This window comes from uncultured Pseudoflavonifractor sp. (genome assembly GCF_944387275.1).
Taxonomy (GTDB): Bacteria; Bacillota; Clostridia; order Oscillospirales; family Oscillospiraceae; genus Pseudoflavonifractor; species Pseudoflavonifractor intestinihominis.
The window spans coordinates 55,790-108,084 of record NZ_CALXEG010000004.1 but is presented as its reverse complement, the minus strand read 5'-3'; the positions used below and the strand labels follow the sequence as shown (position 1 = coordinate 108,084).

Annotated in this window: 55 protein-coding genes and 5 tRNA genes (1 of these 60 cut by a window edge); 30 read left to right on the top strand and 30 right to left on the bottom strand. The window is 64.3% G+C overall.

The features are described from left to right. The coding region (locus Q0K23_RS02330) for a recombinase zinc beta ribbon domain-containing protein (protein WP_294517391.1) at nt 1–909 on the top strand (909 nt) is incomplete at its 5' end. A 179-nt stretch (nt 910–1,088) separates the two neighbouring features. On the opposite strand, the gene Q0K23_RS02325 is transcribed toward Q0K23_RS02330, so the two are convergent. From Q0K23_RS02325 to acpP, 12 genes are all read right to left on the bottom strand, one after another. Further along, the gene (locus tag Q0K23_RS02325) at nt 1,089–1,553 is read right to left on the bottom strand and encodes a MarR family winged helix-turn-helix transcriptional regulator (RefSeq protein WP_040647801.1); all 465 of its coding nucleotides are present in this window, start codon (nt 1,551–1,553) and stop codon (nt 1,089–1,091) included. A 126-nt stretch (nt 1,554–1,679) separates the two neighbouring features. Next, the gene (fabZ, locus tag Q0K23_RS02320) at nt 1,680–2,117 is read right to left on the bottom strand and encodes a 3-hydroxyacyl-ACP dehydratase FabZ (protein ID WP_294517389.1); all 438 of its coding nucleotides are present in this window, start codon (nt 2,115–2,117) and stop codon (nt 1,680–1,682) included. Further along, nucleotides 2,117–3,361, bottom strand: coding sequence for a beta-ketoacyl-ACP synthase II (gene fabF, locus Q0K23_RS02315; protein ID WP_294517385.1), 1,245 nt, complete (start codon nt 3,359–3,361; stop codon nt 2,117–2,119). Before fabF ends, fabZ begins: the two co-directional genes overlap by 1 nt. Nucleotides 3,362–3,398: 37 nt before the next feature. Beyond that, complete coding sequence (gene fabG / locus Q0K23_RS02310) at nt 3,399–4,142, bottom strand: 3-oxoacyl-[acyl-carrier-protein] reductase (protein WP_294517383.1); 744 nt, start codon at nt 4,140–4,142, stop codon at nt 3,399–3,401. Next, nucleotides 4,142–5,080, bottom strand: coding sequence for an ACP S-malonyltransferase (gene fabD / locus Q0K23_RS02305; protein ID WP_294517382.1), 939 nt, complete (start codon nt 5,078–5,080; stop codon nt 4,142–4,144). Before fabD ends, fabG begins: the two co-directional genes overlap by 1 nt. After that, the gene (locus tag Q0K23_RS02300) at nt 5,077–6,009 is read right to left on the bottom strand and encodes a nitronate monooxygenase (RefSeq protein ID WP_294517379.1); all 933 of its coding nucleotides are present in this window, start codon (nt 6,007–6,009) and stop codon (nt 5,077–5,079) included. Before Q0K23_RS02300 ends, fabD begins: the two co-directional genes overlap by 4 nt. Before the next feature lie 62 nt (nt 6,010–6,071). After that, a complete protein-coding gene (locus Q0K23_RS02295; RefSeq protein WP_294517377.1) occupies nt 6,072–7,028 on the bottom strand; it encodes a beta-ketoacyl-ACP synthase III in 957 nt (318 codons plus the stop codon). Further along, nucleotides 7,025–7,846 carry an acetyl-CoA carboxylase carboxyltransferase subunit alpha gene (locus tag Q0K23_RS02290; RefSeq protein WP_294517375.1) on the bottom strand — a complete coding sequence of 274 codons (822 nt, stop codon included), beginning with the start codon at nt 7,844–7,846 and terminating at the stop codon, nt 7,025–7,027. Before Q0K23_RS02290 ends, Q0K23_RS02295 begins: the two co-directional genes overlap by 4 nt. Continuing rightward, nucleotides 7,843–8,703: an acetyl-CoA carboxylase, carboxyltransferase subunit beta gene (accD, locus tag Q0K23_RS02285; protein ID WP_294517373.1), complete on the bottom strand. Its 861-nt coding sequence runs from the start codon at nt 8,701–8,703 to the stop codon at nt 7,843–7,845. The genes Q0K23_RS02290 and accD overlap by 4 nt, the downstream gene beginning before the upstream one ends. Further along, on the bottom strand, nt 8,700–10,082 hold the full coding sequence (gene accC, locus Q0K23_RS02280) for an acetyl-CoA carboxylase biotin carboxylase subunit (RefSeq protein WP_294517370.1): 1,383 nt from the start codon (nt 10,080–10,082) through the stop codon (nt 8,700–8,702). Before accC ends, accD begins: the two co-directional genes overlap by 4 nt. Before the next feature lie 3 nt (nt 10,083–10,085). Further along, on the bottom strand, nt 10,086–10,511 hold the full coding sequence (accB, locus tag Q0K23_RS02275; RefSeq protein ID WP_294517367.1) for an acetyl-CoA carboxylase biotin carboxyl carrier protein: 426 nt from the start codon (nt 10,509–10,511) through the stop codon (nt 10,086–10,088). Between the two features lie 10 nt (nt 10,512–10,521). Then, nucleotides 10,522–10,752, bottom strand: a complete 231-nt coding sequence (acpP, locus tag Q0K23_RS02270) for an acyl carrier protein (RefSeq protein ID WP_294517364.1) — start codon at nt 10,750–10,752, stop codon at nt 10,522–10,524. Nucleotides 10,753–10,981: 229 nt separating this feature from the next. Between acpP and Q0K23_RS02265 the strand changes: the two genes are divergently transcribed. The 4 genes from Q0K23_RS02265 (at nt 10,982) to Q0K23_RS02250 (ending at nt 13,970) form a co-directional block, all read left to right on the top strand. Further along, nucleotides 10,982–11,599, top strand: a complete 618-nt coding sequence (locus Q0K23_RS02265) for a thiamine diphosphokinase (RefSeq protein WP_294517362.1) — start codon at nt 10,982–10,984, stop codon at nt 11,597–11,599. An 81-nt stretch (nt 11,600–11,680) separates the two neighbouring features. After that, nucleotides 11,681–12,043 (top strand): DUF134 domain-containing protein, encoded by a 363-nt coding sequence (locus tag Q0K23_RS02260; RefSeq protein WP_294517360.1) that lies wholly within the window; start codon nt 11,681–11,683, stop codon nt 12,041–12,043. Further along, on the top strand, nt 12,040–12,435 hold the full coding sequence (locus Q0K23_RS02255; protein WP_294517358.1) for a NifB/NifX family molybdenum-iron cluster-binding protein: 396 nt from the start codon (nt 12,040–12,042) through the stop codon (nt 12,433–12,435). The genes Q0K23_RS02260 and Q0K23_RS02255 overlap by 4 nt, the downstream gene beginning before the upstream one ends. A 194-nt stretch (nt 12,436–12,629) precedes the next feature. After that, nucleotides 12,630–13,970 carry an MATE family efflux transporter gene (locus Q0K23_RS02250; protein WP_367179029.1) on the top strand — a complete coding sequence of 447 codons (1,341 nt, stop codon included), beginning with the start codon at nt 12,630–12,632 and terminating at the stop codon, nt 13,968–13,970. 62 nt (nt 13,971–14,032) lie between these two features. Here Q0K23_RS02250 and Q0K23_RS02245 read toward each other — a convergent pair whose 3' ends face one another. Beyond that, nucleotides 14,033–14,302 carry a hypothetical protein gene (locus tag Q0K23_RS02245; protein ID WP_294517356.1) on the bottom strand — a complete coding sequence of 90 codons (270 nt, stop codon included), beginning with the start codon at nt 14,300–14,302 and terminating at the stop codon, nt 14,033–14,035. A gap of 240 nt (nt 14,303–14,542) precedes the next feature. On the opposite strand from Q0K23_RS02245, the gene Q0K23_RS02240 reads away from it, so the two are divergent. Together Q0K23_RS02240 and Q0K23_RS02235 are read left to right on the top strand one after the other, a co-directional pair. Further along, entirely contained in the window at nt 14,543–15,127 is a 585-nt protein-coding gene (locus Q0K23_RS02240; RefSeq protein ID WP_294517354.1) for an RNA polymerase sigma factor, read from the top strand. After that, nucleotides 15,124–16,650, top strand: coding sequence for a PepSY domain-containing protein (locus Q0K23_RS02235; RefSeq protein WP_294517352.1), 1,527 nt, complete (start codon nt 15,124–15,126; stop codon nt 16,648–16,650). Before Q0K23_RS02240 ends, Q0K23_RS02235 begins: the two co-directional genes overlap by 4 nt. 68 nt (nt 16,651–16,718) lie before the next feature. On the opposite strand, the gene Q0K23_RS02230 is transcribed toward Q0K23_RS02235, so the two are convergent. From Q0K23_RS02230 to Q0K23_RS02215, 4 genes are all read right to left on the bottom strand, one after another. Further along, on the bottom strand, nt 16,719–16,883 hold the full coding sequence (locus tag Q0K23_RS02230; RefSeq protein WP_294517350.1) for a hypothetical protein: 165 nt from the start codon (nt 16,881–16,883) through the stop codon (nt 16,719–16,721). Nucleotides 16,884–16,999: 116 nt separating this feature from the next. Further along, nucleotides 17,000–18,922, bottom strand: coding sequence for an FAD-dependent oxidoreductase (locus Q0K23_RS02225; protein ID WP_294517347.1), 1,923 nt, complete (start codon nt 18,920–18,922; stop codon nt 17,000–17,002). A 118-nt stretch (nt 18,923–19,040) separates the two neighbouring features. Next, nucleotides 19,041–19,850 (bottom strand): MerR family transcriptional regulator, encoded by an 810-nt coding sequence (locus Q0K23_RS02220; RefSeq protein ID WP_294517346.1) that lies wholly within the window; start codon nt 19,848–19,850, stop codon nt 19,041–19,043. 199 nt (nt 19,851–20,049) lie between these two features. Then, a complete protein-coding gene (locus Q0K23_RS02215) occupies nt 20,050–21,063 on the bottom strand; it encodes an inorganic phosphate transporter (RefSeq protein ID WP_294517344.1) in 1,014 nt (337 codons plus the stop codon). A 294-nt stretch (nt 21,064–21,357) separates the two neighbouring features. On the opposite strand from Q0K23_RS02215, the gene Q0K23_RS02210 reads away from it, so the two are divergent. Further along, nucleotides 21,358–21,822: a DUF2798 domain-containing protein gene (locus Q0K23_RS02210; protein ID WP_294517342.1), complete on the top strand. Its 465-nt coding sequence runs from the start codon at nt 21,358–21,360 to the stop codon at nt 21,820–21,822. A 124-nt stretch (nt 21,823–21,946) separates the two neighbouring features. On the opposite strand, the gene Q0K23_RS02205 is transcribed toward Q0K23_RS02210, so the two are convergent. The 3 genes from Q0K23_RS02205 to Q0K23_RS02195 all read right to left on the bottom strand — a co-directional run bounded on the left by Q0K23_RS02205 (nt 21,947) and on the right by Q0K23_RS02195 (nt 24,513). Further along, complete coding sequence (locus Q0K23_RS02205) at nt 21,947–22,237, bottom strand: hypothetical protein (protein WP_294517340.1); 291 nt, start codon at nt 22,235–22,237, stop codon at nt 21,947–21,949. Between the two features lie 45 nt (nt 22,238–22,282). Further along, the gene (locus Q0K23_RS02200) at nt 22,283–23,641 is read right to left on the bottom strand and encodes an 8-oxoguanine deaminase (protein WP_294517338.1); all 1,359 of its coding nucleotides are present in this window, start codon (nt 23,639–23,641) and stop codon (nt 22,283–22,285) included. A gap of 95 nt (nt 23,642–23,736) precedes the next feature. Continuing rightward, a complete protein-coding gene (locus Q0K23_RS02195) occupies nt 23,737–24,513 on the bottom strand; it encodes a hypothetical protein (RefSeq protein WP_294517336.1) in 777 nt (258 codons plus the stop codon). A gap of 90 nt (nt 24,514–24,603) precedes the next feature. On the opposite strand from Q0K23_RS02195, the gene Q0K23_RS02190 reads away from it, so the two are divergent. The 5 genes from Q0K23_RS02190 (at nt 24,604) to Q0K23_RS02170 (ending at nt 28,558) form a co-directional block, all read left to right on the top strand. Next, a complete protein-coding gene (locus Q0K23_RS02190; protein ID WP_294517334.1) occupies nt 24,604–25,125 on the top strand; it encodes a YqeG family HAD IIIA-type phosphatase in 522 nt (173 codons plus the stop codon). Then, nucleotides 25,122–25,967: a TIM barrel protein gene (locus tag Q0K23_RS02185; protein WP_294517332.1), complete on the top strand. Its 846-nt coding sequence runs from the start codon at nt 25,122–25,124 to the stop codon at nt 25,965–25,967. The genes Q0K23_RS02190 and Q0K23_RS02185 overlap by 4 nt, the downstream gene beginning before the upstream one ends. A 68-nt stretch (nt 25,968–26,035) precedes the next feature. Next, nucleotides 26,036–27,100 (top strand): Xaa-Pro peptidase family protein, encoded by a 1,065-nt coding sequence (locus tag Q0K23_RS02180; protein WP_294517329.1) that lies wholly within the window; start codon nt 26,036–26,038, stop codon nt 27,098–27,100. 123 nt (nt 27,101–27,223) lie between these two features. After that, nucleotides 27,224–27,787, top strand: a complete 564-nt coding sequence (gene efp / locus Q0K23_RS02175; RefSeq protein WP_294517327.1) for an elongation factor P — start codon at nt 27,224–27,226, stop codon at nt 27,785–27,787. A gap of 315 nt (nt 27,788–28,102) precedes the next feature. Beyond that, a complete protein-coding gene (locus tag Q0K23_RS02170) occupies nt 28,103–28,558 on the top strand; it encodes a CD1247 N-terminal domain-containing protein (protein WP_294517325.1) in 456 nt (151 codons plus the stop codon). Between the two features lie 98 nt (nt 28,559–28,656). Here the strand turns inward: Q0K23_RS02170 and Q0K23_RS02165 are convergent, their stop codons facing one another. After that, nucleotides 28,657–29,949, bottom strand: a complete 1,293-nt coding sequence (locus tag Q0K23_RS02165; protein ID WP_294517323.1) for a hydrolase — start codon at nt 29,947–29,949, stop codon at nt 28,657–28,659. A gap of 329 nt (nt 29,950–30,278) precedes the next feature. Between Q0K23_RS02165 and Q0K23_RS02160 the strand changes: the two genes are divergently transcribed. Next, on the top strand, nt 30,279–31,082 hold the full coding sequence (locus Q0K23_RS02160) for a hypothetical protein (RefSeq protein ID WP_294517321.1): 804 nt from the start codon (nt 30,279–30,281) through the stop codon (nt 31,080–31,082). Nucleotides 31,083–31,154: 72 nt separating this feature from the next. Here Q0K23_RS02160 and Q0K23_RS02155 read toward each other — a convergent pair whose 3' ends face one another. Beyond that, nucleotides 31,155–32,939: a Na/Pi cotransporter family protein gene (locus tag Q0K23_RS02155; RefSeq protein ID WP_294517319.1), complete on the bottom strand. Its 1,785-nt coding sequence runs from the start codon at nt 32,937–32,939 to the stop codon at nt 31,155–31,157. A 420-nt stretch (nt 32,940–33,359) separates the two neighbouring features. Here Q0K23_RS02155 and Q0K23_RS02150 point away from each other — a divergent pair. From Q0K23_RS02150 to Q0K23_RS02125, 6 genes are all read left to right on the top strand, one after another. After that, nucleotides 33,360–33,435, top strand: a tRNA-Val gene (locus Q0K23_RS02150). Nucleotides 33,436–33,446: 11 nt separating this feature from the next. After that, a tRNA-Asp gene (locus tag Q0K23_RS02145) sits at nt 33,447–33,523 on the top strand. Between the two features lie 3 nt (nt 33,524–33,526). Then, nucleotides 33,527–33,602: transfer RNA gene (locus Q0K23_RS02140), tRNA-Phe, on the top strand. A 42-nt stretch (nt 33,603–33,644) separates the two neighbouring features. After that, nucleotides 33,645–33,720: transfer RNA gene (locus tag Q0K23_RS02135), tRNA-Gly, on the top strand. A gap of 49 nt (nt 33,721–33,769) precedes the next feature. After that, nucleotides 33,770–33,843 (top strand) — tRNA-Cys (locus tag Q0K23_RS02130). A 100-nt stretch (nt 33,844–33,943) separates the two neighbouring features. After that, nucleotides 33,944–34,774, top strand: a complete 831-nt coding sequence (locus Q0K23_RS02125; protein ID WP_294517317.1) for an RNA methyltransferase — start codon at nt 33,944–33,946, stop codon at nt 34,772–34,774. A 70-nt stretch (nt 34,775–34,844) separates the two neighbouring features. On the opposite strand, the gene Q0K23_RS02120 is transcribed toward Q0K23_RS02125, so the two are convergent. Beyond that, complete coding sequence (locus Q0K23_RS02120; RefSeq protein WP_294517315.1) at nt 34,845–36,200, bottom strand: uracil-xanthine permease family protein; 1,356 nt, start codon at nt 36,198–36,200, stop codon at nt 34,845–34,847. 384 nt (nt 36,201–36,584) lie between these two features. On the opposite strand from Q0K23_RS02120, the gene Q0K23_RS02115 reads away from it, so the two are divergent. Continuing rightward, nucleotides 36,585–37,841 (top strand): diaminopimelate decarboxylase, encoded by a 1,257-nt coding sequence (locus tag Q0K23_RS02115; protein WP_294517312.1) that lies wholly within the window; start codon nt 36,585–36,587, stop codon nt 37,839–37,841. A gap of 62 nt (nt 37,842–37,903) precedes the next feature. Here the strand turns inward: Q0K23_RS02115 and Q0K23_RS02110 are convergent, their stop codons facing one another. Beyond that, nucleotides 37,904–38,407, bottom strand: coding sequence for a hypothetical protein (locus Q0K23_RS02110; RefSeq protein WP_294517308.1), 504 nt, complete (start codon nt 38,405–38,407; stop codon nt 37,904–37,906). Nucleotides 38,408–38,562: 155 nt separating this feature from the next. Here Q0K23_RS02110 and thyA point away from each other — a divergent pair, with 155 nt between their 5' ends. Genes thyA through Q0K23_RS02090 form a run of 4 tightly spaced genes read left to right on the top strand, consistent with a single transcriptional unit; the run spans nt 38,563 to nt 40,915 of the window. Further along, complete coding sequence (gene thyA, locus Q0K23_RS02105; RefSeq protein ID WP_294517306.1) at nt 38,563–39,393, top strand: thymidylate synthase; 831 nt, start codon at nt 38,563–38,565, stop codon at nt 39,391–39,393. Between the two features lie 12 nt (nt 39,394–39,405). Beyond that, on the top strand, nt 39,406–39,861 hold the full coding sequence (locus Q0K23_RS02100; protein ID WP_294517304.1) for a DUF523 domain-containing protein: 456 nt from the start codon (nt 39,406–39,408) through the stop codon (nt 39,859–39,861). Next, nucleotides 39,862–40,341: a dihydrofolate reductase gene (locus tag Q0K23_RS02095; RefSeq protein ID WP_294517303.1), complete on the top strand. Its 480-nt coding sequence runs from the start codon at nt 39,862–39,864 to the stop codon at nt 40,339–40,341. A 4-nt stretch (nt 40,342–40,345) separates the two neighbouring features. Next, entirely contained in the window at nt 40,346–40,915 is a 570-nt protein-coding gene (locus Q0K23_RS02090) for an NUDIX hydrolase (protein ID WP_294517302.1), read from the top strand. Nucleotides 40,916–40,961: 46 nt separating this feature from the next. On the opposite strand, the gene Q0K23_RS02085 is transcribed toward Q0K23_RS02090, so the two are convergent. From Q0K23_RS02085 to Q0K23_RS02060, 6 genes are all read right to left on the bottom strand, one after another. After that, nucleotides 40,962–41,585, bottom strand: a complete 624-nt coding sequence (locus Q0K23_RS02085) for an aromatic acid exporter family protein (protein WP_294517300.1) — start codon at nt 41,583–41,585, stop codon at nt 40,962–40,964. 152 nt (nt 41,586–41,737) lie between these two features. Then, on the bottom strand, nt 41,738–42,973 hold the full coding sequence (locus Q0K23_RS02080; RefSeq protein WP_294517296.1) for an MFS transporter: 1,236 nt from the start codon (nt 42,971–42,973) through the stop codon (nt 41,738–41,740). A gap of 4 nt (nt 42,974–42,977) precedes the next feature. After that, complete coding sequence (locus tag Q0K23_RS02075; protein WP_294517293.1) at nt 42,978–44,213, bottom strand: DHHW family protein; 1,236 nt, start codon at nt 44,211–44,213, stop codon at nt 42,978–42,980. A gap of 12 nt (nt 44,214–44,225) precedes the next feature. Continuing rightward, on the bottom strand, nt 44,226–45,644 hold the full coding sequence (locus tag Q0K23_RS02070; RefSeq protein WP_294517290.1) for an MBOAT family protein: 1,419 nt from the start codon (nt 45,642–45,644) through the stop codon (nt 44,226–44,228). A 31-nt stretch (nt 45,645–45,675) separates the two neighbouring features. Then, entirely contained in the window at nt 45,676–46,740 is a 1,065-nt protein-coding gene (locus Q0K23_RS02065; protein WP_294517288.1) for an acyltransferase, read from the bottom strand. Between the two features lie 3 nt (nt 46,741–46,743). Then, nucleotides 46,744–47,112 carry a VOC family protein gene (locus Q0K23_RS02060; protein WP_294517286.1) on the bottom strand — a complete coding sequence of 123 codons (369 nt, stop codon included), beginning with the start codon at nt 47,110–47,112 and terminating at the stop codon, nt 46,744–46,746. Nucleotides 47,113–47,565: 453 nt separating this feature from the next. Here Q0K23_RS02060 and mraZ point away from each other — a divergent pair, with 453 nt between their 5' ends. The 5 genes from mraZ to Q0K23_RS02035 all read left to right on the top strand — a co-directional run. Further along, on the top strand, nt 47,566–47,988 hold the full coding sequence (gene mraZ, locus Q0K23_RS02055; RefSeq protein ID WP_006574889.1) for a division/cell wall cluster transcriptional repressor MraZ: 423 nt from the start codon (nt 47,566–47,568) through the stop codon (nt 47,986–47,988). Between the two features lies 1 nt (nt 47,989). Then, nucleotides 47,990–48,931: a 16S rRNA (cytosine(1402)-N(4))-methyltransferase RsmH gene (rsmH, locus tag Q0K23_RS02050; RefSeq protein ID WP_294517280.1), complete on the top strand. Its 942-nt coding sequence runs from the start codon at nt 47,990–47,992 to the stop codon at nt 48,929–48,931. A gap of 59 nt (nt 48,932–48,990) precedes the next feature. Further along, nucleotides 48,991–49,563 carry a hypothetical protein gene (locus Q0K23_RS02045; protein ID WP_294517278.1) on the top strand — a complete coding sequence of 191 codons (573 nt, stop codon included), beginning with the start codon at nt 48,991–48,993 and terminating at the stop codon, nt 49,561–49,563. A 240-nt stretch (nt 49,564–49,803) separates the two neighbouring features. Beyond that, on the top strand, nt 49,804–52,185 hold the full coding sequence (locus Q0K23_RS02040; RefSeq protein WP_294517276.1) for a penicillin-binding transpeptidase domain-containing protein: 2,382 nt from the start codon (nt 49,804–49,806) through the stop codon (nt 52,183–52,185). 102 nt (nt 52,186–52,287) lie between these two features. Further along, nucleotides 52,288–52,295, top strand: partial view of a UDP-N-acetylmuramoyl-L-alanyl-D-glutamate--2,6-diaminopimelate ligase gene (locus tag Q0K23_RS02035; RefSeq protein ID WP_294517274.1) — the start only. Its footprint extends 1,453 nt past the window's final position; only the first 8 of its 1,461 coding nucleotides appear in the window; the start codon lies at nt 52,288–52,290; its stop codon lies off the right edge, out of view.

Genomic DNA, 52,295 nt, shown 5'->3' with positions numbered 1-52,295 from the left:
ATGCTGCAGAACGAGACCTACATCGGCAACATGGTGCAGGGGCGCAGCGTGAAGATCAGCTACAAGTCCAAGAAGTGCCTGAAGCAGGACCCAGCCAACTGGGTGGTGGTGGAGGGCACCCATGAGCCCCTGGTGGATGCGGAGTCCTTTCACAGAGTGCGGATGCTGCTCAACAGCCGCAAGCACACCCGAAGCCGGACCTACGACTTCCTCCTCAAGGGCCTGATCTTCTGCCATGAGTGCGGCTATCCGCTGGCGGTCATCAACCGGAAGAACACCAGGGGAGAGGACGTGCTCTACTTCGTCTGCCGCACCTACCAGAGGTTCACCAAGGCGGGGGTGTGTACCTGCCACTCCATCAAGGAGAAGACGGTGACCGACGCGGTAATCGCCAGAGTGCAGGAGGTGTGCCGGGGCTTTCTGAACCCGGAGGAGCTGCTGCCCATGGCGCGGGAGGCGGTAGAGGAGGCCAGGAAGCAGAGCAGCCTGGAGGCGGAGCTCCAGGCCCTTCAGTCCAGAATCGACGGCCTCACCGCCAGCATGGACCGGGTGTACGCCGACCGGCTCAGCGGCCTGCTGCCTGAGGAGGACTTTCAACGACTCTTCAACCGGTTGAAGCTGGACCGCAAGCTGCTGGAGGAGCGGCGGCAGGAGATGGAACTGCAGAAAAAGAGCCCGGTCACTGTGGATGACCGGGCGAGAGAACTGGTGGAGCGATTTATCCAGACCGCGGGGGAGAGCCGGGAACTGCTGGTGAGCCTCATCGAGCGGGTGGAGCTCACCGAGGACAAGGAAATCATCATCAAGTTCCGCTTCGCCCAGCTGGACGAAGTGGCCCAAAGCCAGCAGCCGCAAGGGTTTGCGCCGTCTGAAGCGGCGCCGTTTTTCACCGGCGAATGCTTGCATTAGTTCAGGCGGAATGTATCCCGCATTGAGAAAAAGGCGCTCCAGAAGCTGGAACAGGCCATGGAGGAGCCGACGGGAAAGGGGAAAAAGAAGGACTGAGACAGCAAAAGCACCGTGCACCTCCGCACATACGGCGGAGAGCACGGTGCTTCCTGCGTTTTCTGTTTTGAACGCGCTGTCCATCAGGCACCCTGCTGGGCCTCATGGGCGGGCAGGGGGATCTCCGGCATCAGCTCGTCGCTGACAATGGCCAGCATCTCCTCCAGCTTGGCGCAGTCGGCGGGGGAGAACCGCTCCGCGATGCGGCCCATCACCTTGCGCACGTAGTCGTTGCTGATATTGTAGTAGTCAATATACTTCTGGGTGGGGCGCAGGTGATACTCCCGCTTGTCGTGCTCGGACTGGATCTTCTCCACATAGCCCTTTTTGATCAGGCTGTTGACCTTGTAGGCGGCGTTTGGGGGGGAGATCTTCATGAACGAGGCAAATTCATTGATGGTGGGCAGGCGCAGGGCCTGGATGGCCTCCATACAGAAGGTCTCCACCGTGGTGAGACTGGCCTCCCGGCTCTGAAAGCGCTCAAAGATTTCGCGATAAAAATGCAGCTTGAATTTTGTATACACGTCCTGAAACCGCTGTTCCAGCATCATTTCCGCCTCCATCAGACAGAGCCCGGCCGCAGCCGGACAAAAATTCGCTTCTGTGCCTGGGAAAAGACGCGCCGGGGGTGTATCCAGACACTATTGTATCAAAACGGGGCGGAAAGAGCAACCTTACTTCCCGGCGTCGGCTATGGCAAAGACCAGCTCCGCCGTGGCGGCGGTCTCGCCGCCCACAGTGGCCACGGCCTCGCCGATGCCCACAGGGCCCTTCCGCTTGGTCAGGGTGCACTTGAGCTCCAGCACGTCCCCGGGCACCACCTGGCGCTTGAAGCGGGCGTTCTTGATGCCGCCGAACAGGGCCAGCTTGCCCCGGTTCTCCGGCACGGACAGAAGGGCCACCGCACCCACCTGGGCCAGGGCCTCGATGATGAGCACGCCGGGCATGACGTGCTTCTGGGGGAAATGGCCGCAGAAGAACTGCTCGTTGACGGACACGCACTTGATGCCCTGGGCCCACTGGCCCTCCTCGCCGTCGGTGATGCGGTCCACCAGGGCGAAGGGGTAGCGGTGGGGCAGGATCTCGGCGATCTGATTGGAATTGAGCTGCATTACGCTTCCTCCCATCTCTTCAGCAGAATGCTGGCGTTGTGGCCGCCGAAGCCCAGGGAGTTGGACATGGCGTACCGCAGGTCGGCCTCCCGGCCCTCGTTGGGCACCACGTCCAGGTCGCACTCCGGATCGGGGACCTGGTAGTGGATGGTGGCGGGGGCAAAGCCCTCCTTCAGGGACAGGGCGGTGAAGATGGCCTCCACAGCGCCCGCCGCGCCCAGCATGTGGCCGGTCATGGACTTGGTGGAGCTCATCATCAGCTCCTTGGCGTGGGCGCCGAACACCGTCTTGACGGCGGCGGTCTCGCCGCTGTCGTTCAGGTGGGTGGAGGTGCCGTGGGCGTTGATGTAGTCCACCTCGTCGGGGGACACACCGCCGTCGGCCAGGGCGATGGCCATGGCCCGTGCGCCGCCCTCTCCGCTGGGGGCGGGGGCGGTCATGTGGTAGGCATCGCAGGTGGCGCCGTAGCCCACCAGCTCGGCGTAGATCTTGGCGCCCCGGGCAACGGCGTGGGAGTACTCCTCCAGCACCAGGATGCCCGCGCCCTCGCCCATGACAAAGCCGCTCCGCTCCGCGTCAAAGGGGATGGAGGCCCGGTCCGGGTCGGTGGACGTGCAGAGGGCCTTCATGGAGGTGAAGCCGCCGATGGCCAGGGGGGTGACGGCGGCCTCGGCGCCGCCGCACAGCATCACGTCGGCGTAGCCGTCCCGGATGTAGTGGAAGGCGTCGCCCACGGCGTTGGTGCCGCCGGCGCAGGCGGTGACAGGGCAGGTGCACATGGCCTTGCAGTTGTGGGCGATGGCGATGAGGCCGGCGGCCATGTTGGAGATGGCCATGGGGATGTAGAAGGGGGACACGCGGTCAAAGCCCTTCTCCGTGCCCTTGGCGTGCTCGGCCTCGGTGACGTCCAGGCCGCCGATGCCGCTGGAGACGATCACGCCCCGGCGGCAGGGGTCGTCGGAGGCCAGGTCCAGGCCGCTGTCAGCCACGGCCTCCTTGGCGGCGGCCATGGCCAGCTGGGTGTAGCGGGCCATCCGCTTGGCCTCCTTCTTGTCCAGGACGGACTCGGGGTCCCAGTCCTTGACCTCGGCGGCCAGCTTGACCTTCTGGTTTTCGGTGTTGTAGCGGGTGATAGGGGCCACGCCGCACTTGCCCGCGCGGACGGCAGCCCAGCTCTCGGGCGCGGTGTGCCCGATGGGGGTGACGGCCCCCAGGCCGGTGATGACCACTCGGCGTTTTTCCATAATAACCTCCAATTTCAACACAGCGCTGGGCGGCGGCTCACATGGACATGCCGCCGTCCACTGCCAGCACCTGACCGGTGATGTAGCCGGCCTCGTCCGAGGCCAGGAAGGCCACGGCGTTGGCCACGTCCTCCGCCGCGCCCAGCCGGGCCATGGGGATGGAGGCCAGAATGGCCTCCTTGGCCTTGTCGGGGAGCACGGCGGTCATATCGGTGTCGATAAAGCCGGGGGCCACCGCGTTGACGGTGATGTTCCGCCCGGCCAGCTCCTTGGCCAGGGACTTGGTCATGCCGATGACGCCCGCCTTGCTGGCGGCGTAGTTGACCTGACCGGCATTGCCGCGGAGGCCCACCACGGAGCTCAGGGAGATGATGCGGCCGTGGCGCTGCTTCATCATGGGCCGGACGGCGGCCTTCATGCAGAGGAAGGTGCCCTTCAGGTTGGTGTCCACCACGGCGTCGAAGTCCTCCTCCTTGAGGAGCATGAGCAGGTTGTCCCGGGTGATGCCGGCGTTGTTGACCAGGATGTCGATGGCGCCGAACTGCTTCAGGGCGGCGTCGAACAGGGCCTTGACGGCGTCGGCGTCGGCCACGTTGCCCTGGACGGCCAGGGCCTGGACGCCAAGGGCCTGGCACTCGGCCACGGTCTGGTCGGCGGCGACGGTGTTGCCGGCAAAGGACAGGACGATATTGCAGCCCCGGCGGGCCAGCTCCAGGCACACGGCCTTGCCGATGCCCCGGCTGCCGCCGGTGACGATGGCGGTTTTTCCGGTGAGGCTCATCAGGATTCTCCTTTCAGGGCCGCGGTGAGGGCGTCCAGGTCGGCGCAGGTCTCCACGGCGAAGGTGCGGATGGCGGGGCAGGTCTTGCGGACGAAGCCGGAGAGCACCTTGCCCGGGCCGATCTCCACGATGGTGTCCACCCCAAGGGCCTCCATGCGGCGGATGGTGTCCTCCATGCGGACGGAGGACTGGACCTGCCGCTCCAGCAGGGCGGGGATGGTGTCGCCCTCACCCATCTCATGGCCCAGGCAGTTGAAGAGCACGGGAAAGGCCATGGGGCCGAACTCCACGGAGCGGAACCGCTCCGCCAGGGCGTCCCCGGCGGGCTTGAGGAGGGAGGTGTGGAAGGGGCCGCTGACCTTCAGGGGCAGGGCCCGCTTGGCGCCCAGCTCCTTGGCCAGGGCGGCGGCCTTCTCCACGGCGGCCTTCTCGCCGCCGATGACCAGCTGGCCGGGGCAGTTGTAGTTGGCAATCTCCACCACGCCCAGGCTGGCGGCCTGATCGCAGGCGGACTGGAGGGCGGCCACGTCCAGGCCCAGCACGGCCATCATGGCGCAGTCCATGCCCTGGGCGGCCTGGGTCATCGCCTTGCCCCGGAAGGCCACCAGGGACACCGCCTCAGGGGCGGAGAACACGCCGGCGGCGTGGAGGGCGGAGTACTCGCCCAGGCTGAGCCCGGCGGCATAGTCGGGCCTGATGCCCCGCTCATAGAGCAGGGCGGTGACGCCGGCGGCAAAGGCCACCATGGCGGGCTGGGTGTAGGCGGTCTGGTTGAGGACACCGGCGGCGTCGGTGAAGGAGACCTCCTTCAGGTCAAAGTCCACCTGCTCCGCCGCACTGTCCAGCACGGCGCGGAAGGCGGGGTAAGCTTCGTACAGGTCAGCGCCCATGCCGGGGTGCTGGCTGCCCTGTCCGGCATACAGAAAGGCCAGGCTCACAGGTCGTTCACCAGACCTTTCACGCACTTCTGGTAGTCGGCGTACAGCTCCTCCAGGATGGCCCGCACGGGGCGGATCTCGTGGAGCTGGCCGGCCACCTGGCCCGCCATCAGGCTGCCCATCTCGGTGTCGCCGTCAAAGACGGCCCGGCGCAGGGAGCCCAGGGTCAGCTTCTCGCGCTCGGCCAGGGGGATGTTCTCCTTCTCCATGCGGACATACTCCCGGGCCATCTTGTTCTTGAGCACCCGGACGGGGGCGCCGGTGGTGCGGCCGGTGACGATGGTGTCGGTGTCGGTGGCCTTGAGCAGGGCCTGCTTGTAGTTGGGGTGGATGGGGCACTCCTCGCTGACCAGCAGGCAGGTGCCGATCTGGACGCCGCAGGCGCCCAGGGCATAGGCGGCGGCCAGCTGGCGGCCGCTGGCGATGCCGCCGGCGGCGATGACGGGCACGTCCACCGCGTCCACCACCTGGGGCACCAGGGCCATGGTGGTCATCTCGCCCACGTGGCCGCCGCTCTCGGTGCCCTCGGCGATGACGGCGTCGATGCCGTACCGGGTGAGGCGCTTGGCCAGCACGGCGGCAGCCACCACGGGGATGACGATGATGCCCGCCTCTTTCCAGGCGGGGATGTACTTGCCGGGGTTGCCGGCGCCGGTGGTGACCACCTTCACGCCCTCCTCAATGACCACCTTGGCCATCTCGTCCACGGAGGGGTTCATCAGCATCAGGTTGACGCCGAAGGGCTTGTCGGTGAGGGCCTTGCAGCGGCGGATGTTCTCCCGCAGGCTGTCGGCGTTCATGCCGCCGGAGCCGATGAGGCCCAGGGCGCCGGCGTTGGATACGGCGGCGGCAAACTCGCCGGTGGCGATGTTGGCCATGCCGCCCTGAATAAAGGGAAACTCCGTTCCCAACAGTTCGTTGAGTTTCATAAAAATCCCCATTCCGCCGCGATGCGCGGCACAGATAGATATAAGATGTGTTTCGGCCCGGATCAGCGTGCCCCGTCCAGCTCCAGGATGGCGCCGCCCCAGGTCAGGCCGCCGCCGAATCCGGAGAGCAGAGCCCGCATGCCGGGCCTGAGGGCGCCCGAGGCGCACAGCTCGTGGAGGAGCAGCGGGATGCTGGCGGCGGAGGTGTTGCCGTACTTGGCGATGTTCTTGGGGCACTTCTCCGGGGGGAGGTGCAGGTTCTTCACCACACGGTCGATGATGCGCTCATTGGCCTGGTGGAGGACGAACAGATCGATGTCCTCGGCGGTCATGTGGGCCTGCTCCAGCACCTGGGTGATGCACTTGGGCACGGTCTCCACCGCGAACTTGAACACGGCGGTGCCCTCCATGTGGATGTACTGGGGCGCTCCGGTGCCCGAGCCGGGCACATAGAGGACCTTCTCGTCTCCCCGGGCCCCCACCACGGTGTGAAGCACAGGGCAGTCGGGCCCGGACCGGACCACGGCGGCCCCCGCGCCGTCGCCGAAGAGGATGCAGGTGGTGCGGTCGGTGAAGTCCATCAGGCGGGAAAAGACCTCGCCGCCCACCACCAGGCCGTACTTCCTGGGGCAGGCGTCCAGCAGGCACTGGGCGGTGTGCAGCCCGTAGAGGAAGCCGGAGCAGGCCGCGTTCAGGTCCATGCACAGGCAGTCCTCGGGCAGGCCCAGCTCACGCTGGAGCAGGCAGGAGAGGGCGGGGGTGATGAAGTCGGGGGAGATGGTGGCCACCAGGCACACCCCCAGGTCGGCGGGGGAGATGCCCGCCCGGTCCATGGCCTGGCGGGCGGCGTCGGTGCACAGGGAGAGCAGGGTCTCGTCGGTGCAGTAGCGCCGCTCCTTGATGCCGGTGCGGGTGGAGATCCACTCGTCGCTGGTCTCCACCATGGCGGCCATGTCGTCGTTGGTGACCACCTTGGCCGGCGCGGCGGCTCCGGTGCCGCAGAGTTTGATGCCGTTCATCCCCGATCCCTCCTTATGGCCTGGTTGCCCATGGCACGGAATTTCCTGTAGCGCTGCTTGGCCAGGGCGGAGCCGCTCAGCTTGAGCAGCGGGGCCAGATTCCGGCTGATGGCGGCGTCCACAGCGGTGAACACCGCGTCGGGGTCGGTGTGGGCCCCGCCCTCGGGCTCGTGGATGATCTCGTCGATGACGCCCAGCTCCTTCAGGTCGGCGGCGGTGAGCTTCATCACGTCGCAGGCCTCGCTGCTGCGGGAGGCGTCCTTCCACAGGATGGCGGCAAAGCCCTCGGGGGAGAGGACGGAGTACACCGCGTTCTCCAGCATGAGCACGCTGTTGCCCACGCCCAGAGCCAGGGCACCGCCGCTGCCGCCCTCGCCGGTGACCACCGAGATGACGGGCACCGTCAGGGCGGAGAGGATGGACAGGCACTTGGCGATGGCCTCCCCCTGGCCTCTGGCCTCGGCCTCCAGGCCGGGGTAGGCGCCGGGGGTGTCGATAAAGGTGATGACGGGGCGGCGGAACTTGTCCGCCTGCTCCATCAGCCGCTGGGCCTTCCGGTACCCCTCGGGGCTGGGCATGCCGAAGTTGAACTTCAGGTTCTCCTCCAGGGTGCGGCCCTTCCGGTGGCCGATGACGGTGACGGGCTGGCCGTGGTACAGGGCCACGCCGCCCAGAATGCTGGGGTCCTCGCCGAAGTGGCGGTCGCCCCGCAGCTCAAAGAAGTCGGTGAAAAGGGCGGAGATAAAGTCCGCCGTGCCCGGCCGCTGGGGGTTGCGGGCCAGGGCCACCCGCTGGGCGGGGGTAAGGGTCTGGTTCATCGGTCGCGGCCTCCCTTCGGGTCATGGAGCCGCAGCAGGCGGCTCAGCGTGGCGCGCAGTTCCTTCCGGGGCACCACCGCGTCCAGGAAGCCGTGGCTGAGCTGGTACTCCGCGCTCTGGAAGCCCTCGGGCACCGGCTGGCCGATGGTCTGCTCCACCACACGGGGACCGGCGAAGCCCACCAGGGCCCCGGGCTCGGCCAGCATGTAGTCGCCCAGGCTGGCGAAGCTGGCGGTGACGCCGCCGGTGGTGGGGTGGGTGAGCACGGAGATGTACAGCCCGCCGGCAGCGGAGAAGTGCTCCAGGGCGGCGGCGGTCTTGGCCATCTGCATCAGGGAGAGGATGCCCTCCTGCATCCGGGCCCCGCCGCTGGCGGAGAACAGGATGAGGGGCAGGCGGTTCTTCTCGGCGTACTCCACCAGGCGGGTGACCTTCTCGCCCACGGCGGCGCTCATGCTGCCCATGAAAAAGCGGCTGTCCAGCACGCCGACAGCCGTCCTGCGGCCGTCGATGCGGCCCGTGGCGGTGACCACGGCCTCACTCAGGCCGGTGCGCCGGCTCGCGTCGGCCAGCTTCCCGGCGTAGCCGGGGAAGGCCAGAGGGTCGGCGGAGGCCAGACGCTCATCCAGTTCCCGGAAGGTGCCCGGGTCCAGGATGAGGCTGAGCCGGTAGTAGGCGCTGACGGCGTGGTGATGGCCGCAGCGGGGGCAGACATAGAGGTTCTTGTGCAGCTCGCCCCTGGGCACCTCGGCCCCGCAGGCGGGGCAGGCCGGGGCGGGGGCGGAGCGGGGGCCGCCGCTGCGCAGGCTCTTGAGGGCCAGCAGCTTTTCGCGGCGGCGGGTAAATACGTTGCTCATTGCTTCTCCTCGCTTCCGCAGCGGCTCCAGGACAGGAGCGACTTGAGCTCACGGTCCAGGAAGCCGGTGGTGCAGCTTCCCCGGACAAAGTCCGGGTGGTACAGGATCTGATGGAGCAGCTCGGCGTTGGTGGCGTACCCCTCCACGATCAGCTCCTCCAGGGCCCGGCGCATCCGGCGGATGGCCTCCAGCCGGGTGGGGGCGTGGACGATGATCTTGGCGGCCAGGGAGTCGTAGAAGGGGGAGAGCTCGTAGCCGGTGTACAGGGCGGAGTCCACCCGCACGCCGCAGCCGCCGGGGAGATGGAGAAACTCCGTCTTGCCCGGGCAGGGGCGGAAGCCGTTGGCCGGGTCCTCGGCGTTGATGCGGCACTCGATGGCGTGGCCCTGGAGCTTCACGTCCTCCTGGGTCAGGGACAGGGGCAGGCCCGCGGCGATGCGGATCTGCTCCCGCACCAGGTCGGTGCCGGTGACCATCTCGGTGATGGGGTGCTCCACCTGAATCCGGGTGTTCATCTCAATGAAGTAGAAGTGACCCTCGCTGTCCAGCACGAACTCGATGGTGCCGGCGTTCTCGTAGCCCGCCGCCTTTGCGGCGGCCACGGCGGCGGCGCCCATCTGCTCCCGCAGCTCAGGGGTGAGGGCCTTGGAGGGGGCCTCCTCCAGCATCTTCTGGTTGCGGCGCTGGATGGAGCAGTCCCGGTCCCCCAGGTGGATCACGTTCCCATGGCGGTCGGCCAGGATCTGGAACTCGATGTGCCGGGGGTCCAGGATCAGCTTCTCCAGGTACATCTCGCCGCTGCCGAAGCAGGCCACCGACTCGGCCCGGGCCTCCTCAAAGAGGGAGACAAAACTCTCCGGGTCGTATACCCGGCGCATACCCCGGCCGCCGCCGCCGGCGGAGGCCTTGATGAGCACCGGGTAGCCGATGGAATCGGCCACGGCCTTGGCGGTCTGGGCGTCGGGCACCGGGCCGTCGGACCCGGGCACCACGGGCACCCCCGCCTTCTGCATCAGCGCCCGGGCGGAGGCCTTGTTGCCCATGGCCCGGATCACGTCGCCGGAGGGGCCAATGAAGGCGATGCCCTCTTCCTGGCAGGCGTCGGCAAAGGCGTCGTTTTCAGACAGGAAGCCGTAGCCCGGGTGGATGGCGTCGCAGCCCGCGGCCTTGGCCACGGTGAGGATGGCGTCCATGTTCAGGTAGCTGTCGGCCGCCTTGGCGGGGCCGACGCAGTAGGCGCTGCCGGCAAACTGGACGTGGAGGGCGTCCGCGTCGGCCTGGGAGTAGACCGCCACGGTATCGATGTCCATTTCCCGGCAGGCCCGCAGGACCCGGAGGGCGATCTCCCCCCGGTTGGCAATCAAAACCCGCTTGAACATGGCTCAGACCGCCTTATAGCGCAGCAGAGGGGCACCGAAGGAGACCAGGGCGCCGTCCTCCTGGAGCAGCGCCTCGATGACGCAGTCGCAGGGGGCGGTGACCTCGTTCATCATCTTCATGGCCTCCATCAGGCAGACCGTCTGCCCCTTCTTCACCTGGTCGCCCACGGACACAAAGGGGGCGGCGCCGGGGGAGGGGGAGGCGTAGTAGGTGCCCACCAGGGGGGCGGTGATGACGCTGCCCTCCTCCTCGGCGGGAGCGGCGGGCACGGCGGAGGCCGCGGGAGCCGCCGCCACAGGAGCGGCGGCGGGGGCGGGCCCGGCTGCCTTGCTCAGCTCCAGGGAGAAGTCTTTGCAGGTGAACTTCATGCTGACGGCCGCGCTGCCCTCAAAGCGGGCCATCAGCTCAAACACGTCCTGATTGCTCATGGGCCGTGCCTCAGGCCTTGTGGGACTCGATGTAGGCCATCAGATCGCCCACGGTCTTCATGTTGGGCAGGTCCTCGTCCTCGATGGTCACGCCGGAGGCCTCCTCCAGAGCCATGGACAGCTCCACGGCGGCCAGAGAGTCGGCGCCCAGGTCCTCGGACAGGGAGGCCTCCATGGTCACGTCCTCGGCATCACAGCTCAGGGTCTCCACAATGATATCGCGCATTTCTTCGAAAGTCATGATAACGTACTCCTCATTATTTTATTCAATTATTTTAATTAAAAATTTTTAAGTAAAATAATTTAAGCGTTATTGTAGCGGGGGCAAGGGCATCTGTCAAGTGTTTTTTTACCAAAAAATAGGGCCGCTTGCGCCGGAGGCCGGACTGTGCTAGGATAGAGAGTACAGTCCGGAAGCACAAAAAACGGGATAAAACCCAGATATACCGGCACAAAGTGAGGAAAAAACCATGTGTTGTGGAAATTGCTATATCGTGGGCGCGGGAGAACGGATCGATTTTCTGCCCGCGCCGGAGCAAGGGGATCTGCTCATCGCGGCGGACGGCGGCTACGCCTGGCTGCGGGAGAATGGGCTGGAGCCCGACCTGGTGGTGGGGGACTTTGACTCCATGGACGAGCCCGCCGGCGCGGCCCATCTGGTGCGCCTGCCCAGGGTGAAGGACGACACCGACACCATGGCCGCCGTCCGGCTGGGCCAGGCGCGGGGCTACCGCCGGTTCCACATCTTCGGCGGCACCGGGGGACGATTTGACCACACCCTGGCCAATTTGCAGCTGCTGGCCTGGCTCTCCCGCCGTGGGGAGCAGGGGTGGCTGTACGGGCCCGACTGGACCGCCACGGCCGTCACCGGCGGGGCAGTGGAGTTCGGCCCGGAGCACCGGGGCATGATCTCCGTGTTTGCCCACTCGGACATGGTCCGGGGCGTGACCATCCAGGGGCTGAAGTACACCCTGTCCGGGGCGGAGCTGGACAACGGCTTCTCCCTGGGGGTGAGCAACGAATTTACAGGCGTCCCTTCCCGGGTATCGGCGGAGGAGGGCACCCTGCTGGTGGTGTGGGAGCGCTGAGACCCGCTCCTCTTAAATACTTGACATATGTCAGAAACAGAGTATAATATCTGACATAAGTCAGAAACGGAGGGAGAACAGATGCCCAGACCACAGAAGTGCAGGCGGGTGTGCCAGCTGCCCGGCTGGGCGGGCTTTGCCCCGGTGGGAGAGCAGCCCGGGCCGGAGGAGCCGGTGGTGCTGACAGTGGACGAGTTTGAGGTCATCCGCCTGCTGGACCTGGAGGGCCTGACCCAGGAGGCCTGCGCGGAGCAGATGGAGATCGCCCGCACCACGGTCACCGGCATCTGTGACAGCGCCCGCCGCAAGCTGGCCGACGCTCTGGTCAACGGGAAGCGGCTGGTCATCGCTGGGGGGAATTACCGCCTGTGCGACGGGCCGGGCTGCTGCCACCGCCGGGGCGGCTGCCGGAAAAAACAGTGTTTTGGAGGAGAAAACAGATGAAAATCGCAGTCACTTACGAGAATGGACAGGTTTTTCAGCACTTCGGCCACAGCGAGCAGTTTAAGGTGTACAATGTGGACAACGGCGCGGTGACCTCTTCCGCCGTGGAGCCCACCAACGGCAGCGGCCACGGGGCCCTGGCCGGATTCCTGGTCGGGCTGGGCGTGGACACCCTGATCTGCGGCGGCATCGGCGGCGGCGCCATCGCGGCCCTGGGCGAGGCGGGCATCACCGTCTACGGCGGCGTGTCCGGCGACGCCGACGGGGCGGTGGAGGCCCTGCTGGCGGGCAATCTGGCCCGCAACGCCGAGCCCACCTGCCACCACCACGACCACGGCCACCACGACTGCCACAGCCACGACCACACCTGCGGCGGCCACTGCGGCGGCTGAGCCCATCGGAAAACAGAGACAGCGGACCGTCTTCCGGCGGTCCGCTGTTTTTGTCCCTCCGGCGTTCCGGCGTGGGTTTTGGGCCCGGGACGGCGGAGATTTTTCCCGTGGGAAAAAATTCTAAGTGTACTTGTGTAAAAGACAAAAGAGAGATATAATCTGTTGGTGTCGCTTTTATTGTGAGGAGGGAGCCTGTGGCAAAGACCATGGAGCCAATGACCAGCGGCGCGATCTGGAAGCGGATGATCCTGTTTGCGCTGCCGCTGATGCTGGGAAATCTATTTCAACAGATGTATAATACCGTGGATTCGCTGATCGTGGGCAATTTTGTGGGGAGCAGCGCCCTGGCGGCGGTCAGCTCGTCGGGCAGCCTGATCTCCATGCTCATCGGTCTGCTGAGCGGTATTTCTTCCGGCGCAGGTGTGATCGTGGCCCGGCATTTCGGCGCCGGAGACAAGGAGGGGCTGCACCGTACCGTCCACACCATCGTGGCCTTCGGCCTGGTGGCGGGCGTGGTGATGACCGCCGTGGGCGTACTGCTCTCCTCCCAGATCCTGGTGTGGATGGGCACGCCGGAGAGCGTGATGGTGGAGTCCGTGGCATACCTGCGGATCTACTTCTGCGGTTCGCTGCCCTTTATGATGTACAATGTGTTTGTAGGCATTTTGCAGGCCGTGGGGGACGGACGCCACCCGCTGTACTACCTGATCGCCTCCTCCATCATCAACCTGTGCCTGGACCTGGTGTTCATCGAGGGGTTTAATGCCGGCGTGGGCGGCGCGGCCCTGGCCACGGTGATCTCCCAGGTGGTGAGCGCCCTGCTGTGCCTGATCCAGCTGATGCGCACAAAGGAGAGCTACCGGGTGGAGCTGAAGGCCATCCGGTTCCAGAAGGACATCCTGTGGCAGGTCATCCGGGTGGGCCTGCCCTCCGGCGTGCAGAACTCCATCATCGCCTTTGCCAATGTGATTGTCCAGTCCAACGTCAATGCCTTCGGAGAGATGGCCATGGCCGGCTACGGCGCCTACACCAAGGTGGAGGGCTTCGGCTTCCTGCCCATCAACAGCTTTACCCTGGCGCTGACCACCTTTGTGGGCCAGAACCTGGGCGCCATGGAGTATGAGCGGACGCGGAAGGGCGCCCGGTTCGGCATTCTGATGACCGTCACCCTGGCGGAGGCCATCGGTGTGCTGGTGTTTATCTTTGCCCCCCAGCTCATCGCCCTCTTCGACCCCACGCCGGAGGTGGTGGCATTCGGCATCGGCAAGGCAAGAACTGCCGCGCTGTTCTACTGCCTGCTGGCATTTGCCCACTCGGTGGCCGCCGTGCTGCGGGGCGCGGGACGGGCCGTGATCCCCATGGCCATTATGATCGCCATCTGGTGCGTGGTGCGGGTGACCTTCCTGTCCATCACCATCCCCCTGACCCACAGCATCCAGATGGTCTACTGGGTCTACCCCCTCACCTGGGGCATCAGCTGCATCCTGTTCTTCCTGTACTACAAGAAGGCGGACTGGATGAGTGCGCGGATGTAACCGAAGATAAGAAAAAAGGGCTGGAGCGCACTGCGCTCCAGCCCTTCGCATATTGACGGCGGTCAGTCCCCGTCGGAGCCGGTGAGCTGGTCTCCGCACCAGGGACAGAAGGGGTGGCTGCTCCCGGAGAGAAAGCCCAGAAAATGATGGCAGAAGGGACAGCGCAGCTTGACCAGCCCCAGAATGAAGCTGCCGATGCAGAGAAGCAGCCCCAGCGCGGACAGGGGAGCAAGGGCGCCGTCCTGGTAGGCGGACGCGCCGAAGATGAGGGCCCCGGCCAGAAAGACCCCGCTCACAATCCAGTCCCAATGTCGCAGCTTCAGACGCTTCACGGCAGATGCCTCCCGGTTCCATGAGATATGGATAGTCTAGCAGGAAACGGCAGGGAATGGGGGTAGGGCAGGTAAAAACTGTGTAAAGATCTGGAAAAGCGGGGACGATTGAAGGGGCAGGGAAAAGATGGTATAATAGAGACTGCTGAATTCGGATTCCGCTCCAGACGGGAAAAATTTTTTGTCATGCGCAATAAAAGCCCCGTCTGCTCCGTTATTCCTATGAGAGGGGAAGAAAGTATGCTGCTGTTTGGCCTGTCTGCAATCGAGCAGGAGCTCCGCCCGGCCAGAGCGCCCGCGCTGGAAGACAGCTTAATCGTAAGGATCGCCCGGGGAGAGACGCAGGCCTTCTCCGAGCTGTATCTCCGCGCCCACAAGGCGGTCTACGGCTTCGCGCTGTCCATTGTGAAGAACCAGCACGACGCGGAGGACGTGATGCAGGACACCTTTTTAAAGGTGGACGCCGCCGCCGGGAGCTACCAGCCCAAGGGCAAGCCCATGGCCTGGGTGCTCACCATCGCCCGGAACCTGGCGCTGGAGAAGCTGCGGGAGCGGCGGGACGTGCCCCTGGAGCAGGAGGAGGACTGGCATCTGTGGGCCAGCGTGGACCCCACCCGGGCCCAGGAGGACAAACTGGCCCTGGAGGCGGCCATGAAGTGCCTGGGGAACGAGGAGCGGCAGGTGGTCACCCTTCATGCCCTGAGCGGCCTGAAGCACCGGGAGATCGCGTCCCTGCTGGATATGCCCCTGGCCACGGTGCTCTCCAAGTACCGCAGGGCCCTGATCAAACTGAGAGATTATCTGGAGGAGCGTGAGGCGACATGAAGGAACAGGATGCGGAGGCCCGTCTGGCCCGCGCCATGGAGGATGCAGCCCCCAACCGCCTGGACGAGCTTCTGGAGGTGCGGGAGGAGGCCAGGCGACAGGAGAAGATCGTGGACATCAGCGCTCCGCCCAAGAAAAAGCGGCGGCGGTGGCAGAATTTCGCGGCGGCGGTGGCGGCGGCCCTGGTGCTGGTCATCGGCGGCGGCGGCTTTTTCGGCTGGCGGTACGCCAATGCCCCCGACTCCCTGGTGGGCATCGACGTCAACCCCAGCGTGCAGCTGTCAGTGAGCCGGAACGAGAAGGTGCTCAGCTGCGAGGCCCTGAACGCCGACGGCACGGAGATCATCGGCGACATGGACCTGCGGGGCGCCCAGCTCAACGTGGCGGTGAACGCCCTCATCGGCTCCATGGTGCAGCAGGGCTACATTGACGATCTGAAGAACTCGGTGCTCATCACCGTGGAGAACAGGGACGCGGCCAAGGCCCAGGCCCTCCAGGAGAGCCTGATGGCGGATGTGAACGGGCTGCTGGCCGGGGAATCGGTGGACGCCTCGGTGCTGGGCCAGACCATCACCAGCCGGGACCAGACCCTGGCCAGCCAGGCGGAGACCTACGGCATCTCCGAGGGCAAGGCGGCGCTGATCCAGCGGATTCTGGACACCGACCCCACACTGACCTTTGAATCCCTGTCCGGGCTGTCGGTCAACGACCTGAGCCTGCTGCTCCAGGCCAAGCAGGCGGACACCAGCGGCCTCACCGTCACCGGCCAGGCCAGCGACAAGGCCTACATCGGCCTGGACAAGGCCACCGAGATCGCCCTGGCCCAGCTCCCGGGGGCCACCCTGAAGGAGATCGAGTTCGAGTACGACGACGGCATGGTCTATGAGGCGGAGCTGCTGAAGGACGGCTATGAGTACGACGTGGAGATCGACGCCCTCACCGGCGCGGTGGTCAAGTGGGACTACGAGCGGGACGACCACTGGAGCGGCAGCGTGGGGCAGCCCCAGACGCCCCCCCAGCAGGGGACGGTCTCTCCCCAGCCCTCCCAGAGCCAGCAGGCGACCTCAACCCCCCAGCCGAGCCAGACGGCCCTGATCACCGAGCAGCAGGCCAGAGACCTGGTGCTGGCCCAGATCCCCGGAGCTGCCATTGTAGAGTTCGAGCGGGACACCGACGACGGCCGGACGGTCTACAAGGGCGAGGCGGTGCTGAATGGCCGGGAGTACGAGTTCGAGATCGACGCCGCCACGGGCAGCTTCCTGGAGTGGGACGCCGACGACGTGGACGAGGGCTGGAACCAGGGGAACAGCACCTCCGCCGGCCAGACAGCGCTGGACGAGGAGGGGGCCCGCGCCCTGGTGCTGGCCCGAATCCCTGGGGCCACCATCGTGGAGTTCGAGCGGGAAACCGACGACGGCCGGGTCTACTACGAGGGCGAGGCGGTGCTGGACGGCCGGAAGTATGAGTTCGAGATTGACGCCACCGCCGGCGAGATCATCCAGTGGGACGCGGACAACCGCTGATCTTCCATAAAAAACGGGGTGCGGGCTGCTGACAGCGGCCCGCACCCCGTTCCGTTCAGATAAAAAGCTCAGCGGTGGAACACCTTTAAATCCGGTCCGCCTGTCCCCGGGACGATGGGCCTGGCCCGGTCCTTGCCGTGCTTTTCCTTCCCCTGGAGCTCCGGCACGGGCGGCTGGTCGTTGCGGGGCTGGGTGTGGGTCCGCTCCGGGCGGGACATTCCCTGTTTGGCCATGAGAGCACCTCCTCTGCATTTTCCCATAGTATGGCCCGGCGGCGGGAAAACATGTGGGGAAAAGAGAAAACGGTCCTCGCTCCGCGTTGCGGAGAGAGGACCGTTTTGCTGTGATTTTAGTTGCCGCTGACGTAGGAGTTGATCTCCTTGGCGGCCCAGGTGCCGCTGGCCATGGCCAGGCCCAGGGCGGCGCCCTCGTTGGAGTAGTAGGGGGTGGTGTACATGCTGCCTGCGTCCACGCCGGCCACATACAGACCGGGGATGGGCTCGTTGTCGGCGGTGAGAGCCCGCAGGTGGCTGTCCACCTTCACGCCGCCCAGGGTGCCCCAGGCGCTGGGCTCGTACTCAAAGACGTAGAAGGGGCCCTCGCTGACCGGGGTGAGGAACACGGGGTCCTTGTAGAACTGGGTGTCCTTGCCGGCCTCGCACATGGCGTTGTACTCGGCCACAGTCTCGGGCAGATTCTCCAGACCGGTGATCTCGGCCAGCTCCTCGATGGTGTCGGCCTTCCAGGCCCAACCCTGGTCAATGGCCTCCTGGAGCTGGGCCTCGTTCTGGTCCAGCAGCTTGCCGTCCAGGGTCATCTTGCCCACGTACCAGTTCTCGGGGCTGCCCAGGTAGCTGTAGATGCCCTCCTCGCGGCAGGCGTCAAAGTAGGCCTGGTCGATGACGGAGTAGTACAGGCCCTCCCGCAGGGTGGCCTCGCCGCCCTCGGACAGAGCCATGGTGGCGATGACCTCCTCGTTGAAGAAGCGCTCGCCCTCACGGTTGACCATCAGGCCGCCGTACACGGCGTAGCTGAAGTTCTGGTTGGCGCCGAAGCTCCAGCCGCCGCCCTTGTGGTTGGAACCGGCGAACTCGTTGGCGATGATGGACCAGTTGCGGTCCAGGGTGCCGCCGGCGTCCACCACCATATTGATGCCGGCGCCGTCGGACAGGGTGTTGCCCAGGGGGTTGACGGTCACGTTGCCGAAGTGCTCGTGGATCATGTCCTCATTGCCCAGGTAGCCGCCGGTGCACACCAGCACGGCCTTGGCCCGGACCTCTACGGTGACGCCGCCGGGCTGGCTGGCCCGCACGCCCACGGCAGCGCCGTTGTCCATGATGACCTCCTCGCCGGTGGTCTCCAGCAGGAACTGGCCGCCCAGGGACTCCACCTCTTCCTTCATGGGGGCGAAGCGGGCCTCGCCGCTCTCGTCAAAGCCGTGGCGGGCGCGGAAGCCGGCGCCGTAGTTGTCGGGCCGCAGGTACATGCCCACGCCGACTTCCACCATGGTGTTGATGGTCTCGCCGGACACGGACAGCACGTTGCGCAGCAGGGCGGCGTTGGACAGGGAGTGGCTGTAATTGTACATGTAGTTGAACAGGGTCTCCACGGAGACCTCCTGGCCCTCCTGCTCCTGGATCACGGTCTCGCAGGCGCTGGGGCCGCCGGCCACGGCGCCGTTGGACGCGCCGATGGTGGCGCCCTTCTCCAGGACGATGACCTTCAGGCCGGACTGGGCGGCCTCCACAGCGGCGTTCATGCCCGCCGCGCCGGCGCCCACGATGACCACGTCGGCCTCATAGCTGAGGGTCTCGCCGGAGCCCTCATTCTCAACAGGGGTCTGGAGGGCGGCCACGTCGCCGCCGGCCTGGGTGACGCAGTCGGCCACGGCGGTCAGGATGGCCTCGCTGGTGATGGTGGCGCCGGCCACGGTGTCAACGGCCAGGGTCTGGCCCTCCACCACGGCGGAGGGGATGCGCTCCAGGGCGGGGTCGGCGATGCCCTCGGTCTCGCTCTGCTCGGTGACGGTGACGCTCTCGATGGCGGTGTCGCTGAACACCACCTCCACGGTCACATCGCCGTTCTTGCCAGCGGCGGTGCCGGTGTAGGTGCCGGCGGTGTAGGATGCGCCGGCGGCAGGGGTGTTCTCCGGGCTGGCGGAGACGCTGGGGGAGGGGGAGCTGCTCTCTCCGGTCTGGGAGGGAGTGCAGGCGGCCAGGGACAGGACCATGGCGCCGCCCAGCAGCAGGCTGATGAGCTTTTTGGAATGCATTGCTTCTTTCTCTCCTCTTTCTTCACGAAATAATTTGTGAAGTTCTTAACAGAAGAGAGTATAAAGCTGGGTGTAACACCCAAGTCAAGAGGGGGAACGAAAAAAATTTAACAATCTCCTAACAATTTTCCGCCGACACTGGCAGGTAGATCATCCGGTAGGCGGTGCGCTGTCCCCCCTCCACAGAGGTGACGGGCACCTGGCAGACAATGTCGTCCTCCAGGGCCATGCTGTTTCCGGCCAGGAAGCGGCCCAAGGGGGCGAAGGCCTCCCGGCACACCAGAGAGGCGGCGGAGTGAGCTTCGGACAGCCGGAGACAGGGACGGGGCGGGAAATAGCGCATTTCCTCCAGCGGCCAGCCCGCCGACCGGTCCTCCCGGATGGCCAGGCCCCACTGGAATCGGAACTCCTGCCCCTGGGCGAAGGAGTTCCGGTCGATCACCAGCAGCCGCTCGCTGTAGGGCAGTTCCTCCAGCAGGCGGCGGGCCAGGGCCTTCTGCCGCTCGGTCTGATGGAACTCCTCCTGGGCGGACTGGGCCAGAAAGTAGTATCCGGGGCGCATACAGGAGACGGGAGCGGAGGGAGCGGAGACGCCCTCCAGCAGGGCGGCGTACTCCTCCACCGCCGGGATCAGCCGCTCCAGCCGGGCCAGCTCTTCCCGCAGGCCCGCGATCCGCTCTCCCAGGGCGGCGTGGAGCTGGGTCAGGGAGGCGCCGCTGAGCAGCGCGCTGGTCTGGCGGACGGAAAAGCCCATGTTCCGCAGAGTCATGGAGCTGACCACCCGGCCGCCGTCGTAGATATCGTAGTACCGGTAGCGGGACTGGGGGTCCCGGCGGGGCTCCAGCAGGCCGTGCTCCTCGTACAGCTTCAGCAGGTCGGCGGACACCCCCATCTCCTTTGCCAGACTGCTCACCTTATACTTCTTCATGCTGTCTACCTTTCCAATCTCCTGTTGCAAGCTTTTTCTGTCACAAATATTCTATCATACGGGACAGGGCGCGGACAAGATGCCTGAGGAGGAGAAAAGGCGGCGTTGGGGGGGAAACAGCGCCTTAAGGGGCGCGCTGCCGGGTGACGCCGCTGTCTGATATGCCGGTGCCCGGCGGAAGAGGGCCTGAGAGAGACGGTCAGAGCGCCAGGAACAGCCGGGCGGCGGCGAAGCCCAGAAGGGCGCAGCCGGGAAAGGTGAGCAGCCAGGCCAGAGCCATGGCCAGGACGGGACTGGGCTCTCCGCCCCGTCCCGCCCCCAGGATGGCGGCGGTCTTGACATGGGTGGTGGACACGGGCAGGCCCAGCAGGGTGCACAGCAGCAGGCACAGCCCGCCGCCCAGGTCGGCGGCCAGGCCGGTTTGGGGCGTAAGGGGCGCTGCACGGCCCAGGGCCGCCACGATCCGCTTTCCGCCCAGAGCAGTGCCCAGGGCCATGACGCCTCCGCAGAGAAGGGCCAGCCACAGGGGAAGGGGGAAGGTGTCCCAGTCCTGTCTCCCCTGGGCCAGGGCGGCCCCCAGGAGAAAGACGCCCATAAACTTCTGCCCGTCCTGGGCACCGTGGAGAAAGGCCATGGCTCCGGCGGCCAGAATCTGGCCCCGGGCCAGGCGGGCGGGCGGGATCTTTATGGGCTCCATCCACCGGGCCGCCCCCCTTCCCAGCGCGGCCCCCAGGGCCACCGACAGGACCAGCCCCGCCGTTACCCGCAGCCAGGGCCCGGAGCGCAGGTTGGACAGTCCGCCGGGCAGGGCCGCCGCCGCCCCTGACAGCCCGGCCACCAGGGCGTGGCTCTCGCTGGTGGGGATGCCGAACCGCCACGCCAGCACCGCCCAGCACACGATGGCCGTCATGGCGGCGCACAGGGCGGCCAGGGCCGTCGAGGCGCTCCGGCCAAAATCGGCGAGGGTAAAGACCGTCTCCAGGACCGCCCCGCCGGCGGCGGCCGCCCACAGGCTGCCCAGCAGGTTGCAGGCTGCCGCCAGCCATGCGGCCCGGCGGAAGGGCAGCACCCCGGACACCACCGCCGAGGCGATGGCGTTGGGCGCGTCGGTCCAGCCGTTGACTAGGATGACGGCCAGCAGCAGGAGCGCGGTGCCCGCCAGGGCGGGGCTGGCGGCGGCGTGGCGGAGAAACTCGGACAAGGACAGGGGCATGGACCCACCTCCCGGTATGCTATGGGAAAGTGTACGGCCCTGTCCGGGAAAATAGCACCTGTTTGCCGGAAGACCGAGGGAAAATTCTCCAAAACACCGCCGCATGGCGGCGCGGAGACTTGTCCATTCCTACGAAATGAAAAAAACGCTTACGAGGCGAAGAAAACTGCGCTATAATCGAAGCAATGAATGGTAGTCGCAGTGAGCGGAAGCAGCGAGACGAAAGTTTCGCTGCTTCTTTTTTTGCACTGCCGGTCAAAACAAGCCCGTATGTTATATGAGGAGGAGCAAAGCATGCCCAAAACCAAGTTTCAGAACGTGATTTTCACCATCATCATGGCCGTCATCATGGTCTATGGAATGATCGTCTACAATGTGGCCCTGAATACCGGCGGCGTCACCAACGCCACCTTTGTCATGGCCCTCCACGAGCTGCCCATCATGGCGCCCATCGCCTTTGTGCTGGAGTTCTTTGTGGTGGAGAAGCTGGCCACCCGGCTGGCCTTCAGCTTCATGCGTCCCACTGACCGCCCCCAGTTCATCACCTACGCCATCTCCGTTATGATCGTGTGCATCATGTGCCCCGTCATGAGCCTGATCGCCACCCTGCTCTTCAAGGAGCCCAGCTTCGGCACCTGGATCCACACCTTCGGCTGCAATATGCCCATGGCCATGTTCTGGCAGATGCTCTACTGCGGCCCTCTGACCCGGCTGATCTTCCGGACCCTGTTCCGCAAGCAGCTGGCCGAGGCCAAGTGATATTCCGTTAAAAGACGAAGGCCCGCGCCGTCCATGGACGGCGCGGGCCTTTGCCGCTGTATATCCGGGAAAAGAGAACTCCCGGCTTTGCCGGGGGTGGCTGACTTCAGGCGTGCTTTGTCCGTCAGGAGAAGGGGATCAGCTCCATGGCCAGGAAGCCGAAGAACCAGGCGAAGACGGCCGTGATCACCAGGCACAGGGCCAGCAGGCCGTACTGGACCAGGCGGCGGCTGACGTACTTCTCCAGGGTCTCCAGGTATTTGGAGATGACGAAGACGTTGACGGCAAAAAACACCACGAACCAAAAGCTGCGGCGGAAGGAGATGATGGCCGAGGCCAGCAGGTACTGGCTGACCATATAGCAGAAGCTCTCGATGACAACGGTGAGGACGGCGCCCAGATTTTTCTTTTCCATACTCTCTTGATACTCCAGACTTGGGCCGCATGGGCGGCTCTTTTTTTACAGCACCCGGCCCAGGTAGCGCCCGGCGCAGGCGTTGGCGGCGGCGGCCTCCTCGGCCTCGTCCACGGTGACCAGCTGGCCGTTCTGCACCACGGCCCTGCCGTTGACCACCGTGTAGTCCACCGCGCCCTTCAGGCCCACGGTGGCCAGCATGGACCTGGGGTCCAGCTGGGCGGCCACCAGCTCGATCCGGTCCAGGCTCACCAGGAACAGGTCGGCGGCCATGCCGGTGGCCAGACAGCCGATGTCGTCCCGGCCCAGCAGGGCGGCGGAGCCCCGGGTGGCCAGCTTGAGGATGTCGTACCCGGTGGGGGCCGCCTGGCTGTAGGTCAGCCGCTGGAGCAGGTAGGCCACCCGCATCTCCTCCAGCAGGTTGGAGCCGTCGTTGGAGGCGGAGCCGTCCACCGCCAGACCGGCAGGGACACCCATGTCCAGCATCTCGTGAAGGCGGCATACGCCGGAGGAGAGCTTCATGTTGGAGATGGGGCAGTGGGCCACGCCGGTGCCCGTCTCGGCCAGGAGACGGAGCTCGTCGTCGTTGAAGTGGATGCCATGGGCGTACCACACGTCGCTGCCCACCCAGCCCAGGGACTCCATGTAGGCCAGGGGGCGCATGCCGAACTTCTCCAGGGTGAACTTCTCCTCGTCCTTTGTCTCGGCCAGGTGGGTGTGGAGCCGGACCCCCAGGCTGCGGGCCAGTTTGGCGCTCTCACGCAGCAGGTCGCCGGTCACCGAGAAGGGGGAGCAGGGGGCCAGGGCCACCCGGTGCATGGCATACCGGCTGCCGTCGTGCCACACCTTCACCAGCCGCTCCGAGTCGGCCAGGATGGCGTCGATGGACTGGACCACGCTGTCGGGCGGCAGGCCGCCGTCCTTTTTGGACAGGTCCATGGAGCCCCGGGAGGCGTGGAACCGCATGCCCAGGGTGTCCGCCGCCCGGAACTGGGCGGCGATCAGGTCGCCGGCCCGGTTGGGGAACACATAGTGGTGGTCAAAGCAGGTGGTGCAGCCGTTTTTCAGCAGCTCCCCCATGCCGGTGAGGGAGGAATGGTACACCACCTCCTCGTCCAGGTTCTTCCAGACCTCATACAGCGTCACCAGCCAGGGGAACAGCTCCATCCGCTGGACCTCAGGCAGGTTGCGGGAGAAGATCTGGTACAGGTGGTGGTGGGTGTTGATGAGGCCGGGATAGACCGCCATGCGGGAGGCGTCGATGGTGGACTCAGCGTGGCACAGGTTGGGCCCGATGTACTCCACCACACCGTCCCGGATAAAGAGGTTGACCTTCTCGTAAAGGGTGTCGCGGTCGTCGCAGGAGACAATGTAGCGCGCGTTGCGGATGAGCAGAGTGGACATGGAGCGGCGCCCCCTTCCTGATGATCGATGCCGGGAGATTTTTCCTCCTACTATCATATCATGGGGCGGCGGGGAAGGCAAGCGGAGAGGGCCGGTCAGGCCAGAATCTGGGGCAGGAGCGCGGCGGTGTCCGGGTAGGAGAGGACGGCCTTGTCGATGTCCAGGCTGCGGGAGAGCTGGAGCTTCTTGCGGATGCTGCCGGCGTCGTCAAAGAGGACGAAGTGGGCGCCGGTCTTGGGGGACATGTAGGTGAAGTAGTGGGCGCACAGCTCGTTGGAGAAGAACACCGACGGGCTCAGTTCCTCCATCTTTTTGTCCAGCTCCTCCCTGGACATGGGCACGCCCTGGCCGGTGGGGGAGGGCAGGAAGAAGTCCTGCCGCACCAGCTCCACGTCCAGGGCCACCCGCCCGGCGCCGTACGCCTCCACCGCCTCGGCCAGCCGCTGGCGGAGGGAGCCGCCCGACAGGGCGGTGGGGATGAGTACCCGGGCCGTGTCGGAGCAGCGGGCGTAGGCCTCGGGGACGTACAGGGGCCAGTCCCGCTTGTGCATCAGGTCTCCCAGTTGGGAGACGATCTGTCCCAGCACCGTGAGGGGCCGGGGGTGGAAGGCGCAGATGACCCCGTCAAAGCCCCTGGCGGCGCACTCACGCATGACCTCATGGCAGAAGGGCAGAGCCTGGCCCAGGCCGTCAAAGCCCGCGTCATCGATGACCATCAGTCCGCCCCGGACCGCCACCGGCATGTTGGCCCGGAACAGGTGGGGGCCGCCGCCTATCCGGTAGGCCGTGTGGGCCAGAGGCAGCCCCAGCCGGGAGGCGGCGCGGCTGTCGGCGGGCGGAACGGTGAGAATCAGTTGGGTTTTGGAACGCATAATGGATGGTACCCCCTTGTCCATGTTTTGCCGAAATGCTATAATGCAATCTATGCGGGCATGCTAAGGCTTAGAAGCAGAACAGATGAGGTGAACGGTTTGCCTTTTTCCCTGATACCCGACCGGGTATATCCCAGCATTTACGACATCGACCCCGCCGTCCTCAAAGAGGCGGGGATCACCCTGCTCCTGGCGGATCTGGACAACACCCTGGCAAAGTACGGCCAGCCGGAGCCGGACCAGCCCCTGCGGGACTGGAAGGACAGGCTGGAGGCGGCGGGGGTGGAGCTCTACCTCCTGTCCAACAGCCGCAAGCCCACCCGGGCCAGCCATTTCGCCCAGGCGCTGGGCATCCCCTACCAGGGCCACTCGGGCAAGCCGGGTACGGCGGGCTACTTCCGGGCCATGGAGCGCATGGGCCGCAGGCCGGAGCAGACCGCCATGGTGGGGGACCAGATCTTTACCGATATCCTGGGGGCCAGGCGGTCCGGCGTGAAGGCGCTGATGGTGGAGCCCATCGAGCTGGCGGGCAACCCGGGGCGCTACCTCCGCTACGCGGTGGAGGAGCCCTTCCGGCTTCTGGGAAGACGAAACAACAGGAGAGCATTATGAGCGCAAAATTCGGACCCGCGGGCAACGCGGAATCATTTCCCTATAAATCCTCGGTGGACGCCCCCCGCTGGCTCAGCGGCCTGGGGCTGGACGCCTACGAGTACCAGTGCGGCAAGGGGGTCAACGTGGGGGAGGACACGGCCCGGAAGCTGGGCGCCGCCGCGGCGGCCAGCGGCGTAGCGCTGTCCCTCCACGCGCCCTACTTCATCAACCTGGCAAACCCCGACCCGGAGAGCCTGAAAAAGGCCACGGGCTATATCATCGCCGCCTGCCGGGCGGCGGACTGGATGGGGGCTGTCCGGGTGGTCATCCACTCCGGGGCGCTGATGAAGCGCACCCGCCGTCAGGCCCAGGACATCGCCCTGAACTCCCTGCGGGAGATCGTCTCCGCCGTGGACGGCGAGGGCTTTGGCCATATCACCCTCTGCCCCGAGACCATGGGCAAAATCAACCAGCTGGGGGACCTGGACGAGGTGCTGGAGCTGTGCACTCTGGACGAGCGGCTCACCCCCTGCATCGACTTCGGCCACCTGTACGCCCGCACCCTGGGGGAGCTGGAGGGCCATGAGGCCTGTGTCCGCATGCTGGACCGGGTGGCGGAGGTACTGGGGGAGGAGCGGGCCTCCCGCTTCCACAGCCACTTCTCCAAGATCCAGTTCACCCCCAATGGCGGCGAGAAGATGCACCTGACCTTTGATCAGGACGAGTTCGGTCCCGACCCGGAACCCCTGATGGCCGAGATCGCCCGCCGGGGCTGGAGCCCCACCTTTATCTGCGAATCGGCCGGAACACAGGCTGAGGATGCGGTGACTATGAAAAAGCTGTATCAGGCGGCGCTGTAACGCCGCCGTACGGACGGCTTCTCGATGAGAAATCAGCCGTCAACTTATAAAGAAGGAAGTAGATTACAATGAACCATCTGAAACAGATCGGGGCCAAGCTGCCCGAGTACGGAATCGACGCCATGCTGCTCTCCAGCGCCCCCGGCGAGTTCTACGGCGTGGGCTTCCACGGCGAGGGCTATGTGGTGGTGACCGCCGGCGAGTGCCGCTACTTCACCGACTCCCGCTACATCGAGGCGGCGGAGAAGACCGTCACCGGCGCGGCCATCACCATGACCGACCGGAACCGGAGCTATCCTACCCTGCTCCAGCAGGCCATCGACGATCTGGGCATCCGCAAGCTGGGCTTTGAGGACCGCTACATGACCGTGGCCCAGTACAACTACCTGAACAACGCCCTGCAGGTGGAGCTGGTGCCCGCTCAGGGCCTGGTCAACGACCTGCGGGCCGCCAAGGACCAGGAGGAGCTGGACGCCATGGTCAAGGCCCAGCGGATCGCCGAGCGGGCCTTTGACGAGATCCTCAAGTTCATCAAGCCCGGCGTCACCGAGAAGGAGATCGCCGCCAAGCTGGAGTACGATATGCTCCGCTTCGGCGCCCAGAAGATGTCCTTTGACCCCATCGTGGTGTCCGGCCCCAACGGCAGCCTGCCCCACGGCGTCCCCGGCGACAAGAAAGTGGAGAGCGGCGAGTTCATCACCATGGACTTCGGCTGCATCTACGGCGGCTACTGCTCCGACATGACCCGCACCGTGGCCCTGGGCGAGCCCACCGAGGAGATGAAGAAGGTGTACAACGTGGTGCTCCAGGCCCAGCTGGCCGGTCTGGCCGCCTCCAAGGCCGGGGTCACCGGCAAGAGCATCGACGCCGCCGCCCGCAAGGTCATTGAGGACGCCGGCTACGGCGAGTACTTCGGCCACGGCTACGGCCACAGCGTGGGCATCGAGATCCACGAGTCCCCCAACGCCAACATGCGTGACGAGACCCTCATGCCCGTGGGCGCTGCCGTGTCCGCCGAGCCGGGCATCTATCTCCCCGGCCGCTTCGGCGTGCGCATCGAGGACGTGGCCGTCATGACCGAGGACGGCTGCATCGATATCACCAAAGCGCCCAAGGAACTCATTGTTCTCTGAGTGATTTCCTTAAAATTCTGCCGGTCAGGGGGAAAAGCCCTTGCAAAAACGGGAAGAATACGGTAGAATAGCTTGATAATATGTGAACCCCCACAAGATACCAATTTTTGGAGGACGATACCCATGATTAGTGCAAGCGATTTTCGTAACGGCATGACCTTTGAAATGGACGGCCAGGTTATGCAGGTGGTCGAGTTCCAGCACGTGAAGCCCGGCAAGGGCGCGGCCTTTGTCCGCACCAAGATGAAGAACGTCATCACCGGCGGCGTCACCGAGACCTCCTTCAACCCCACCGCCAAGTTCGAGGAGGCCTTTGTGGAGCGCAAGGACATGGAGTACAGCTACAACGACGGCGATCTCTACTACTTCATGGACCCCGAGACCTATGACCTGGTGCCCATCGACGGCCACGTGCTGGGCGACAACTTCCGGTTCGTGAAGGAGAACATGACCTGCAAGATCAACTCCTACAAGGGCAAGATCTTCTCCGTGGAGCCTCCCACGTTCGTGGAGCTGGAGGTCACCGACACCGATCCCGGCTTCCGCGGCGACACCGCCACCAACGTGACCAAGCCCGCCACCCTGGAGACCGGCACGGAGATCAAGGTGCCCCTGTTCATCAACCCCGGCGACCGTATCAAGATCGACACCCGTACCGGCGAGTATCTGGAGCGCTGCAAGGCCTGAGTTCAGGCAACACCGGAGGACAGGACCGGTTTCCACACGGGTGTCGGCGGGGCCCCGCACAGCGGGGCGCGCGGCAGCGCGTACAAGCATTTTGCCTGCGGCAAAATCTTGCCGCAGGGCGGATTCACTCCGCCCGCGGAAGTGGAAAAGGGACCCCGGACAAATTCCGATTTGGCCGGGTCACCCGTACCGGCGAGTACCTGGAGCGCTGCAAGGCCTGCGTTTATCCTGACGGCAATCTGCCGTCCGGGTGAGGCATGGCGGAATATCCACTTTCGAACGGTCCCAAGAGGATGAGTGTGAAAGGAGATTAACATGACGATTTCTGAGAAGGTCGCGTACCTGAAGGGTCTGGCCGAGGGCATGAAGCTGGACACCGAGGAGTCCAAGGAGGGCAAGCTCATCAGCGTGATGATCGGCATCCTGGAAGAGGTCGGCCTGTCCATCGAGGACATGGAGGACAACATGGAGGCCATGGGCGAGGAGATCGACGCCATTTCCGACGATCTCTCCGACGTGGAGAAGGTTGTCTATGATGAGGAGGACGAGGACGAGGACGAGTGCGGCTGCGGGGACGACGACTTCTTTGAGGTCAAGTGCCCCACCTGCGGCGAGGACCTGGTCATCGACGAGGACGTGCTGGAGGCCGGCACCGTGGAGTGCCCCCACTGCAAGGGCAAGTTCGTCATCGACATGGGCGACTGTGAGGACGACGACTGCGGCTGCGGCTGTGGCTGCGACCATGACCACGACCACGACGGCGAGGAATAAGCAAGCGATAAAAGCCCGGAGCGTTTCGCTCCGGGCTTTTTTGCATGGAAAGGACAAAAAATAGCGGGGCCTGCCTTTGCGGCAGGTCCCGCTGTGGTTTATTTGCTGAAGTCGTAGCCCAGGTCGGGGCGGACGGTCAGGTCGATGATGTCCTGGGCGTCATAGAACTGGAGGTAGCGGCTGCGGGCCCAGCGGAGGGTGGTTCCGTCGGGGTGGAGCCGGTCGCAGATGACGGCGGAGATGTCTTTTTTAATGTAGGAGAAGGCGTTGATGCCCACGCTGGCAAAGATGCGGAAGCCCTGGCTCTGGAGATACTGGAATTTGGCGCCGGTGTTGTGCCAGTCGTCGCCGTCGGGGCGGGCGCCGTGGGGGTAGAAGAGGATGTTGGTGGGACCCACCAGGCTGCCCACCTCCTCGGCCCAGCGGACCGTGTCCCGCTGGACCCAGGCCAGGTCTACCTTATCGGAGCCCAGATTGATGTGGCCCCAGGTGTGGGAGCCGAAGGTCCAGCCGGTCTCCTTCAGCCGCGCGATGATGGGCTTCACCGCCTCGATCTCGGCGGCGCGCTTGGCGTCAAAGGCGGGCCGGGCCGGGTCGTCCGCCGCGATGTCGATGTCGTTCTGGGTGCGGTAGCCCAGGATGCCCTCGTAGCCGGTGAGGGAGTAGATGGCCTTGGCGCCGTTGAGGGAGAAGTCGGGGTGCTCCAGGACGAAGTTGTCCAGGATGGGGGTGGCGTCCAGGTCCTGGGTCAGGAAGGTCTCGCCGGTGTAGGGGTCGGTGCACTCGGCCCAGATCTGGCCGTCGTCCCCCAGCACCAGCTTGGAGGTGAAGCCCTCCTCCAGCATGTACTCGTAGTAGTTCACGTCGTCAAAGGAGATGATGAGGGGCTTCTTGCCCTCGGGCAGCATCAGGGTGTTGCGCTGCATCCGGCTCACGCCGTTCTCGTCGGTGACCTCGCTCCACACATCCCCCATGTTCACCAGGATGTATCCCTTGTCGTAGACGCTCTGGATGATCTTCTTGAACTCGTCCACCGTCACCATCCAGTCGTCCAGGCCGTTGCGCTGGGACTCCGGGATGGAGGCGTCATGGAATGCGAACTGGGGATAGGCGATGAGGGGGTGGAAGAACAGGTGCTCCACCGGCTGGTCGGGGCCCCAGGCCTGGGTGAGCTGGTCCTCGCTCCAGTAGTTGCGCACCGCGTCATAGGGGTCCACTTCAGGCTCGGGGGTAGGGGTGGGCGTGGGGGTAGCGGCGGGCTGCTCCTCATTCTGGGAAGGGGCGGGGGTTTGGGACTGGCCGCCGTCGCCAGTGGATTTACAGGCGGCCAGGGGCAGCATCAGGGCCAGAGCAAGCCCCAACGCGAGAAGGCGGTTGATTTTTGTTCTCATGGAAAGCGTTCCTCCTGCAAGATGATTCTCTATTTGTTGTGCCTTGCCAGTAACCACTATGATACGACAAAAAATCCGAAAAGTAGATAACAAAGGGGTTACAAATCCTTAAATTTTTTTTCAGATTTTCCGGCGTATGCTGTCAGGTGTTGGATAGACGGAGGAGTGGGGGAAAAAGTTTTGACCGGAGTAAAAAAGTCGAATTTTTTTGAAACAGGCGGGCGGATGGTTTTTCTAGTTGCAAAGTAGGTCACTTTCTGGTAAAATACAGAGGATTGGTTCCTCGCACCTGCCGGCAGCGCAGGAGTATTTCCATAGGAGATGGATAAATGGATAGCAGAGAAAAGCTGGAAAGGCAGCGGCTGAAGGCAGAGAAGCAGCGTCAGGAGGACATCGCGCTTACCAAAGTTCTCTACTGGATCGTGGGAGCGGTGGTTCTGGAGTTCCTGCTGCTGATGACGCAGAAATATTTCATCAACTTCACGGTGGATGAGTTCGGGATCAACCTGGCGGTGGCCATCGCCTCCGCCATCAAGGTCGTCACCTTCGCGGGCATCATCGCAGGCGTTGCGGTCCTGGTGCTGGCCCGGGCCCGATGGAAAAAGGGAAAGCAGGGCGTCTTCTTCTGGGCCGTGGGCCTGTTCCTGATCCTGCTGGGCGTCTACAGCGCCCTTGTGTGGCAGTTCAACGCCACCGGCGTGGAGTTTCTGATTTTCGCCAACGTAGTGTTTGCGGTGCTGGCCTTTGTATACTACATCTATCAGACCGAGTTCTTTGCCGTGGCCGTGACCTGCGCGGCCGGAATGCTGGGCATCTACATCCGGTTTGCCGGCAGCAGCGGAATCCGGACCTATGTGGCCCTGGGGCTGATGGTGGTGGTGCTGGTGGTCGTGGCCGCCGTGGCCGCCGCCGCCCAGCACGGCGAGGGAGCCCTGACGCTGAAGGACAAGAAGATCGAGCTCCTGCCCAAGACCGCCAACTACATCCTGATCTACGTCAGCTGCGCGCTGATGGCGGTGGTCCTGATCGCCTCCCTGATCATCGGCACCGGCGTGGGCGAGATGGTCTACTATGCAGTCCCCACTGCCTGGGTGCTGATCATGGCCGTCTACTACACCGTAAAGCTCATGTAATCACGTAAACAGAAGGCCCGGCAGCAAATGCTGCCGGGCCTTCTTCTGCGGGCAGACGCCCGCTTTTTGTTTTTAAGCCGCGTCGATGGGGGCCATGTACTTTTCCCGATAGGAGGAGAACAGCTCGTCAAAGCTCTGGCTGGAGCCGTGGTGGAGCTGATGGAGATAGGCGTGGGTGTCGGTGAGGACCAGGTCGTTCTTGGGGGCGGTGCGGCGGAGGATCTGAAGGGCCACGTTGGAGCAGTGGTCGGACACGCGCTCCAGGTTGATGAGCAGCTCCAGGAACTGGGTGCCCTGCTCAATGGTGCACGCACCAGTCTTGAACCGCTCGATGTGGCGGTTTTTCAGCTCGTCCCGCAGCAGGTCCACCACCTCTTCCAGGGGTTCCACCTGGAAGGCCAGCTCCCGGGAGCGGTTGGTGTAGCACTCCAGGGTCTTGTCCAGGGCCTCGTCCACCGCGTCGGTGAGGGAGGCGAGCTCCCGCTGGGCGGGCTCCGTGAAGGTGATGCCACGGTCGTGGAGTACGGCGGCGCTCTCCGAGATATTGACGGAGTAGTCGCCCATCCGCTCGAAGTCGGAGAGGGTGTGGAGCAGCTCGGACACCTGGGTACTCTCCGCCGCCGACAGGGAGTGGTTGGACAGGCGGACCAGGTAGTTGTCCAGGGCGCCCTCCAGCTTGTCCAGGGTGTCCTCGTTCTCCCGCATCAGCTCCACCTTTTTGGGGTCGTACTGGCTCAGCAGCGCCACGGAGATGCGGTAATTGTCCCGGGCCAGGGTACCCATGTGGACCACCGCGTCGTGGGCCCGCTCCAGGGCCACGGCGGGGGTGGCCAGGAAACGCTCGTCCAGCATGGTGAAGGCGCGGCTCTCGTCGCCGGGGACGGTGCGCTCCACCAGGCGGACCAGCTGCTTGTGGAAGGGCAGCAGGAGCACGGTGCAGCCGATGTTGAAGAAGGTGTGGAAGGAGGCGATGTCGCCCATGTTCATGACCGAGGACCAGAAGGGCAGGCCGCCGGCAGGGGTGGCCGCCAGCTGGGCCCCGTAGATGGCCGTCAGGAACACCAGGGTGCCGATCACGTTGAAGTAGAGGTGGAGCATGGCGGTGCGCCTGGCGTTGCGGCTGGCGCCGATGGAGGAGATCAGGGTGGTGATGCAGGTGCCGATGTTCTGCCCCATGATGATGGGGAAGGCAATGTTGAAGGTGATGACGCCGGTGGAGGTGAGGGCCTGCAGGATGCCCACAGAGGCGGTGGAGCTCTGGAGGAGGGCGGTGACCAGGGCGCCCACCAGAATGCCCAGCAGGGGGTTGGAGAAGGCCACAAACAGGTTGCGGAACTCAGGCACGTCCTGGAGCGGGGCCACGGCGGCGGTCATGGTGTGCATGCTGATGAACAGCAGACCCAGACCCAGCAGCAGCTGCCCCACGATCCGCTTCTTGCCGCTCTTGATGAACATGTAGAGCACAATGCCCACCACCGCCATAATGGGGCCGAAATACTCCGGACGCATCATGGAGAGCAGCAGGTTGTCCGAGGAGATGTCCCCCAGACGGAGGATCTGGGCGGTGATGGTGGTGCCGATGTTGGCGCCCATGATGATGCCCACGGTCTGCTCCAGCTTCATGATGCCCGAGTTGACGAAGCCCACGCACATGATGGTGGTGGCGGCCGAACTGTGGACCAGGCCGGTGACCAGGGCGCCGATGAGGACGCTCATGAACAGGTTGTTGGTCAGTCGTTCCAGGATGGATTCCAGACGGCCGCTGGACAGCTTCTCCAGGCCGCTGGTCATGGTGGTCATGCCGAAGAGGAAGGTTGCGATGGCGCCCAAAAGAGAGATCACATCATAAATACTCACAGTTCGCCTCCAGATATTATGATAGATGGATCAGAGCATCGCGGCGGAAAAAGCCCCGCGCCGGTCAGCGCGGAAACAATCCCAAGATACATTATAAACCCCAGTAATTAGTTCGTAAACGACAAAAGTAAAGTTTTTTTCGCATATTTTAGCGGAAAATGGGAAATATAAGAATAAAAAGTAAATATATTGAAGAAACAGAAAAAGCGGAAGAAAAAGAAGACAAAATAATTTGAGCCAATTTTGAATCCATATCACAATAAATGTCTGGATTTAGAAATAAAAATCAGTATAAAGCGGCGGAACAGACTGCGGGAGAAAAATCCGTGAAAAAAAGATGAAAATAAGGGTTGACATTTGGGGATGGCTTTAGTATAATAACCTTCGTCGCGAACGAGAGATAAACAAAGCGGCCAACAGGGGAGCATAGCTCAGCTGGGAGAGCGCATGCCTTACAAGCATGATGTCACAGGTTCGAGCCCTGTTGTTCCCACCATTCGTTTCTATGGCGCGGTAGTTCAGTTGGTTAGAACGCCGGCCTGTCACGCCGGAGGTCGAGGGTTCAAGTCCCTTCCGCGTCGCCATTTGCCTCTGTAGCTCAGTTGGTAGAGCAGGGGACTGAAAATCCCCGTGTCGTTGGTTCGATTCCGACCGGAGGCACCAAATCTCTCTGAACTGCATAGTGTGGTTCAGAGAGATACCCCCGCGGGTGTAGCTCATCTGGTAGAGCGCCACCTTGCCAAGGTGGAGGTAGCGAGTTCGAGCCTCGTCACCCGCTCCAGAAACAGAGGATAACAGGAGCAAGTTATTTGCTCCTGTTATCTGTAATCGGCGCCATAGCCAAGTGGTAAGGCAGAGGTCTGCAAAACCTTTACCCCCAGTTCGAGTCTGGGTGGCGCCTCCAAAATCCCGACTGCTTTTGCAGTCGGGATTTTTCCTTATATATCGTTACCGGTGTTGGACCGGAAGAGAAAACAGATGTGCAAGCTGTGGAGGGGAGCACAATGGCAGAGCTGATCGAAATCACCAGCCTGGACCTGCCCGAGCTGGAGGTCTTTACCCGGCTGACGGAGGCCCAGCTGCGCAACCGGCTGGAGCCGGAGAAGGGGATCTTTATCGCTGAGAGCCCCAAGGTCATCGCCCGGGCGCTGGAGGCCGGATACCAGCCCCTGTCCCTGCTGATGGAGCGCAAGCACCTGGCAGGCCAGGGCAGGGAGATCATGGAGCGCTGCGGGGATATCCCGGTGTACACCGGGGACAACGACCTTCTGGCCGCCCTGACCGGCTACCAGGTGAACCGGGGCATCCTGTGCGCCATGCGCCGCCCTGTGCTGCCCACGGTAGAGGAGCTGTGCGCCGGGGCCCGCCGGGTGGCCGTGCTGGAGGGCATTGTGGACTCCACCAACGTAGGGGCCATCTTCCGCTCCGCCGCGGCGCTGCACATGGACGCCGTGCTGGTCACCCCCACCTGCTGCGACCCGCTGTACCGCCGTGCGGTGCGGGTGAGCATGGGCACCGTGTTCCAGATCCCCTGGACCCGCATCGGGGACAGCCCCGCCGACTGGCCGGAGAAGGGCCTCTCCCGGCTCAACGCCCTGGGCTTCAAGACTGCAGCCATGGCCCTGAGCGACGACTCGGTGTCCATCGACGACCCGGCCCTGATGGCGGAGGACAAGCTGGCCATCGTGCTGGGCACAGAGGGGGACGGCCTGTCCCGGTCCACCATCGCCCACTGTGACTACACCGTGCGCATCCCCATGTCCCACGGGGTGGACTCCCTGAACGTGGCGGCCGCCAGCGCCGTGGCCTTCTGGCAGCTGAGGGTGCGGGAATAATAGAAGATAAGATAAGAAAGAACGCCCCGGCCGCATCTGCGGCCGGGGCGTTTTTGCTCAGTTGGATTGTTTACCGGTGGATGCCGCGGTTCTGGTCGCCGGTGGGGTTGGCGCCGAAGACATAGTCCTTGCCGGGGAGGATGGCGTTGAGGATGATGCCGGCCAGGGCGGCGATGGCCAGGCCGGTGAGGGTGATGGAGGTGCCCGCCACCACGAAGGTGATGCCGTCGGAGAAGCCCAGGCCGCACACCAGGATGACGGCGGCGATGATCAGGTTGCGGGACTTGGTGAAGTCCACCTGGTTCTCCACGATGTTGCGCACGCCGATGGCGGAGATCATGCCGTAGAGGATGAAGGAGATGCCGCCGATGATGGAGGCGGGCAGGGAGCCGATGACATCGGCCACCTTGGGGATGAAGCTGAGGACGATGGCAAAGCAGGCGGCGATGCGGATGACCCGGGGGTCGTAGACCTTGGACAGCTCCAGAACGCCGGTGTTCTCACCGTAGGTGGTGTTGGCGGGGCCGCCGAACATGCCGGCCAGGGCGGTGGCGATGCCGTCGCCCACCAGGGTGCGGTGGAGACCGGGGTCCTCAATGAACTGCTCGCCCACGGTGGCGGAGATGGCGGACATGTCGCCGATGTGCTCCATCATGGTGGCGATGGCGATGGGGGCCATGACCAGGATGGCGGTCAGGTCAAAGCTGGCCAGATGGAAGGGGGGAAGGCCCAGGATGGAGGCGCTGGCCACCTCGGTGAAGTCCAGGATGGCGCTGCCGTCCGGGTTGGTCATGCCGCTCATGTGCATGATGAGGGCCACGATGTAGGCGCCCACCACGCCCAGCAGGATGGGGATGATCTTCACCATGCCCTTGCCCCAGATGTTGCACACCACGATGATGGCCAGAGCGATGAGGGCCAGGGGCCAGTTGGTGGAGGCGTTGGAGATGGCGCTGGGGGCCAGGGACAGGCCGATGCACACGATGATGGGGCCGGTGACCACGGGGGGCAGGAAGCGCATGACCTTCTTCACGCCGGCCAGCTTGATGATGAGGGCCAGGATCAGGTAGAGCAGTCCGGCGATAACGATGCCGCCGCAGGCCCGCGCCAGCTTGTCGGTGGCGGACATGGTAGCGTAGGCGCCGGTGTCCAGCTTGCTCACCATCTCAAAGCCGCCCAGGAAGGCGAAGGAGGAGCCCAGAAAGGCGGGGACCTTCAGCTTGGCGCACAGGTGGAAGAAGAGGGTGCCGATTCCGGCGAAGAACAGGGTGGTCTGGATGCTCAGGGGCAGGCCGTACTGCTTGCTGACAATGATGGGCACCAGGATGGTGGCGCCGAACATGGCGAACATGTGCTGGAGGCCCAGGATGAGCATCTTGGGGATGCCCAGGGTCCGGGCGTCGCGGATGGGTTCTTGCTGATTCATGAGGATTCTCTCTTCTTTACGTTGCGGACACACACTGCCTGTGAGGGCAAAAAAAACAATCACCTGGGTGATTGTCAGATGAAAACGGAAAGGAAGGGGCCGTAAAGGCGATTGGCAAAGCAAGACAGCGTCATGACGGTTCCCTCCTTTCAGCATCCGGGATATCATAGCAGAACCGGCTGCCGGATGCAAGAGGGAAAGAGGACTTCTGTCGTTTTCTGACGTTTCGGCAAAAGGACGGAAAAAAGACCGGACAGGCTTGTGAGTTTAGCAGATTGACATTTTGGCCCGATTTATGTAGTATAAAATCTGAGTTTTTATCAATATGCCTGTATTCGACCTGTGGGTCCGCCAGGTAAAATTATATCGGGGAGTGAATCTTCCATGAAAAAGCCCTTCGTTACCCTGGAGCAGCTCCAGGAAATGACCAAAACCTACCCCACCCCGTTCCATCTCTACGATGAGAAGGGCATCCGGGAGAACGCCCGGAAGCTGAAGGCCGCTTTCGCCTGGAATCCGGGCTTCAAGGAGTATTTCGCCGTCAAGGCCACGCCCAACCCCACCATCCTGAAGATCCTCCATGAGGAGGGCTGCGGCACCGACTGCTCCTCCCTCACCGAGCTGATGATGGCCGACCGCTGCGGCTTCTCCGGCAGCGAGATCATGTTCTCCTCCAACGACACCCCCGCCGAGGAGTTCGTCCTGGCCGCCAAGCTGGGTGCCACCATCAACCTGGACGACTTCACCCACATCGACTTCCTCAAGGACACCATCGGCTACATCCCCGAGACCATCTCCTGCCGCTTCAATCCCGGCGGCACCTTCTCCATCGGCGCGTCCGAGGAGGGCTTCCAGGTGATGGACAACCCCGGAGAGGCCAAGTACGGCTTCACCCGGGAGCAGCTCTTTGAGGGCTTCAAGAAGCTGAAGGCCATGGGCGCCAAGCACTTCGGCATCCACGCCTTCCTGGCCTCCAACACCCTGAGCAACGAGTACTACCCCATCCTGGCGGGCATCCTGTTCCAGCTGGCCGTGGACCTGAAGAAGGAGACCGGCTGCGACATCCGCTTCATCAACCTGTCCGGCGGCGTGGGCGTGCCCTACCGCCCCGAGCAGCCCGCCAACGACATCGCCGCCATCGGCGAGGGGGTACGCAAGCAGTACGAGGCCATCCTCACCCCCGCCGGCATGGGGGATGTGGCCATCTTCACCGAGCTGGGCCGGTTCATGCTGGCCCCCTACGGCCACCTGGTGACCAAGGCCACCCACTTCAAGCACACCTACAAGGAGTACGTGGGCGTGGACGCCTGCGCCGCCAACCTGATGCGCCCCGCCATGTACGGCGCCTATCACCACATCACCGTCATGGGCAAGGAGAACGCCCCCTGCGACCACAAGTACGACGTCACCGGCTCCCTGTGCGAGAACAACGACAAGTTCGCCGTGGACCGGATGCTGCCTGAGATCGACCTGGGCGACCTGCTGGTCATCCACGACACCGGCGCCCACGGCTTCTCCATGGGCTACAACTACAACGGCCGCCTGCGCTCCGCCGAGGTGCTGCTGAAGGAGGACGGCTCCACCGAGCTGATCCGCCGCGCCGAGACCCCCGACGACTACTTCGCCACCCTGATCTGGTAAGACCAGAGGATAAAAAGCGCCTGGCTGCTCTCCCATCCGGGAGGGCGGCCAGGCGTTTTCTGTTATAGAAGGAGGAAAAATAGGGCCAGAACAGCCAGAACGCTCAGAGCGAAGAGCACCAGCTCCAGCACCAGGTCCTTTCTGCGCCGCATGTCCCGGCGGCACTCCAGCCAGACGGGCACGTAGGAACCGGAGAACATCTGGTAGAGCACAATCAGCCGCAGGACCAGGTCGATGACCGAGAGGGCCAGGGAGGCGGCGCCCAGGGAGTCGGTGGGGGCCATAGCCTCCTGGTACCGGGGCAGGATCCAGTTGCTGAAGGCGGCCAGCTGCTCAAAGCCGATGAGGCAGAACACCACCAGGGCGGCCCGGTTGCCCCGGTAGAGGGCCCACAGCACCACGGCCGAGGGCAGCAGGGAGGCCAGAGCGGAGAGAAGCGGCAGCGGCTCCTCTCCGCCGCCAGCGCGGATGAGCGGGATGAGCGCCTGGGCAAATTGGGCCACAAAAATCAGCCACAGCAGGGCCCGGAGCAGAAAACGGCCCTTTTGGGCCCGGATATCGTGCATCCACTTCACCTCATTATGTCGTCAGCCGAGGGGACGTTTTTTCCATTCTATCATAAAGACCGGGAAGCGCCAAGAGGGAACAGGACGAAAAGGCTTGCGGAGGACTGCCCGATATAATAAAATAGACCGGTATGAACACGACAGGAGGAACCCACATGAGTTACGCCGACGAGCGATTTATCCAGAACTGCAAAGACATCCTCGCCCACGGGACCTGGGACACGGACCAGGCGGTGCGCCCCCGGTGGGACGACGGCTCCCCCGCCCACACCATCAAGCTCTTCGGCGTGGTGAACCGGTACGACCTGCGGAAGGAGTTTCCCGTCCAGACCATCCGGAAGATGGCCTTTAAGAGCTCCCTGGACGAGCTGCTGTGGATCTGGCAGAAGAAGTCCAACAACATCCACGACCTGAACAGCCACATCTGGGACGCCTGGGCCGACGAGAACGGCTCCATCGGCAAGGCCTACGGCTACCAGCTGGGGGTGAAGCACGTCTACCCCGAGGGGGAGTTCGACCAGGTGGACCGGGTGCTCTACGACCTGAAGCACAACCCCGCCTCCCGGCGGATCATCACCAGCATCTACAACCACCACGACCTCCACGAGATGGCCCTCTATCCCTGCGCCTGGTCCATGACCTTCAACGTGACGGGCAGGACCCTCAACGCCATCCTCAACCAGCGCAGCCAGGACATGCTCACCGCCAACGGCTGGAACGTGATGCAGTACGCCGCCCTGGTCCACATGCTGGCCAGGGTGTCCGGCCTGGAGGCGGGGGAGCTGGTCCACGTCATCGCCGACGCTCACATCTACGACCGGCACGTGCCCATCGTGGAGGAGATCATCGCCCGCAAGCCCTACGAGGCCCCCACGCTGTGGATGGACCCGGCGGTGGACAACTTCTACGCCTTCACCCGGGACAGCCTAAAGCTGGAGGGCTACCAGTGCCACCCCCTGGACGTGAAGATCCCGGTGGCGGTGTAAGGAGGGACCCACATGCGGATTCTGGTGTCGGCCTGCCTGCTGGGCCTGATTTGCCGGTACAGCGGCGACGGCAAAGCCTTCCCGCCACTGGCGGAGCTGCTGAAGCGGGGGGATTTGCACTTTGTGCCTGTGTGCCCCGAGCAGCTGGGAGGCCTGCCTACGCCCCGTCCCCCCGCCGAGCGGGTGGGGGAGCGGGTGCTCACCCGGGACGGCGCCGACGTGACGGAGCAGTATGTCCGGGGTGCGGAGCAGGCGGAGGAGCTGGCCCGGCTGACGGGCTGCCGGTGCGCCCTGCTGAAGGCCCGCAGCCCCTCCTGCGGCAGCGGCGTCATCTACGACGGCACCTTTACCGGGCGGAAGGTCCCCGGCGACGGCGTTGCCGCCGCCCGGCTCAAGGGCGCGGGCATCCCGGTGTTTGACGAGGAGCACTGGGCGGAATTTCTGGACTTTATCAAGGAGGAAGGCTGAATGTACCTGATCGCAGCGGTGGATCAGAACTGGGCCATTGGATATCAAAATAAGCTGCTGGCCCGGATCTCCCCCGATCTGAAGCGGTTCAAAACCCTGACCCTGGGCCACCCGGTGCTGCTGGGGCGGAAGACCCTGGAGACCTTCCCCGGCGGCAAGCCCCTCCCGGGGCGGCAGAACTATATCCTGTCCACCAATCCGGACTACAAGGTGGAAAACGCCCTGGTGCTCCACAGCCTGGAGGAGGCCAAAGGGGCCTGTCCGGCGGACACCTTTGTTATCGGCGGGGCCCAGGTGTACCGGGAAGCCCTGGGCTGGTGCGACACCGCCTATATCACCAAAATCCACGCCGCCTTTGAGGCCGACGCCTGGTTCCCCGACCTGGACGCCCTGCCGGAGTGGGAGCTGGCGGAGGAGGAACCGCCGCTGGAGTCGGACGGGCTGACCTTCCACTACGCCACCTACCGGAGAAGGGGGTAAAACAGTGTACGCCGACGATATCCGGGCCTATCGCCCCCGGGACGAGCAGGAGGAGACCGACAAACGGATCATCCTGGAGTACGTGGACCAGTACCCCGACACTGTGCTCACCCGCCGCAACGAGTACGCCCACATCACCAGTTCCGGCTTTGTGGTCAACGCCGACGCCTCCAAGGTGCTCATGGCCCACCACAACATCTATAAGGTGTGGGCCTGGACCGGCGGCCACGCCGACGGGGACGGGGACCTGCTCTCCGTGGCCCTGCGGGAGGCCAGGGAGGAGACCGGCGTCACCCATGTGCGCCCCCTCTCGCCCGCCATCGCCTCCCTGGACATCCTGCCCGTGTGGGGCCACGTGAAGCGGGGAAAATACGTGGCGGCCCACCAGCACCTGAACGTGTCCTACCTGCTGACCGCCGACGAGGACGACGCCCTCGCCGTCCGGGAGGGGGAGAACACCGGCGTGGCCTGGCTGCCCGCCGACCGCCTTACCGAGCTGACCAACGAGTGGCAGATGGACTACGTGTACCTGAAGCTGCTCCGCCGGGCCAGAGCCCTGCTGGGCCTGGTATAAGAAGACCCGGTGTACGGAACCATGGCTCCGTACACCGGGTTTTGTGCTATTCGCAGGTGGGCAGGCCGCCGTCCTGGTCATCATCGGAGACCATGCGGCTCAGGCGATCCTTCAGCCGCTGGCGTTTCTTCTCCAGGGAGCGGAGGTGGTGCTCCTTCAGGTGCTGGAAGGTGAAGCCGCCGGGGAACAGGCTGTTGACCGCCATGGCCGCCACCACGCCGATGGCGGTGTCCAGGATGCGGTTGAGGGCGTAGCTGACGTAGGAGTCCACCGGGGTGTTGAACAGCAGGATGCACAGCACCACGCCGCCGGGCTGGACCCCGCCCACCCAGAAGACCTGACACAGGAGGATGAGGATCACCACACCCACGAACACCAGGGGCACCAGCAGCAGAGAGTGGCCGCCGTCCGGGTAGAAGATCAGGTACACCCGGAACAGCGCCATGCCCAGCAGTCCGCCGATGAGGGTGCCGAAGAGGCGGTTGCCGCCGTGGAGCCGGGAGTTCTCCAGATCGCTGCCCATGCCGAAGATGGCGCCGATGCAGGCAAAGGCGGGGCTGCGGTCCAGAAAGAAGTACACCAGGGCACACAGAGCGGCCGCGGTGGCCGTCTTGATGTTGCGCATGCCGATTTTGGGCAGGGGACGGGGCGAGGGACGGTTTTGGCTCATGTCAAACGCTCTCCAACTCCGAAAATTTGGCTGCCTGTACCATATGTGGAAACATTATATCATGAGGACGGAGCTGTTGGGAAGAGCAAAACAGAACTTTTTGGATAAGAATATGGAGAAAAAAGAAAAGCAGGGCCATTTGGCCCTGCTTTTCAGCGCGTTCTCTGACTGCGCCGGCCCAGGGCCAGCGCGGCGGCGGCCAGCACGGTGGCGGCGACGCCCAGCGTCAGACAGCACAGCAGCATCAGGTTGGCCCCGCCCATGGGCAGGGAGGCCCCCGCGTCCAGGGCCAAGCCGCTGATATAGCTGCCCAGCATGCCGCCCATGCCGTTGGAGGCCACCATCATCACCGTCTGGCCCCGTACCCGGTCGGCCTCGGGCACCGACTCGTTGACAAAGTACACCGACGCCGGGGTGAACAGGCCGTACCCCAGCATCTGGAGGGGCTGGGCCAGGAACACGGTGGCCAGGTTGAAGGAAAGCAGCAGGGCCACCGCCTTCAGGGCGGTGAAGAGCATGCTGATGAGGATGAGGCGCCCGCTGCCCAGGCGGCGGAGCATGCGCTGGAAGAAGAAGGCGGTGGGCAGCTCAAAGCCGCCCATGATAAGCAGCGCCACGCCCAGGTCGGCGCTGTTGCCGCCCCGGCTCTCCACCACGTTGACCAGGAAGTTGGACATGGGCAGGCAGGCGGTGAGGCCCAGCAGGATGGCCACCAGCATGAGGGTGAAGGGGGGATTGCTCTTCAGCAGGTACCACACCGAGTGGGGCTGCTCCGCCGGCGGCGCGTCCGCTGCCGCAGGCGCGGCGCGGAAGGTGGGGTAGGAGATGGTCAGGGCGATGACCGCCGCCACCAGCACGGTGTGGGTGATGAGGGTGCTCTCCACGCCCATGGACTGGGTCTGGAGGCCCAGGAGCACGCACACCACCGCGTAGGCCATGGAGCCGATGCCCCGGCCCAGGCTGTACCGGATGGGCATGCCCGCGTTGATGAACTGGATGGCCATGGCGTCCATCAGGGGGTAGGCGGAGATCTCAAAGCCGCCCAGGATGATGAGGACCAGGGCGGTGCCTGCCATGCCCATGGGGCACAGGAGGAACACCAGGGAGGCGGCCAGAGACAGGGCCAGGGACAGGGAGACGATGACCTTCAGGGGGATCTCCGGGTGCCGGTCGGCAAAGCCGCCCAGCAGGGGCTGGCAGATGATGCCCGCCAGGCAGCGGATGGCAATGAGCAGGCCGATCTGGCTGTTGGAGAAGCCCCGGTCCCCCAGCAGGGCGGCCAGATAGGCGCAGATGGCGGCAAACATGGCCCAGTAGCCGATCTGCATGACGATATAGTGCAGGTCAAGCCTGCGGAGGGAGGGCTGTGTGGCGTTCAATCCGTTCACCTCGTCAATAGCGGAATTCCGGCTTTGCGTCGGCGCCGAAGAACTGGAACAGCTCGGGCAGGCGGGTGGAGCTGGTGCAGTACATGACCACCACCATGTCCGGGTCCAGCCAGTCCATGTAGTCCATCAGGTTTTCCTTGAAGTAGCGCAGGTCGATGGTGATGAGCTCCGAGCAGTCCAGGGCCAGGAAGGGGGCCAGGATGCAGGAGTAGGAGTCCCGCACCAGCAGCACCCGGGGGCCGTCCGGGTTCAGGTGGTTGGTCATGCGGGCCAGGTTGTAGTCGCCGCCGGCGTAGAGGGTGTAGGGGTTGCCGTTGAAGTAGTCGATCTCCTCCACCCGCTCCGGGAACAGCAGGGACTCCTCAAAGGGACCGGTGCGCTCAATGGCGTTGAGGGGCACCGAGTAGGTGAAGTCGGTCTCAAAGTTGGGCTTCCACAGGTTGATGCTGTCCACGCCGGTGTACAGCGTGCCCACCCGCTTGCCCTGGCTGCCCAGGAAGGAGTCCTCATAGGTGATCTTGGTGTAGCTGTCCGGGTCGGTGTGGGCCGGGTCCACCTCATAGCCCAGGATCTCCGACAGCCGCTCCGTCACCGCCTGGTAGCCCACAAAGCCGCCCTCCGGGGTCCAGTGGTGGTCGGTGCGGAAGTAGAAGCGGGGGGCGTCGGGCTCCTGGGCCGCCTCCTCCAGCACGGGCCGCAGGTCCAGGGTGTCCACGTCCAGCTCATCCAGAGAGGCCAGAAGCCGGTCGGTGTTGTCGTGGCCGTAGTCTGTGACGCCCTCGGGCAGCTCGTCGCCGCTCTGGCTCACCTTCTGGGGGGCCTGGACGTAGAGCAGGGGGATGTCCTTCTCGGCCAGCTGGTCCCGGAACTCGGCCAGGGCCTGGGCGTAGGGCTGGGTGTCGGTGGGGCCGCCGTACAGGTTCTCAAAGGCCAGGTCCCCGCCCTCCAGCTTGATGACGGTGTAGTCCGCCTCCACGTCCTCCACCACCCGGCGGCCCATGAGCCGCTGAATGCCGCCGTAGAGCTGGATGAAGTAGTGGTCCTCGTCCAGGTCCTGGTTCAGGGCGTTCTCCGCGCCGGAGAGGAAGGTGGGCAGGTAGGAGAAGTCCCGCCGCAGCTTGCCGAACTCGGCCCGCAGGTTGCCGCTGCCGCTGAAGAAGGCGGTCACGGCCACCACCAGTCCGGCGGCGATGCCCAGCAGGAAGAGGACGGCGGTGAGATTGCGTTTCAGTTTGCTCATGGTGCGTCCTCCTTAGAAATTAAAGTAGATGAAGGGGTTGTAGGTGCCCTTGATGGTGAAGCACACGGCCACCACAAAGACCGCCAGCAGGGCCAGGGTGGACAGGCAGTCCCACACCGGCAGCAGCTTGCCGTTTGCTGTGACGGTCAGCTTTTTCCGAATCCAGGTGGCGGTGGGGGCGGCGCAGAGCACGGCGCCCAGCAGGATGACCCAGTACTCCCGCAGGTAGAGGGCCGCCTGACTGCTCCACACCGGCATGGAGCCGATATGGAACAGGGAGAGGAAGTAGGAACCGGCGGCGGACAGGGAGTCGGACCGGAACACCACGCAGGTGAGCACAAAGGCCGCCTGGGTGTAGAACCAGCCGATGGCCTTGGGCCAGCCCTTGCCCATGCCGCCGTACTTCTCCAGCATGAGCAGCGCGTAATTCATCAGGCCCCAGACCACATAGGTCCAGTTGGCGCCGTGCCAGATGCCGGTGAGGAGCCACACCACAAAGATGTTGCGTACCACCTTCCACTTCTTGTCCACCCGGCTGCCGCCCAGGGGGAAGTAGACGTAGTCCCGGAACCAGGAGGTGAGGGAGATGTGCCACCGGCGCCAGAACTCGGTGACCGAGGTGGAGATGTAGGGGTAGTCGAAGTTCTCCAGGAAGTGGAAGCCGAACATGCGGCCCAGGCCGATGGCCATGTCGGAGTAGCCGCCGAAGTCGTAGTAGAGCTGGAGGATGTAGCATACGGCGCCCAGCCAGGCGAAGGCCACCGACTGGGGCTGGCCGTGGTTGAAGGCGGCGTCGGCCACAACGGCCAGCTGGTTGGACAGGATGACCTTCTTCCCCAGGCCCACCAGGAAGCGCTGGACACCGGCGGTGAAGTCGTCCCAGTTCTCCCGGCGGTGGAGGATCTCCTCGGCCACCGTCTCGTACTTCACGATGGGACCGGCGATGAGCTGGGGGAAGAAGGAGATGTACAGCCCCACGTTGAGCAGGCTCTTCTGGGCCTGTCCCCGGCCCCGGGCCACGTCCAGCACATAGCTCATGGCCTGGAAGGTGAAAAAGGAGATGCCGATGGGCAGGTTGATGACGGGTACCGTCAGCTGGAAGCCCAGCAGGTTCAGGTTGGTGAGGACAAAGGTCAGGTATTTGAAGATGAACAGGATGGACAGGTTGCAGATCACTGCGATGGTGACCGGGAGCCGCAGGCTGCGGCCGTGGTTCTTCCAGGCGGCAACCCACAGGCCGAACAGGTAGTTGGCCACAATGGAGCCCATCATCACCACGACGAACCAGGGCTCACCCCAGGCATAGAAGAACATGGAGGCCAGGGTCAGGAAGATGTTCTGTCCCTGCCGCCACTTGCGCAGGGGGAGGTAGTACACCAGAAGCACCACCGGCAGGAACAGAAACAGGAACACAGAGCTGGAAAAAAGCATGGGTCGAACTCCTTCGTGAAGATTGGGGCCGTCAGGTGAGATAGCGGCCCGCAAAAGGGATCTTGCTGATGAGCCAGGCCGCCGCCGCCGAGGGGATCAATACCAGGGCGGTGACGGCGGGCACCGCCAGCACCGGCGGCAGGGGCAGCCGGGTAATGCCGAAGTGGCGGTAGACGATGAGGAACAGGTCGTGGACCAGGTAGACGCCGAAGGTGATTTTGACCAGACCGGACAGGCTCTGCCGCCGGGAGCCCTCGTCGCTCACCCCCAGCAGGTACCGGAACAGCACGAACACCGCCACCGCCATGGCCGCCACATTGGGGGTCATGTAGTCGTAGAGGGCGCCGGACAGGGCGCCGCTCCGGAGGGAGAGCACCCGGGTGCCCCAGATGGTGGCCGCACCGCCGCCGATGCCCAGCAGGTAGATGGTGATCTCCGCCACCCGGCCCAGGGGGAAGGCCTTCAGGTAGTACCCCGCCACGTAGTACCCCACATAGCCCATGACCATGTGCAGATTGAGCCGGGAGAGGTAGGTGGAGACGGTCTGGCTGGGCCGGAGCTGGAGCAGGGTGGGCAGCAGGTAGGCCACCACGAAGCACAGCAGGAAGAAGTAGTGAAAATCCTTCCGGGAGGCCCCCTGGACAAAGGCCCGGAGGATGGGGGTCACCAGGTAGAGGCCCAGGATCACATAGAGGAACCACAGGTGGTAGTGGGTGGTGCCCAGCAGGGCGGTGTACAGGGCGGAGCGGACGCTCTCCCAGGTGAAGGCGCCGCCCACCCGGCCGAAGTCCACGATGGCGTACACCGCGCCCCACACCACCAGGGCCACGAAAATGCGCAGGATATGGTGGAAGAACAGCCTGGGCAGGGTCAGGCTCTTCTTGGGGTCCAGCAGGAACATGCCGGAGAGCATGACGAACACGGGCACGCACCAGCGCACCAGACTGTCGTATACATTATATATATCCCACGCGCCGCTGCCCACGGGCACGTCGTAGATCCACAGGCTCACCACATGGATGACCGCCACCGCCGCGATGGAGAGCACCCGCAGCAGGTCGGCGTAGGCCAGGCGGCCGTCAGAGGTCTTGGCCATGGGTCACCCCCTGGCGGGGACGATCTCGATCCAGTAGCCGTCCGGGTCCTCGATGAAGTAGATGCCCATGGCCGGGTTCTCAAAGCAGACGCAGCCCATATCCTTGTGGCGGCGGTAGAGCTCGTCGTAGCGGTCGGTGACAAAGGCCAGGTGGAACTCGCACTCCCCCAGGTCGTAGGGCTCAGTGCGGTCCTTCAGCCAGGTCAGCTCCAGCTCAAAGCCGGTCTCCCCGTCTCCCAGGTACACCAGCTTGAAGGAGCCGTCCTCCGCCTCCTTGGTGCGCACCGGGGAGAGCTCCAGGGCGTCCCGGTAGAAGGCCAGAGACTTGTCCAGGTCCAGAACGTTGAAATTAAAGTGTGCAAAGCGCAGCATATGGTTCACCTCATTGAAAAGATGCGGCAGGATGGGTGCCGAAAACAACGGAAAGCATTATATCACATGATCTGGAAGTTGAACAGGGCGGGGGCGGAAAAACAGGGGGCGGAAAATTTACCGCCGGTCAGAAAATGTCGAATCAGACGGTAACGCGAAAATAAAAAAACGGGCGTAAATGTGGAAAAAGTAACGAGCTTTCTCTCCTTTGGCGGAAAGGAGACATAAAACAGGAAAATTGGTCGCTGGTTCCTGTTTACAAAAGTAATCGAACATACGTTTCTTGTGCGGAAATCACTTGTTTTCACACGAAAATACCGGGGTTGGGAGGGAAAAAAGAGTTAAAAAAGGGTTGCATTTTGGTTACATAACAATTATACTAAAAACACTGGTGGGGGAAAATGGAGCCTGCCATTGCCCAGAGGGGGGAAAGTGGAGGAGAGGTGAAGGGGAATGATGAGCGCCACCGGCACGTACGAGCACAGCCTCGATGCCAAAGGCCGCCTGTTCATTCCCGCCCAGCTCCGCCGTGAGCTGGGGGACACCCTCTACGTCACCATGGGTATTGACGGCTGCCTGGCCGTCTATCCCCAGGAGACCTGGGACACCTTTACCGCCAAATTCGCCGCCCTGCCCATGACGGAGTCGGTGGCCATGCGCCCCCTGTTCGCCAACGCCGCCAAGTGCGAGCCGGACAGCCAGGGCCGGATCGTCATCCCGGCCATGCTGCGGAAGTTCGCTGGACTGGAGAAGGACGCGGTCATCACCGGCGTCCACAACCGGGCGGAGATCTGGAGCGCCGAGCGCTGGCAGGAGAAACAGGAGGAGATCACCCCCGAGAAGATGAACGCCATCCTCAAGGGGCTGGGGCTGTAATATGAGTGAGATGGAATTTTCCCACAAGCCGGTGCTGCTCCAGGAGTGCATCGACGGATTGAATATCGACCCGGCGGGCGTCTATGTGGACGCCACCCTGGGCCGGGCGGGCCACTCCCGGGAGATCGCCCGGCGGCTCACCACCGGCCGGCTCATCTGCATCGACCGGGACCAGGCCGCCCTGGACGCGGCACCCGGGCGGCTGGAGGGCCTGATGGACCGGGTGACTCTGGTCCACGGCAACTTTGGCGACCTGGCGGACATTCTGGACCGGCTGAAGCTGGACAACCTGAGCGGCGTGCTGGCCGACCTGGGCGTGTCCTCCCCCCAGCTGGACGACGCCAGCAGGGGCTTCTCCTATATGGCTGACGCCCCGTTGGACATGCGGATGGACCAGTCCGAGGCGCTTACTGCCAGAACGGTGGTCAACGAGTGGCCCCAGGAGGAGCTCCGGCGGATCCTGTTCCAGTTTGGCGAGGAGCGGTATGCCCCCGCCATTGCCGCGGCCATTGTCCGCGCCCGGGAGAAGGCCCCCATTGAGACCACCCTTCAGCTGGTGGACATCATCCGCTCGGCCATGCCTGCCCACGCCCTGCGGGAGAAGCAGCACCCGGCCAAGCGGTCCTTCCAGGCCATCCGCATCGCGGTCAACGACGAGCTCTCCGCGGTGGACAGGCTGATCCAGGCGGCTGTGCCCGCGCTGGCGCCCGGCGGACGGCTGGCCATCATCTCCTTCCACTCGCTGGAGGATCGGATCGTGAAAAACGCCTTCGCCGCCTTTGCCAAGGGCTGCACCTGTCCCCCGGACTTCCCGGTGTGTGTGTGCGGGAAGAAGCCGGTCATCCGGCTGGTGAATAAAAAGCCCATCGTGTCCGGCGAGGAAGAACTGAATGAGAACGCCCGCGCCCGCAGCGCCAAGCTGCGGATTGCGGAGAAACTGTAAATGAGAGAAAAGGGAACACCTTCCCCAATGCATCTGCAAAAGAATGGAGTGGACGCCCCATGGCAACTGCCGCAGCCCGAAGAAGACGATATAACACGCCCCGCGCCACCTATGACAGCGTGGCCTACGACCTGAGCTACACCGATACGGCTGCCCGGCCCCTCCGGGGCGGAGAGCAGACCGGGACCCGCCCCCTGGTCCGGCCCAGAGAGCGGGCGGCAGTCCGGCCCAAAGCCCGGGTGCGGGAGGCGGGGGCCGTCTCCCCCTTCGCGGTGGTGGGCTTCCTGGCCATCGGCGTGTTTGCCGTGCTGGTGCTGCTCAGCTCCATCCAGCTCACCACCCTGTCCGACGATATCGCCAGCCTGAAGAGCGACCTGTCCGAGCTGGAGGAGCAGGAGAGCTACCTGCGCACCCAGTACGAGCTGGCCTTTGACCTGGCCAGCATCGAGACCGCGGTGACGTCCGACGGCACCATGGTCAAGCCTCAGGCGGGGCAGATCCTCTACCTGGACCTGTCCGAGCCCGACAGCGTGGTGCTGTTCAACGACGAGGAGACCCCGGTCCAGGGCCTGAACGGCGCCCTCCAGGGCATCCAGAACATCCTGGGCAATGTGGTGGAATATTTCAAGTGAGCCACCCCATATAGTTTTGTAAGACCCGAAAAGAGAAAAAGGGTTGCACCCGCAGCCCACACAGAGAGGGCGTAAGAAAATAAAATTTTCTTACGCCCTCCATATTTCAGTGGGGAAAGAGCGACGGAAGTGAAAACCGTTGAGCAGGGAGCACAGGGGCGGCCGCTCAGCCGTCCCCGGACGCCCGGCCTCATAGAGAGAAAACAGTCAGCGCGTTTTTACAGGCACAGAGGTGATCGTATGATGAACGGCGAAAAGAAACAGAAGCAGCAGCCCGACCGGCGGGGAAACCGCACCATTCTGGGGCGCACCATCTTCCTGATGGCCATCTTCGGCGTGGTGATCTTCATTCCCCTGCTGGTGCGGCTGTACGACCTGCAAATCACCAACCATGAGTACTACCAGGAGCTGGCCATCGGCCAGCAGACCAGGGACGTGGCGGTGACGGCCAACCGGGGCACCATCTATGACAGCAAGGGCACCCCCCTGGCCCTGAGTTCCACGGCCTACGACATCATTGTCTCCCCCCGGGACCTGAACACCGTCCAGGAGAACTACCAGAAGAAGGTGGAGGCCTATCAGAAGGGGGAGAGCAAGACGGCCCCCGGCCCCGAGCCCACCGACGAGGCGGTGGCGTCCGGCCTGGCGGAGATTTTGGGCCTGGACAAGGACACCATTCTCCTCCGCCTCCAGAAGGACACCTCCTACGTGCGCCTGGCCGCCAAGGTGGAGCAGGACGTGAACGAGCAGGTCATGGCCTTCAAGCTGGAGTACGGCCTGTCCAACGCCCTCTACTCCACCCCCACCTCCAAGCGGTACTACCCCCACTCCAGCCTGGCCGCCCAGGTCATCGGCTTCGTCAACTCGGAGAACGAGGGCGCCTACGGCATGGAGGCCTACTACGACAGCGTGCTCTCCGGCGAGACCGGCCGCGTGGTGACCGCCAAGAACGGCAACGGCACCGAGATGCTCTCCCGCTACGAGAACTACTACGACGCCACCGACGGCAACAACCTGAATCTCACCATTGACGCCACCATCCAGTACTACTGCGAGCGGGCTCTGGAGAAGGGCATTGAGATGTACGACGTGCAGAACGGCGGCTTTGCCATCGCCATGGACCCCAACACCGGGGCCATCCTGGCCTGGGCCAACTCTCCCACCTACGACCTGAACAACCCCAGCCAGGTCACCGACCCGGACACCCTGGCCGAGCTGGAGACCCTCAAGAGCACCTACGGGGAGGACAGCGACGAGTATAAAGAGGCCCTGGGCAACGCCCAGCTGCTCCAGTGGCGCAACAAGGCCATCAACGACACCTACGAGCCCGGTTCCACCTTCAAGTCCGTGGTGCTGGCCGCCGCCCTGGAGGAGGGCGTGGTCAGCGAGAGCGACACCTTCAACTGCACCGGTTCGGTGGTCATCGCCGGCAGCACCATCCGCTGCTCCGACCGCAAAGGCCACGGCACCCAGACCCTGGCCAAGGCGGTGGCCAACTCCTGCAACCCGGCCTTCATCGCCATCGGCCAGCGGCTGGGCGCGGAGAAGTTCTACGACTACCTGGAGGACTTCGGCTTCCTGGAGCTCACCGGCATCGACATGCAGGGCGAGGCGGGCAGTACGGTGTGGTCCCGTGATTGGTTCACCGGCCCCTACGGCGAGGCCTCCCTGGCCACCGCCTCCTTCGGCCAGCGCTTCAACGTGACCCCCATCCAGCTCATCACCGCCGCCTCCGCCGTCATCAACGGGGGCCACCTGATGCAGCCCTATGTGCTGGAGTCCATCACCGACGCCGACGGCAACGTGCTCCAGAGCACCGAGCCCACCGAGCGCCGCCAGGTGGTCAGCGAGGCCACCAGCGAGAAGTGCCGCACCATCCTGGAGGGCGTGGTCAACGGCGGCACCGGCAAGAACGCCTACCAGGCGGGCTACCGCATCGGCGGCAAGACCGGCTCCTCCGAGACCCTGGAGGACGACCACACCATCGTCTCCTTCCTGGGCTTCGCCCCCGCGGACGACCCCCAGGTGGTGATCCTCATCGCCTTCGATAACCCCAAGCCCGTGTCCCCCGGCAGCAACTACACCTCCGGCGGCTACTACATCAGCGGCGGCGTCATGGGCGCCACCCGGGCCGGCGAGCTGCTGGCCAACATCCTGGACTACATGGGCGTGGAGAAGCAGTACACCGCCGAGGAGCTCTCGGGCGCCGACGTGCTGGCCCCCAGCGTGGTGGGCCTGTCCGTGGCCGACGCCCAGGCCAAGGCGGAGGCCGCCGGGCTTACGGTGCGCACCGTGGGCAGCGGCGAGACCGTCACCGACCAGATCCCCATCCAGGGCGCGTCCATCCCCGGCGGCAGCGAGATGGTGCTCTACCTGGGCGAGGCCAAGCCCACCGACCAGGTGGAGGTGCCCGACCTGTCGGGCAAGTCTCCTGAGACGGTGCGCCAGACCCTCAGCAACCTGGGCCTGTACATGAAGGCCACCGGCGTGTCCGACTACTACACCTCCAGCACCATCGCCGCCGGCCAGTCCATCGCCGCCGGCACCATGGTGGACCGGGGCACCGTGGTGGAGGTCCAGTTCATGGACAACACCGCCACCACCGCCGGCGCAGGCTTCTGAGCGGGCGGCATTTCCCAAGGCGACCAGCCCGGTCCGGGAGCATTCCCGGACCGGGCTGAAGCGAAGATTCTGATATCGGCACACAGAGTGAGGGGTGACAGCATGAGACT

What these genes read in the sequence shown, in the direction of transcription:
- Q0K23_RS02325 (WP_040647801.1), bottom strand. Translation starts at nt 1,553, where the DNA reads ATGCTGGAACAGCGGTTTCAGGACGTGTATACAAAATTCAAGCTGCAT.
- fabZ (WP_294517389.1), bottom strand. Translation starts at nt 2,117, where the DNA reads ATGCAGCTCAATTCCAATCAGATCGCCGAGATCCTGCCCCACCGCTAC.
- fabF (WP_294517385.1), bottom strand. Translation starts at nt 3,361, where the DNA reads ATGGAAAAACGCCGAGTGGTCATCACCGGCCTGGGGGCCGTCACCCCC.
- fabG (WP_294517383.1), bottom strand. Translation starts at nt 4,142, where the DNA reads ATGAGCCTCACCGGAAAAACCGCCATCGTCACCGGCGGCAGCCGGGGC.
- Q0K23_RS02300 (WP_294517379.1), bottom strand. Translation starts at nt 6,009, where the DNA reads ATGAAACTCAACGAACTGTTGGGAACGGAGTTTCCCTTTATTCAGGGC.
- Q0K23_RS02295 (WP_294517377.1), bottom strand. Translation starts at nt 7,028, where the DNA reads ATGAACGGCATCAAACTCTGCGGCACCGGAGCCGCCGCGCCGGCCAAG.
- Q0K23_RS02290 (WP_294517375.1), bottom strand. Translation starts at nt 7,846, where the DNA reads ATGAACCAGACCCTTACCCCCGCCCAGCGGGTGGCCCTGGCCCGCAAC.
- accD (WP_294517373.1), bottom strand. Translation starts at nt 8,703, where the DNA reads ATGAGCAACGTATTTACCCGCCGCCGCGAAAAGCTGCTGGCCCTCAAG.
- accC (WP_294517370.1), bottom strand. Translation starts at nt 10,082, where the DNA reads ATGTTCAAGCGGGTTTTGATTGCCAACCGGGGGGAGATCGCCCTCCGG.
- accB (WP_294517367.1), bottom strand. Translation starts at nt 10,511, where the DNA reads ATGAGCAATCAGGACGTGTTTGAGCTGATGGCCCGCTTTGAGGGCAGC.
- acpP (WP_294517364.1), bottom strand. Translation starts at nt 10,752, where the DNA reads ATGACTTTCGAAGAAATGCGCGATATCATTGTGGAGACCCTGAGCTGT.
- Q0K23_RS02265 (WP_294517362.1), top strand. Translation starts at nt 10,982, where the DNA reads ATGTGTTGTGGAAATTGCTATATCGTGGGCGCGGGAGAACGGATCGAT.
- Q0K23_RS02260 (WP_294517360.1), top strand. Translation starts at nt 11,681, where the DNA reads ATGCCCAGACCACAGAAGTGCAGGCGGGTGTGCCAGCTGCCCGGCTGG.
- Q0K23_RS02255 (WP_294517358.1), top strand. Translation starts at nt 12,040, where the DNA reads ATGAAAATCGCAGTCACTTACGAGAATGGACAGGTTTTTCAGCACTTC.
- Q0K23_RS02240 (WP_294517354.1), top strand. Translation starts at nt 14,543, where the DNA reads ATGCTGCTGTTTGGCCTGTCTGCAATCGAGCAGGAGCTCCGCCCGGCC.
- Q0K23_RS02235 (WP_294517352.1), top strand. Translation starts at nt 15,124, where the DNA reads ATGAAGGAACAGGATGCGGAGGCCCGTCTGGCCCGCGCCATGGAGGAT.
- Q0K23_RS02230 (WP_294517350.1), bottom strand. Translation starts at nt 16,883, where the DNA reads ATGGCCAAACAGGGAATGTCCCGCCCGGAGCGGACCCACACCCAGCCC.
- Q0K23_RS02225 (WP_294517347.1), bottom strand. Translation starts at nt 18,922, where the DNA reads ATGCATTCCAAAAAGCTCATCAGCCTGCTGCTGGGCGGCGCCATGGTC.
- Q0K23_RS02220 (WP_294517346.1), bottom strand. Translation starts at nt 19,850, where the DNA reads ATGAAGAAGTATAAGGTGAGCAGTCTGGCAAAGGAGATGGGGGTGTCC.
- Q0K23_RS02215 (WP_294517344.1), bottom strand. Translation starts at nt 21,063, where the DNA reads ATGCCCCTGTCCTTGTCCGAGTTTCTCCGCCACGCCGCCGCCAGCCCC.
- Q0K23_RS02210 (WP_294517342.1), top strand. Translation starts at nt 21,358, where the DNA reads ATGCCCAAAACCAAGTTTCAGAACGTGATTTTCACCATCATCATGGCC.
- Q0K23_RS02205 (WP_294517340.1), bottom strand. Translation starts at nt 22,237, where the DNA reads ATGGAAAAGAAAAATCTGGGCGCCGTCCTCACCGTTGTCATCGAGAGC.
- Q0K23_RS02200 (WP_294517338.1), bottom strand. Translation starts at nt 23,641, where the DNA reads ATGTCCACTCTGCTCATCCGCAACGCGCGCTACATTGTCTCCTGCGAC.
- Q0K23_RS02195 (WP_294517336.1), bottom strand. Translation starts at nt 24,513, where the DNA reads ATGCGTTCCAAAACCCAACTGATTCTCACCGTTCCGCCCGCCGACAGC.
- Q0K23_RS02185 (WP_294517332.1), top strand. Translation starts at nt 25,122, where the DNA reads ATGAGCGCAAAATTCGGACCCGCGGGCAACGCGGAATCATTTCCCTAT.
- Q0K23_RS02180 (WP_294517329.1), top strand. Translation starts at nt 26,036, where the DNA reads ATGAACCATCTGAAACAGATCGGGGCCAAGCTGCCCGAGTACGGAATC.
- efp (WP_294517327.1), top strand. Translation starts at nt 27,224, where the DNA reads ATGATTAGTGCAAGCGATTTTCGTAACGGCATGACCTTTGAAATGGAC.
- Q0K23_RS02170 (WP_294517325.1), top strand. Translation starts at nt 28,103, where the DNA reads ATGACGATTTCTGAGAAGGTCGCGTACCTGAAGGGTCTGGCCGAGGGC.
- Q0K23_RS02165 (WP_294517323.1), bottom strand. Translation starts at nt 29,949, where the DNA reads ATGAGAACAAAAATCAACCGCCTTCTCGCGTTGGGGCTTGCTCTGGCC.
- Q0K23_RS02160 (WP_294517321.1), top strand. Translation starts at nt 30,279, where the DNA reads ATGGATAGCAGAGAAAAGCTGGAAAGGCAGCGGCTGAAGGCAGAGAAG.
- Q0K23_RS02125 (WP_294517317.1), top strand. Translation starts at nt 33,944, where the DNA reads ATGGCAGAGCTGATCGAAATCACCAGCCTGGACCTGCCCGAGCTGGAG.
- Q0K23_RS02120 (WP_294517315.1), bottom strand. Translation starts at nt 36,200, where the DNA reads ATGAATCAGCAAGAACCCATCCGCGACGCCCGGACCCTGGGCATCCCC.
- Q0K23_RS02115 (WP_294517312.1), top strand. Translation starts at nt 36,585, where the DNA reads ATGAAAAAGCCCTTCGTTACCCTGGAGCAGCTCCAGGAAATGACCAAA.
- Q0K23_RS02110 (WP_294517308.1), bottom strand. Translation starts at nt 38,407, where the DNA reads ATGCACGATATCCGGGCCCAAAAGGGCCGTTTTCTGCTCCGGGCCCTG.
- thyA (WP_294517306.1), top strand. Translation starts at nt 38,563, where the DNA reads ATGAGTTACGCCGACGAGCGATTTATCCAGAACTGCAAAGACATCCTC.
- Q0K23_RS02100 (WP_294517304.1), top strand. Translation starts at nt 39,406, where the DNA reads ATGCGGATTCTGGTGTCGGCCTGCCTGCTGGGCCTGATTTGCCGGTAC.
- Q0K23_RS02095 (WP_294517303.1), top strand. Translation starts at nt 39,862, where the DNA reads ATGTACCTGATCGCAGCGGTGGATCAGAACTGGGCCATTGGATATCAA.
- Q0K23_RS02085 (WP_294517300.1), bottom strand. Translation starts at nt 41,585, where the DNA reads ATGAGCCAAAACCGTCCCTCGCCCCGTCCCCTGCCCAAAATCGGCATG.
- Q0K23_RS02075 (WP_294517293.1), bottom strand. Translation starts at nt 44,213, where the DNA reads ATGAGCAAACTGAAACGCAATCTCACCGCCGTCCTCTTCCTGCTGGGC.
- Q0K23_RS02070 (WP_294517290.1), bottom strand. Translation starts at nt 45,644, where the DNA reads ATGCTTTTTTCCAGCTCTGTGTTCCTGTTTCTGTTCCTGCCGGTGGTG.
- Q0K23_RS02065 (WP_294517288.1), bottom strand. Translation starts at nt 46,740, where the DNA reads ATGGCCAAGACCTCTGACGGCCGCCTGGCCTACGCCGACCTGCTGCGG.
- Q0K23_RS02060 (WP_294517286.1), bottom strand. Translation starts at nt 47,112, where the DNA reads ATGCTGCGCTTTGCACACTTTAATTTCAACGTTCTGGACCTGGACAAG.
- mraZ (WP_006574889.1), top strand. Translation starts at nt 47,566, where the DNA reads ATGATGAGCGCCACCGGCACGTACGAGCACAGCCTCGATGCCAAAGGC.
- rsmH (WP_294517280.1), top strand. Translation starts at nt 47,990, where the DNA reads ATGAGTGAGATGGAATTTTCCCACAAGCCGGTGCTGCTCCAGGAGTGC.
- Q0K23_RS02045 (WP_294517278.1), top strand. Translation starts at nt 48,991, where the DNA reads ATGGCAACTGCCGCAGCCCGAAGAAGACGATATAACACGCCCCGCGCC.
- Q0K23_RS02040 (WP_294517276.1), top strand. Translation starts at nt 49,804, where the DNA reads ATGATGAACGGCGAAAAGAAACAGAAGCAGCAGCCCGACCGGCGGGGA.